The organism is Thiohalorhabdus sp., assembly GCF_036628635.1.
Lineage (GTDB): Bacteria > Pseudomonadota > Gammaproteobacteria > Thiohalorhabdales > Thiohalorhabdaceae > Thiohalorhabdus.
In genome coordinates this window covers 1-53,499 of sequence record NZ_JAZKRM010000015.1, presented here as the reverse complement: position 1 = coordinate 53,499, position 53,499 = coordinate 1, and the positions used below count along the sequence as shown (strand labels likewise).

Sequence of the window (53,499 nt, the reverse complement as noted above, 5' to 3'; positions counted from 1 at the left end):
CCGGCGCCGCCATCCAGGCGGCGCTGCAGGACCCCTGGGTGATCGGCGCCTTCGCCGCCGTGTTCGTGGCCCTGGCGCTGTCCATGTTCGGCTTCTACGACTTGCAGTTGCCGGCCAGCCTGCAGACCCGGCTGCAGGAATCGCAGCAGCACCTGGGCCGGGGCAGCGTCGTCGGCACCCTGGTCATGGGCGTGCTCTCCGCCCTGATCGTGGGGCCGTGCGTGGCGCCGCCGCTGGCCGGGGCGCTGATCTACATCGGCCAGACCGGGGACATGGCCCTGGGCGGGCTGTCCCTGTTCGTCATGTCCTTAGGTATGGGGGTGCCGCTGCTGGTGGTAGGCACCACCGCCGGCTCGGTGATGCCGCGCGCCGGGGTCTGGATGAATATCGTTAAGTACGTCTTCGGTGTCCTGCTCCTGGGGGTGGCCATCTATCTGCTGTCGCGCATCCTGCCCTACCCGGTGTCGCTGCTTCTGTGGGGCATGCTGCTGGTGGTTTCCGGCATCTATATGGGTGCCTTCGACCGCCACGACCCTGAGGTCTCCGGTTGGCGCCGCCTTTGGAAGGGCCTGGGCCTGGTCCTGGTGATCCTAGGGGCCCTGGAACTGGTTGGCGGTGTCACCGGCGCCCAGGATCCCCTGCGGCCGCTGGCCAAGGTCACCGCTACTAGCGGTGGCGCCGGTGGCGGCTCAGAAAAGTCCCACCTGGAGTTCCAGCGGGTAGCCAACCTGGAGGAGCTGAAGGCGGTGATCGACGAGGCCGCTGCTGCGGACCGGCCGTTGATGCTGGACTTCTACGCCGACTGGTGCGTGGAGTGTGTGCGCTACGAGCGCACCACCTTCCGCAGCCCCGAGGTGGCACAGATCCTGGATCGCCATGACGTGCGGCTGGTGCAGGTGGACGTCACCGAGCAGAACCAGGCACACAAGGCCCTGCAGCGCCACTTCAACATAGTCGGTCCGCCGGCAATCATGTTCTACAACCGCGACGGCGAGGAGATGAGCGCTTCCCGCGTCGCCGGCTACATGGACGCCGAGGCCTTCCTGGAGCATGTAGGAAAGGTCTATGCGGATTAGGCCGCTATTTCGCATGCTAGTCGTAGCCATCATGGTGGCCGGCCCGGTCCTGGCGGGATGCAGCGAAGCCCCCGTGGTCTCGGCCGAAGAGGCGATGGAGGCGCCTGCACTGCAGCAACCCACGCTGGACAACGGCAAGGTTGCCCTTACCGATTTCCGCGGCAAGGTAGTATTGCTCAATTTCTGGGCCACCTGGTGCCCCTACTGCAAGAAGGAGATTCCGCACCTGATCGAGCTCCAGGAGGACCTGGGCGACCGCGGCCTGCAGGTGGTCGGGGCGGCCATGAACTGGAAGATCGACAGCCGCGAGCCCAAGAATCCGGATATTTTCCACCAGAAGGTGGCCAGTTATGCCTTAAAGCACGGGCTCAACTACCCGGTGCCCCTGGTCAAGCAGGGGATGGACGGGATTATGAAGCGTTTCGGGGATCCGGCGGGGGTGCCGTATACGGTCCTGATCGATACCCAAGGCCGTATCCGGGCGACCTTTCAAGGCAACCCGGGCAAAGACAAGCTGTGGCGGGCGGTGAAGGCCCTGCTTTAATCGCCGGCCTTTCTGGTAAACCAGCCCGGGCCTGGCGGTCCGGGCTTTTTTGCGGATCAAGGGGGCGCTTCATTGGACGTGGTTCGGGGTGGGCGATAGCATGGCGGATTCGGTGTACGAGGGCCGGCGCCAGGAACTGGCCGGGATCTGTCCGTAATTTTCGATTTCCGGTCCTTCAATGGGTGGGTTTTCCTACCAGCTGGGGACGCTATGATTCACGTGGAAAAGGCCCTGGCCAAGGGCCGTGAGGCCCTGGACGAGGGCCGCCTGGACGAGGCGGAGGCGGAGCTCCGGGGGATCCTGGAGTTCGATGATTACGAGCCCCGGGCCCTGCGCCTGATGGGGAAGGTGGCCAGCCTCAGAGGGCAGCCGCAGCGGGCCGCCGAGTTCCTGGAGAAAGCGCTGGAGGCGCCCGATCCCGATCGCCGTGACACCTCCCAGGGACCGCCACCCACACCTACCCTGGCCGAGCTGTACGCGGGCCAAGGCCATACCGAAGCGGCAGCTGCCGTTTACCGCCAGCTGCTCGCCGAGGCCTCGGAGGATGAGCGGAGTGGGGAATGGCGCCGCAGGCTGGCGGCACTGGATCAGGGGGAGGGCGAGGCCGCGCTAATGGCGGAGGCCGCAACCGAACGGCCTCCTGCGGCGGGCGCGTCGGCCTCGGCCGCTAGCGGGGCCGGTTTGGCAGGACTTGGGATCGATCCCCGGCTGGCCGAAAGGCGCCTGACGGATTTCCTGGACCGTCTTGACGGCAATTACGAGGCCCTCCGCCTACGCCGTTTCCTGGACCGCCTGGAAGAACGAACCAGCCAATGACCCAATTCCTGCCGCCGGGTCCGATTCCGGTCCCGGAGTGGCTGTTGCCGGTTCCACTAGGGGGAAGGTATGGACATTCGCAAGATCCGGCGGCTGATCGAGCTGCTCGAGGGATCGGATGTTACCGAGATCGAGATTTCCGAGGGCGAGGAGAGCGTCCGTGTCAGCCGCGGCCAAGCGCAGCCGCCGCCCCCGCCGTCCGCTGCGCCGCCACCTGCTCCCCCGCCCCAGGTGTCTTCCGCCCAGGCCCCTGCCGCGGCGGCCCCTGCCCAGCCTGAAGTCCCTGAGGAAACCGGCCTCTATCAGGAGGCGCCCATGGTGGGCACCTTCTATCGCGCGCCGACTCCGGAGTCCGATCCCTATGTCCGCGAGGGGGACCACGTGAACGTCGGTGACACCCTCTGCGTGATCGAGGCCATGAAGCTTTTCAATGAGATCGAGGCGGAGCACGCCGGCCGCATCGAAAAGATCCTGGTGGAGAACGCCCAGCCCGTCGAGTTCGGCGAGCCGCTCTTTTTGATCGACCCCGAGGGGTAGGCCGTTGATAGGCTTGCCCGGGTCTCGGCGCCTCCTGCGCCGGAGGCCTTGGCCGTTGCATTTACCGCATAGAGGATTAGGGGGTGTTTGTGCTTTCCACGGTCGTTATTACCCATTGCGTTTGCCCTGGCCACCCCGGCCGGAGTCGAGGCGAAATGCGGCAAGCAACGGCCCGACGGGCGGGGTAAGCCATGTTCGACAAGGTTTTGATCGCCAATCGCGGCGAAGTTGCGCTGCGCATCATGCGGGCCTGCAAGGACCTCGGCATCAAGACTGTGGCCGTGCATTCCCAGGCCGATCGGGACGCCAAGTACGTTAAGCTTGCTGACGAGTCGGTTTGCATCGGCCCCGGGCCGGCGAGCCATAGTTACCTCCACGTCCCCGCCATCATGAGCGCGGCCGAGGTCACCGACGCCGAGGCCATCCATCCCGGCTACGGCTTCCTGTCGGAAAATGCCGACTTCGCCGAGATCGTGGATTCCTCCGGGCTTACCTTTATCGGCCCCTCCCCCGACCTGATCCGGACCATGGGCGACAAGGTGGCCGCCAAGCGCACCATGAAGGAGGCCGGCGTGCCGTGTGTCCCAGGCTCCGACGGCCCCATCCCGGACGACGACGACGAGGTCCGCCGGCTCGCCCGGGAGGTGGGCTATCCGGTCATGATCAAGGCGTCCGGCGGCGGGGGCGGCAAGGGCATGCGGGTGGTCCACACCGAGGCCAGCCTCCTCAACGCCGTGGCCATGACCAAGGCCGAAGCTGGCAAGGCCTTCGGCAACGACACCCTCTACCTGGAGAAGTACCTGGGCCAGCCCCGTCACGTCGAATTCCAGGTCCTCGCTGATCGCCACGGCAACGCCATTCATCTGGGTGAGCGCGATTGCTCGGTCCAGCGTCGCCATCAAAAGCTGGTGGAAGAGGCACCGGCCCCGGGGATCACCCCCGAGCTGCGCCGGGAGCTGGGCGAACGCTGCGCCGAGGCCGCCCGCAAGATCGGCTACACCGGTTTGGGCACCTACGAATTCCTGTACGAAGACGGCGATTTCTTCTTCATCGAGATGAACACCCGCCTGCAGGTTGAGCATCCGGTCACCGAGGCCGTTACCGGGTTGGATCTGGTGGCTGAGCAACTCCGGGTGGCCGCCGGCGAGCCCCTGCGCTATCGCCAGGAGGACATCGAGCTATCCGGCTGGGCCTTCGAGTGCCGGATCAACGCTGAGGATCCGGAAACATTCAGCCCCTCCCCTGGCCGCATCGATCATCTGCACTTGCCGGGAGGGCCCGGGGTTCGGATCGATTCCCACGCCTACACCAGCTATGTCATCCCGCCGTTCTACGACAGCCTCCTGGGCAAGCTGGTGGTCGACGGCGAGTCCCGGGATGTGGCCTTCGCCCGGCTGTCTCGGGCGCTGGAGGAATTCATCGTGGGCGACGTCAAGACCACCATCCCCCTGCATAAGCGCCTGCTGCGGGACGGCCGGTTCCAGAACGGAGGCGTGGACATCCACTTCCTCGAGCGCTTCCTGGGGGAGGAATGACCGCCAATTCGTTCACTCGTCCGGGCCAAGGCATAAGCCCATGACCGAGGTCCGGGATCCGGACTGGATAGAAGCCCGCCTTCTTGCGGTGCGGGAGCAGGTGGACGCCGTGGAGGAGGCGCTGCTTGCTGCCGCGGCCTCGGTGGTGACCGTAACCGGTGTCGACGACGAGCCCAATTTCCAGCCGGGCCGGGTCTGGGGCCAGAACCTGGTTTCCGGACTGTTCGCCGCCGATGCCGTTCCCGGGGATCTAGAGGAGCGTCTGGCGGCCGCCCTGAGCACCCGCCTACCGCTGGAATGGGTGCCAGTCGAGGGCCTGGACTGGGCCCATGCGTGGAAGGCTCATTTCCATGCCTTTCCTGCCGGTCAGCGCCTGTGGGTGCGCCCCAGCTGGGTGGAGGCCACCAAGCCCGAGGGGAGGGTGGAGCTGGTTCTCGACCCCGGAATGGCCTTTGGCACCGGCCAGCACGGCACTACCCGCCTGTGCCTGGAGTGGCTGGACGCCTGCATCGACCCCGCCCAAGCACCCGAGGTCCTGGATTACGGCTGCGGCAGCGGTATCCTGGCCATCGCTGCGGCCAAGCTGGGGGCGTCGCGGGTGCTTGCCGTGGACAATGAGGCCCAGGCTTTGGAAGCCACGCGCGCCAACGCAGCCGCCAACGGGGTTGAAGATAACATCGAGGTGGCCTTTGTGCCCGGCGGCTTGGCGGGCCGTGGCCCCTTCCCTCGGGTGGTGGCCAATATCCTTTCCCAGACGCTTATTGAGCTCGCCGACGACATTAACGCTCAGCTGGCCCCGGGTGGCGAGTTAGCCTTGTCCGGTATCCTGAAGGGGCATGCCGACCGGGTCCGGGAGGCCTTCCCCGCGATCCATTGGACAGGCCAAGTCGATGATGGCGAATGGGTCCGCCTCGACGGAACCCGGGAAGGGGGCTAGGCGACGGTGCAGGTTCAATGCCCCAACTGTGGCACCCGTTTCCGCGTGGATCCCGAGCAGCTCCGACCGGAGGGTACCCGGGCACGTTGTTCCCATTGCGGCCACCGTTTCCTGGTATTTCCTGAGGAGGCTCCGCAAAGCCTCTTGCTATCAGGGCAGGAGCCCGGTGGTGGGGATGCGCAAGGCGCCTCCGTGGTCCCCAGTGAGCAACAACCGCTACATGCCCTCGGAGCCGGTGAGCCGTCACCTTCCGGGCCGGCTGCCGAAAAGGGTGGGGGCGAGGGCCGTACCAGCCGTTCTTCGGGCCGGCGGGGATCGGGCCGTGGTCGTCGGGCGAGCTCTTTCCTGCTGGGGCTGCTGGTATTGCTCCTGGTTGCGGGTTTGGCCCTGGAGCTGGGCTATGCTTTCCGGACCCAGCTGCTGGCCCAGCCCTGGGTGCGTGCCACGACCCAGAAAGGCCTGGAGGTCGCCGGAGTGGATTGGAAGCTGCCCGTGGCCCTGAGCCGGTACCGGGTGGAAGGGGTGCAAGCCCGCTTGGTGACCCTGGCCTCGGGCCGGCGGGTGACTCTGATGGAAGGTCTTCTGATCAATTCCGCCTCCTTCGCTCAGCCCTCGCCTAGGTTGGAGCTGCGGGCCGATACCCCCGGCAGCGGGGTCCGCTATCGCCGTATCAAGGCGCCCGGTGAGCCTTTTGCGGTTACCGGTGACATGGACGCCGAACAGCTGCGGCGGCGGTGGGAGGGGGCCCGGGCAGCCTTTCCCCAAAGGCTGGGACCGGGTCAGAGTGAGCCCTTTGTGGTGGTCCTGGCCGATGTTCCACCCGGAAGCCGGCGTTTCCGGGTGGAGCTTGCCCGCTAGCCGGGCCGCGTTGATTGGCCGGGCGTGGCCGGCATAGAATAGAGGGTTTGCCGCAATCCCCATGGGAGCAGGAAGTGGGGGCCGGTGCCGTGGGCCTGCGACCCTTCACTGGGATGCCCCATGTTCTGCCCCATGACCGGGCCCGAGCGCCGATGGCCTGCACGTGGAGCGGCCCATCCGCCGGATCTGGGAGCGGGGTCCCACGGTTCCCTAGATGATTATTAGCCGCTCTAGGCTGACGGGAGAGGGGCAGGCTGTTGCCAAGGCGCGCCTACCGGGGCGGGCTTCCTTCCGTGGCGGTCGAGACTGTCGGGGATGATCCGGGCCTGCCAGCGAAAGCCGCCACCGCCTTCCCGGTATCTGGGCGGTTACTGCCCAGCAGTTGGGGGGGCGCCGCGGACGCGCCGCCTCGGCGCCCCTTTAATGGGCGAAACGGGGCCGCGGTGGGCGCTTTCCGCGCCCCCGCGTAAATCTTTAGATGGGCGAAACGGGGCCGCGGTCCGGGGTTTCTTTTTCCACCAGCGCAAGGATGTGGCCTGACGTGGCAAGCTCCAACTCCCAGCAAGACCGCGACTATCCGGGTCTCAAGGCCAGTATCGACGAGGCCCTGGACGAATATTTCGCCAGTCTGGAAGGGGAGCGCCCCTGCGGGCGCCTCTACTACGTGGTCCAGGCGGAGGTGGAACAGGCGTTGCTCGAGCGGATCCTGACCGAAACCGGTGGCAATCAGCGTCGCGCGGCCGAGCTGCTGGGCCTGAACCGCAACACTCTGCGCAAGAAGCTGGAGGAGCACCGCATCCGGACCCGGGGCTAGCCGGGCGGAGCGGGAGGGCCAACCATGGACGCCGTCCGCTTGACCGTGGAACCCGAAGGCGAGGTGGTGGAGGTGCCCCGAGGCACCTCCCTGTTTCATGCCGCCCGCGAGCTGGGCATCAACATAACCAGCGACTGCGGCGGTCACGGTGAGTGCGGCAAGTGCTTCGTGCGATTGCGCTCGGAGCCTAATGAGCCAACCGCCGTCGATCGCCGCATGCTGGCGAAGGATCGGTTGGACATGGGGACACGCTTGTCCTGCCGGTACCTCTTGCAAACGGACACGGTGGTCTACATCCCGCCGGGCAAGCGGCGGCAGAATCGCTACGCCTGAGCCGCCGACAGCCGCGGTAACCGGTAAAGCGGCATGATCAGAGGCTGGCTGGCACCATCCAGCCTCTTTCGGTTGGTTGTCGCCGGTCAAGCGAGAGTCGGAATATGCGGGCGGCCCCTGCTGCCCGCCCACAAAGGCAGGACACGATGGCAAAGATTCAGCGGGCCCTGGTCAGCGTATCGGACAAAAGTGGTTTGGAGGAACTCGGTCGGGCCCTGCACACCGAGTTCGGTGTGGAGATCCTCTCCACGGGGGGAACGGCGCGCTTGCTGCGCGAGCACGGCACCCCTGTGACCGAGGTCGCCGACTACACCGGCTCGGCGGAGCTGTTCGACGGCCGGGTTAAGACCCTCCACCCGCGTATCCACGGCGGCTTGCTGGCCCAGCCCAGCGATCCGGATCACCGCCGCCAGATGGACGAGCATGACGTTCCGCCCATCGACCTAGTGGTCGCCAACCTCTACCCCTTCGAGGAGGTAATCGCCGACCCTCAGGCCTCTCTGGACGAGGCCGTGGCGAACATCGATATCGGCGGCCCCACCATGCTGAGGGCCGCGGCCAAGAACCACGCCCATGTTACCGTGTTGGTGGACAGCGACGACTACATGCCTGTGCTTAAGGAGATGCGCTCCTCCGGGGGAGCCGTGGGCGAGGCCACCCGCTTCGCCCTGGCCCGCAAGGCCTTCGAGCACACCGCCCGTTACGACGGTGCCATCGCCGGCTATCTGGGCCGGTTCCGGGACGACGGCGGCAAGGAGGGATTCCCGGCGACCCTTAACCTGTCCTTCGAGAAGGCCGCCGCCATGCGCTACGGGGAGAATCCCCAACAGCGCGGCGCCTTCTACCGCGAGCCTCAGGCTGCCGGGGCCAGCGTCGCCACCGCCAGCCAGCTTCAAGGCAAGGAGCTGTCCTTTAACAATGTCGCGGATCTGGACGCCGCCCTGGAGGCGGTGAAGGAGTTCCGCGAGACCGCCTGCGTCATCGTCAAGCACGCCAACCCGTGCGGCGTGGCGGAGGCCGGCGATCCCCTAAACGCCTATCGGCGGGCGTTCGCCTGCGACCCGACCTCCGCCTTCGGCGGCCTGATCGCCTTCAACCGCCGGGTGGACGGTGCCACCGCCCGCGGCATCATCGAACAGCAGTTCGTGGAAGGGGTTATCGCCCCCGCCTATGACGAGGAGGCGCTTGAGGCCTTTGCCGCCAAGGCCAACGTCCGCGTCCTCCAGACCCCCGATCTGACGCTTCCCGAGGCCAGCCGTTACGACTACAAGCGGGTCAATGGCGGGTTGCTGGTTCAGGATCGCGATAACCAGCTTTGCCAGGACAATGAGCTGCGCGCCGTCACCCAGCGTGAGCCCAGCGAAGCCGAATGGGGCGAGCTGATGTTCGCCTGGCGGGTGGTCAAGCACGTCAAGTCCAACGCCATCGTCTACACTAAGGACCGGGCCACCGTGGGAATCGGTGCCGGTCAGATGAGCCGGGTGGACAGCTCCCGAATCGCCGCAACCAAGGCCCAAATCCCGCTGGCTGGATCCGTGATGGCCTCCGACGCCTTTTTCCCCTTCCGGGACGGCCTAGATGCGGCCGTGGAGGTGGGCTGCACCGCCGTAATCCAGCCGGGGGGCTCCATTCGCGACAACGAGGTCATCGAGGCCGCGGACGAGCACGGGCTGGCCATGGTGCTCACCGGCATGCGGCATTTCCGGCACTAGACAGGGTGAAGCGTGAGGGGTGATGGCGACGCCCCAAGCATTATCCGCAGATGACGCCGATGGCCACAGATGCTAGGGCAGTATCAGCTCGGCTAGACTGCCACCCGCTTGGCAGGATGCTTATCCAGCTTTCCCCGATTTAATTTCTCAGTTATTGCGTTAATCGGCCTCATCTGCGGATCGCGCTGTCCTCCCCGGTTTAAGCTGTTACGCCTCATCCCTTACACAGGAGAGCCAGATGCACATCCTGGTAGTTGGCGGCGGCGGCCGCGAGCATGCCCTGGCCTGGAAGCTGGCGGGGAGCCCCCGGGTGGACCGGGTAATATGCGCCCCGGGCAATGCCGGAACGGAGGCTGAGCCGGGGGTGGTCAACGCCGATGTCGGCTCTGACGACTTGGACGGTTTGGTGGCCCTGGCCCGGCGGGAGGCGGTGGAGCTTACCGTGGTCGGGCCCGAGGACCCGCTGGTAGAGGGCGTTGTCGACCGTTTCGATGCCGCCGGCCTGCGGTGCTTCGGCCCCACCGCGGCGGCCGCTCGCCTGGAGGGCTCCAAGGGCTTTGCCAAGGATTTCATGGCCCGGCACGGGATCCCCACCGCCGCCTATGACACCTTCGCCGACGCCGAGGCGGCTGCCGATTTTGCCGCAGGTTTGGGCGGATCGGTGGCGGTGAAGGCCGATGGTCTAGCCGCCGGTAAGGGTGTGGTTCTGGCCGATACCACGGAGGAGGCCCGCGCCGCCATTACCGACATCCTGGGCGGGGCTCTCGGGGCCGCTGGGGAGCGGGTGGTGGTGGAGGAACGCCTGGCCGGTGAGGAGGCCTCCTTTTTGTGCCTAGTGGACGGCGAGCACATCCTGCCCTTGGCCAGCTCCCAGGACCACAAGCCCCTGGGCGAGGGCGACACCGGCCCCAACACCGGGGGCATGGGGGCCTATTCCCCGGCACCGGTGGTTACAGGCGGGGTCTATCACAGGATCATGGAGGAGATCGTTCGTCCGGTGGTGGCCGGCATGGCCGCAGAGGGCCATCCCTACACAGGCGTCCTCTATGCCGGGGTGATGATCGGCGATGGCCGGCCGCGGGTCCTGGAGTTCAACTGCCGGTTCGGCGACCCTGAATGCCAGCCATTGCTCATGCGTCTGGAATCGGACCTTCTGGACCTGGTGGAAGGAGGCCCGTCGGGTGATCTGAGCCGGTTGGAGGCCGCGTGGGATCCTCGGGCTGCGTTGTGCGTGGTGCAGGTGGCCGAAGGCTATCCCGGCAAATACGAAAAAGGGCATACCATCGAGGGCCTGGAGGGCGTCCCGGAGGGCGATCAGCTCAAGGTGTTCCACGGGGGAACCCAACGGCAGGCTGGGCGGATGGTAACCAGCGGGGGCCGGGTTTTGGGCATCACCGCTTTGGGCACCGACGTGGCGGACGCCCGGCGGCGAGCGCTGGAGACCGCTGACCGCATCACTTGGCCCGGCGTTTACTACCGCCGCGATATCGGCTTCCGGGCCCTGGACCGGGGCTGATCGCCTCCGGGAGCTTCCCTTGGGCCCTGCCATCCCCTTACGCATTCCCATCGACGAGGCCGGTGACCAGCTCCGACAAGGGGCGGTGCTGGCCTATCCCACCGAGAGCTGCTTCGGGCTGGGCTGCGATCCGGCCAACGACGAGGCGCTGGAACGGGTGCTGATGGCCAAGGAACGGGCGGAAGCCAAGGGCCTGATCCTGATCGGCGGTGCCTGGGAGCACCTGAGGCCCTACACGGGGGAATTATCCGAAGCCGCCCGGGCCCGCCTGGCGGTCCTCTGGCCCGGGCCCGTGACCTTCCTGGTGCCGCCTTCGGAGCGTGTCCCTGCACGGGTTCAGGGCGCCCACCCAAAGGTAGCCTTGCGCCTGACTGCCCATCCTCATGCGGCCCGATTGTGTCACGCCTTCGGCGGGGCCTTGGTGTCCACCAGCGCTAACCGCGAGGGCTGTCCGGCGCCGCGAACCGCGGAGGAGGTGGCCGCCGAGCTCGGTAATCGCATCGACGGCTGCGTCAATGGCCGGGTAGGCATGCGAGTACGGCCCTCGGCTATAGTCGATGCCGAGACGGGCCACCGGTTCCGGTAAAAATGGTCGCGGTCCGGAACTCCAGCCGGAAGAAAAACTCGAACAAAGTGAGACGGCAAACCGTCTCCGGCCCTGCCCCGCCCGTCAGGGCCGTTTCTTGGTGCCGCCCCTTCCCCTGGGGCGGGTGGAGCCCCGGTTTTCCCCCTTTTCCGGGGCTCTTTTTTGTCTATTCCCGGGAAATCAGGCGCCAACCGCCAAGAAGGCGGTACCAAGCTCGCTTAGGCCCGGTGCCTGGATGGGGCCACAGGCCAAGGGACGAGCTGGCGAAACGTTACCCGCGGCGCGTGCCAAGCTCAAGTGGCCTTGCAGTCTATCGGGTTCCCGGTTCGCCTTCCGCGGGCTCCTCCAGTCCGAGCCATGCCACCAGCTGATCGCGGGCTTCGGCCACCCCCGCTCCCTTGGTGGCGGAGAACAGCTGGGCCCTCATATCGGGGAAGCGGCTGGCCAGCTCCGCCTTTACGAAATCCCGGGTCCGGCGCGCTTCGTTGGCCTTGAGCTTGTCGGCTTTGGTGAGCAGCACGAGCAGCGGAAGGTTAAAATGGTCCGCCCATTCCAGCATTTGCTGGTCGAATTCCTGCATCGGGCGGCGGGCGTCCATGATCAAAACCAGCCCTACCAGAGATTTACGGTCCAGTAGGTAGGTCTCAATCAGGCGCCCCCACTGCTCCTTTACCGCGTGGGGCACTTTGGCATAGCCGTAACCGGGCAAGTCCACCAGGCGTCGATCCGCATTCCCAAGGGCATAGAAGATGATCTGCTGGGTGCGGCCGGGCGTATTGCTGGTTCGGGCCAGCTTGTTGCGATTAAGCAGGGCGTTGATGGCGCTCGATTTGCCGACATTGGAGCGCCCGGCGAAGGCGACCTCCCGGCCGCCCACCGGCAATTGGTCGGGACGGCCGGCGGCGATCAGGAATTGCGCTTGATGCAGGCGGGGATGCATGGGGTGATTGACCTATCTATAAGAGTGTTCTTATACTAGAAATTGGTTGTAACCGGAAACAAATCGGAGTAAGGGCACCGGGTCGGCCCCACGACCAAGGGCCCCCCCTGGTCCCTTTGGCCATGAGGCGGAGTCTGGGGAACGATTCTACCTTTCATCGGCCCCAGGCTGGTGCCACTTGCTTCCCAACCGGAGGAATAAGCATGAACAAGTCTCTGATCGCCCTAAGCGCCAGTATGCTCCTGGGGCTGGGTATGGGCAGCGCCAACGCCGCCGAAGGTAAGGCTGCCGCCCAGGAGCTGGGCTGCACCGCCTGCCACGCCGCCCAGAACAAGCTCGTCGGACCTTCCTACCAGGCCGTTTCCGAGCGGTACGGTGGAGACAAGGCCGAGATCCTGTCCATCATCAAGGACAACGTGAAAAACGGTGCCTCCGGCAACTGGACTGACGTGACCGGTGGTACCCCCATGCCGCCGCAGCCCAACGCGGTGGGCAAGACCGACAAGCTCAACGCCATTGCCGATTGGGTCGCCGGGATGGCCGAGTAAGCATTGATCGGGGGGAATCCCCCTCTAGGCTAGTGAAGCCGGAACGGTTGCAAGCCGTTCTGGCTTCGCTTTTGTTGGCGGTTTTCCCCGTTTATTGGTTCCTACAGGAAGGAGACGGTCATGCGGACACTCCATTGGGCACTGGCCCTAGCCGCCTCAATGGCCCTGACCCCCGCCGCCGTGGCCGCCGAGTCCGAGCAAGCGGACGGCGTCCAGGGGGATCCGGAGGCCGGCAAGGAGCTGGTCATGCAGGGCAAGCCCGACAACCCCCAGGTCTTGGCCTGCAAGACATGCCATGGTAAGGACGGCAAGGGCAACGCCATGGCCAACTTCCCGCGATTGGCGGGCCAGGATCCGGCCTACCAGGTGAAGCAGCTGAAGAACTTTGCCGCAGGGGAGCGGGAAAACTACCCCCAGATGAACAACATCGCTGGAGGCATGTCCGAGCAGGAAATGCACGATGTGGCCGCCTACTACGCCCGGAAGGATGTCAGTGTAGTAGGAGGTTCCGATGCCTCCCAGGACGTCCTAGCCAAGGGTGAGCGGATCGCCAAGGTCGGGGTGAGCGAGAGCAATGTCCCCGCCTGCACCTCATGTCACGGTCCCAAAGGGAAGGGCGTCCCGCCGGTTTTCCCGCAGATCGGCGGCCAGCATGCCGGTTATATCGAGAAGCAGCTCAATGACTGGAAGGGTGGCAACCGGGCCAACGATCCCGCGCAGATGATGACCGAGATCGCGCCCAAGCTCTCCGACGACCAAATCGCGGCGGCGGCTGCCTACTTCAGCAATGCGGAGAGTGGCGGCAGCGACTAAACGCTGGAGGCCGCCGGCCCACTACCTGGCGCTCCAAGGCAGAGAGCCCCGTGCCCGCGGGGCTATTTACCGTTCGGACCCCGAGCTTGCCGTCGAGTGGGTGCCCCTTCCCATGAAGCTTCAGGGGACGGAAGGCTGGAGAGGCCGGGTCTAGCTGGGGCCATAAACTTGGTTCCTTTCCCCCTGAGCCGCTTCGGAAGGCTCGGGCCAACGTGCAGTTGCTCGCAAAAAGGCCCGCCTTGGGGGCGGGCCTTTTTGCGTGAGGTCAACCGCCTGGGTTAGGGCACTTGGCTGTCAATGGTGATGTCGATCTGGCGACCGTCCTCCACGGGAACAGTGTCGGAGAGGCCCTGAAGATCCCCGCTGGAAGCCATCGGCCGCCCGCTCTTGGACACCCGGGCGCCCACCACAATCCGCTCCTGCTGGGACAGGGTGCGCTGAGGCGTCATTGCCTGGGCGTCGGAGAGAGTGACCGTTACCGGCAGGTCCGCGACCTTCTTGCGCACCGCGGCCACCGGCATGGGAGGGCCCTGGGGGCTGCGGGCGAAGATGAAAACGGTTTGATCGGGCTCGGCCTGCGCCTTCAGATTGCCGGACAGGGATACCGCCACCGTGAGTGCGGGGCCAGCCCCCGGTTCCTGCTGGGGCCGGTCAATGGTTACCTCAGAAGCGCTGATTCCTTCCGCTTGGGCAATGTAGCCCCTGATCATCTGCGCGCTCTGGCTATCGGCGGGCAACTGCCGGGCCAAGCGCCGCCAATATTGCACCGCCTGGTCCCGGTCGTCGTTGGCCATGGCCCCGGAACCGGCGAGCCAAAGAGCCAGCTGATTCTCCGGATCCTGTTCCAGGGCCTTTTCGGCCAGATCCCGGGCCCGGTCAGTGATCTGGCGATCGTTGGACAGGGCCACGGCCTCGGCGTAGCCGGCTAGTAGCTGGGCTTGGTCGCCCATGAAATCCCGGGCCCGGTCATAGGCCTCTACCGCTTCCCCGTATTGGTCCTGTTCCCTGAGAGATTGGCCGAGGAGGAACCAGGCCTCCCCCGTACGAGGATTGTTGTCCAGGTACCGTTTGAGAGCGGGTATGCGCTGGGCCGTCGGCAGCTGGACGAACTGCTGGATTTGCTGCTCGGGCATGCGGGTGGCCGGAGGCTGCGCCACCAGATCCGGTCGGCCCAGACTGAGGTAGAGGACCACGGTGATCACGGGGACCCCCAGACCCACCATCGCCAGGGACCACCGGCCCCTACCGGGATGCCGTACCGGTTCGTCCCGGCCGCGCTCAGCGGGGATCTCCTGCGCGAACTCCTGTTCCAGCTCCTCCTTGGCGGCCTCGTACTGCCCCGGGGAAAGTTTACCCCGGTCGCGATCGGCCTGAAGCTCGTTGAGGCGATCGCGGAACACGGCGACGTTGGTGGCCATGTGATTGGACCCTGGCATGCGGACCCGACCCAACAAGGCCGGCACCACAGCAGCCACGGCGGCCACGATCAGGGCGGCCACGACGATCCAGAAGACGATCATTCGCGCTTATCCTCGTCGGATTCGTTTTCCAGGAGCTCGCTAACCCGCGCCCGTTCCGCTTCGGACAGCGGCTGGGTCAAGGCCTGCTGCCGGCGGCGCACCACCACAACCAGCACGCCAAAGCCAATGGCCAGCAACAGGAACGGTCCCAGCCACAGGAGGTAGGTGCTGGGCTCGAAGGGCGGGCGGTAGAGAACGAAATCGCCGTAGCGGTCCACCAAGTAGTCCACGATGGCCTCATTGGTCTTGCCTTTTTCGGCCATTTGGACATAGACCTCGTCGCGAAGGTCCTGGGCCAAATCGGCGTCGGAGTCCGACAGGGACTGGTTCTGGCAGACCAGGCACCGCAGCTTGCCGAGCAGGGCCCAGTAACGCTCTTGCTGTTGCGGAGAGTCGAACTCCCGCATGCTTTCCGGATCCCCGCCATCGACAGCGCCCGCCGCTGCGGAAGCAAAAAGGGCGGCCAACAGGGGTAGCCATAGGCCGCGACTGGTCATGACGACTTCCTCAGTTTGGCCACCAGGGGCAAGATCTCGCTACGTAGTTGTTGGCGGGTAATGGGGCCCACGAACTTCCGGCGCACGATGCCCTCAGCATCCACCACGAAGGTTTCCGGCACTCCGGTGACGCCGAGGTCAATGCCTACCTTGCCCTGCGGATCGAAAGCGCTTAGGGCATAGGGGTCGCCTCGCCGCCGTAACCATTCACGGGCCTTCGGCCGCTCGTCCTTGTAATCCAGGCCGACAATGGTCAATTCGGTTTGGCGGGAAGCCTCCATCAGGACGGGGTGCTCCTGGCGGCAGGCCCGGCACCAGGAGGCCCAGACATTTAGAAGGTAAACTTGGCCTTCCAGGTCAGCGGGGCTGATCGTGTCTTTTGGATCATCCACCCGCGCCACCTCGAAATCGGGTAGGGGCTTACCGATCAGTGGCGATGGCACCCGCTCGGGATCCATGGTCAGGCCCACCCCCAGCAAGGCCACGATGGCCACGAAGACGGTCAGCGGTATCCACAGCCTGGCCTGCATTAGGCGCCTTCCGCCGGGGCCGGGGCCTCGCCGGCGGGGGCTTCGGCCTTGCGCCGGCGGGTAACCCGGTAGCGGCGGTCGCTAAGCGCAACCAGGCCGCCACCGACCATAAACAGGGCTCCCAGCCAGATCCAGCGAACGAAGGGCTTGTGGTAGAGGCGGATGCTCCAGGCGCCCTCCTCACCACTCTGGGGTTGGCCCAGGGAGGCGTACAGGTCGCGGGTCAGCCCGGCGTCAATACCCGCCTCGGTCATGGGCTTGCCCCCCGACATGTAATTGCGCTTCTCGGGCTGAAGGGTCGCTACTTGCTGACCGTCATGGCTGACCTTGAAAGTCCCGGTGGCCGCGTCGTAGTTGGGCCCCCTTACCCGATCCACGCCCTCGAAGCGGAAGGTGTAACCGGCCAACTCTTTGGTGTCGCCCGGAGCCATGCGCAGGCGCTCTTCGACGTTGAAGGCGGTGGTCATGGTGATGCCCACCACCGTGACCGCCAGCCCCACGTGGGCCAGCACCATGCCATAGGCACCCGCGGGTAGTCGGCCCAGGCCGGCGGCTACCGAGCGCTTGGTGGAAAGTTGGGTCCATAGCGACTGGACGCTGGTGATCAGCACCCATACCGCCAGGATCAGGCCCAGGGCCACCATGGCCGTCTTCGCCGCGAAGGTGTCACTCGCCAGCATTATGGCGCCTCCGCCGCCGATCACTACCGCCCCAGCCAGGGCCAGCCGGAGGTGGCGCCAAAGCCTGCCCAGGGAGTCCTGCTTCCAGCGCGCCAGGTTGCCCACGCCCAGAAGGAGCATGAGGACGCTCATGATGGGGACGAACACGGTGTTGAAGTAGGGCGGGCCCACCGACAGCTTGCCCCCGCCCATGGCGTCGATTACCAGGGGATACAGGGTGCCCAGAAGGATGGTGGCCATGGCTACCATAAGCAGGACATTGTTGGCCAGCAGCAGGGTCTCCCGGGAGACCTTGCTGAAAGTGGACCCGCCCAGGGTGCTCGGCCCGCGCAGGGCGTACAGCAGCAGCGAGCCGCCCACCACCACGCCCAGGAAGGTCAAAATGTAAACCCCGCGGGCAGGGTCGGTGGCGAAGGCGTGAACGGAGGTGAGCACCCCCGACCGCACCAGGAAGGTGCCCAGCAGGGACAGGGAGAAGGCGGTGATGGCCAGCAGCACCGTCCAGGATTTGAACAGGCCGCGCTTCTCGGTTACCGCCAGCGAGTGGATCAGGGCGGTGGCCACAAGCCAAGGCATGAAAGAGGCGTTCTCCACCGGGTCCCAGAACCACCAGCCGCCCCAGCCGAGCTCGTAGTAGGCCCACCACGACCCCAAAGCGACGCCGGCGGTGAGAAACATCCAAGCCACGGTCACCCAGGGCCGGGACCAGCGGGCCCAGGCGGGATCCAGCCGGCCGCCCAGCAGGGCAGCGATGGCGAAGCCAAAGGCCACCGCCATGCCCACATAGCCCATGTAGAGCATGGGCGGATGGATGATCATGCCGATGTCCTGGAGCAGGGGGTTGAGATCGGTCCCCTGGGCGGGAACCGGTGACAGCCGTTCGAAGGGGTTGGAGGTGAGCAGCATGAACAGCAGGAAGCCGATGCTCACCAGGCCCATCACGCCCAGCACCCGGGCGGCGAACTCCGCCGGCAGGGTGCGGCTGAACACCGCCACCGCCAGGGTCCACAGGGCCAGCACGAAGCTCCACAGCAGCATGGAGCCCTCGTGGCCGCCCCAGACGGCGGTAAGCCTGTAATAGATGGGCAGGGCGGTATTGGAGTTGTTGGCCACGAACGCCACCGAGAAGTCGCTGACCGCGAAAGCGTAGGCCAGGATGACGAAGGCCAGGGCAACGAAGCCGAACTGGGCCATGGCCGCCGGCCGGGCCACCGCCATCCAGGGGGCGATGCCTTTATGGGCCCCAGCCAGGGGAAAGGCGCCCTGAATGAGGGCCACGCACAGCGCGAGGGCGAGGGCAACGGTGCCGAGCTCGGGGATCATGGGTTAGTTCCCTTCGGGCCGGGCCATGGAGTGAGGTGGCTTGCCCCCGGCCTTTTCCAGGGACTCGGCCACCTCCGGTGGCATGTAGTTCTCGTCGTGCTTGGCCAGAACCTTTTCGGCCACGAAAACGCCGTCGCCGTTGAGCTTGCCGTTGGCAACGATGCCCTGACCTTCCTTGAACAGGTCGGGCAAGACGCCATCGTAGACGATGGCCACGTCGTCCTTCGTATCCGTGACCGTGAACCGTACCTTCAGATCCTCCTCGCTGCGGGCGACGCTGCCCTCCTTGACCAGACCGCCGACGCGGAAGGTGCGGTCCACCGGTGCCTTGCCCGCGGCCACCTCGGTGGGGCTATGGTAGAGGATGAGGTTCTCCTGAAAGGCAGTCAGAAACAGGGCAGTAGCGCCACCTACGCCCAGCAGGACGAGAGCGACCAGGGAAAGCCGTTTCTTCCGGCGTGGCGTCATGCACTTCTCCTCGTGCGCCGGTGCTCGCGGGCCAGCCGCCGAAGCATGCGGCGCTCGCGCCAGCGGGGGATGACCAGATTGATGAGCAGGACCAGCAGGGCCAAGCCGTATGAGGACCACACGAAGGCGTAGTAGCCGTCCATGTAGAAAAATTCCTGCGGTGTCATTCCCTTAGTGCTCCCGTTGCCGTGCCAGTTCCCGAACCCAGCTGCTGTTGGACTCGGCATCGATGATCTCGCAGCGGGCCCGCATCAGCGCCACGGTGACGTAGTACAGGGTGAACGCCACGGCCATCACCAGCAGCGGGGCAAGCATGCTCAGGCTGATGGAGGGGGTGTCCAGCTTGGACACCGTGGGCCCCTGGTGCAGGGTCGACCACCACTCCACCGAGTAGTGGATGATGGGGATGTTGACCACGCCCACCAGGGCCAGAATCGCCCCCGCCCGCGCCGCCGTGCGCCGGTCCTCGATGGCGTTCTGCAAAGCGATGAAGCCCAGGTAGAGGAACAGCAAGATCAGCTCGGAGGTCAGCCGGGCGTCCCAGACCCAATAGGTACCCCACATGGGCTTGCCCCACAGCGAGCCGGTAACCAAGGCCAAAAAGGTAAACCAGGCTCCCAGGGGGGCGGAGGCCCGCATGATCGCTTCGGTCACTTTCATGCGCCAGATCAGAACGATGGCCCCACTCACCGCCATGATCATGTAGACGAACATGGAGAGCCAAGCGGCGGGGACGTGAACGAAGATGATGCGATAGGAATCGCCCTGCTCGTAGTCGGTGGGCGCTACCACCAGGCCCCAGTACAGGCCGACTACCAGCAGAACCGCGGTGATCCCGCCAAGCCATGGAGTCAGCCGCTGCGCCAGGCGATAGAAGATCTTGGGGCTGCCGAGCTTATGGAACCACAGGAACATGGGTCACCCCAGGCTGATGCGAAGGGAGGCGGCGGTGGCCAGTGGTGCCAGGGTCACCGATAGCACCAACAGCGCCGCCAGGAAATACAGCTGACCGGCTACCGGGAACCCCGCGGCGGCGTTGTCCACGGCCCCCGCGGCGAAGATCAGCACGGGCACGTACAGCGGCAGTACCAGCAAAGTCAGAAGTAGCCCGCCCCGGCGTAGGCCCACCGTCAGGGCGACACCGATGGCTCCCACCATGGACAGCACCGGTGTCCCCAAGGCCAAAGTGCCCAAAAGTACTGGCAGGGCCTGCCCGGGCAGGTGAAGGAACAGCGCCAGCAGCGGCGCGATCACGATCAGCGGCAGTCCGGTGGTCAGCCAGTGGGCAAGGATCTTGGCCAGCACCAGCACCGATGGCGGGTGCGGCGACAGCAGCAGCTGCTCCAGCGAACCGTCCTCGAAATCGGAGCGGAACATGCCGTCCATGGCCAGGGTAGCCGCCAGCAGGGCGGCCACCCAAAGTATGCCCGGGGCCACCTGGGTCAGGGTCTCCTGCTCCGGGCCCAGGGCCATGGGAAACAGGGACACTACCACCAAAAAGAACACCAGGGGGTTGGCCATCTCGCTGCGGTGGCGCAGGGCCAGGGTCAGATCACGCTTGAGGATGGCGAGAAAGGCGTGGCCCATCAGCCGGGCTCGTCCACCGGCGCTGGCTCCGGCCCCAAATGGATGCGGGTCTTGGCGGCGTCGCCGACGTCCACCGGCTGGTGGGTGGTGATCAGGGCCATGCCGCCGCTGGCGCAATGGTCCTCCAGCAGGCCCTCCATAAGCCGCTTGCCGGCACGGTCAAGGGCGGTGAATGGTTCGTCCAGGATCCACAGCCGGGTGGGCTGTAACAGCAGTCGGGCCAGGGCCACCCGCCGGGCCTGCCCGGCGGAGAGCTCGCGCACCGGACTGTCCTCGAAGCCGGCCAAGCCCACCGCTTCCAGGGCGTCGTCGGGATGGCAGGCGGGGGCCCCGGTGGCCAGGGCGCTGGCTACCCGCAGGTTCTCGAAGGCGGTCAGGTCGGCCTTCACGCCAGGGGTATGACCGATGTAGGTGAGCTGGCTGAGGTACTCGGGTCGGTTTTCTTCCAGGTCCCTGCCGTTCCAGCGCACTTGGCCGGCATCGGCCAGGGCGAACAGACACAGGATGCGCAGCAGGGATGTCTTGCCGCTGCCGTTGGCGCCCTCGATCTGCAGTAGCTCACCGCCGTCCAGCCGGAAGGAGAAGCCCTCGAACAGGGTGCGGTCGCGGCGAACGCAGGCCAGATCCAGCGCCTCGAGCACCGCCTTCTCGTCGGCCGACCAGGGCCGCGCCATGCACCCGGGGGTCGCCGTCTGGCGCGCGGCCTGGTCCGCTTGGCGATGGGGGGTGGTTGTCATGGGTCGCCTGGTCAAGGGGTTCGGGCGGGCAAGGATCGTACCACGCGCCGGGGGAACCGTCAGGGCCGGAGACAAACCGCGCTCAGCCCATGCCCTTGAGCACCCTGCGCGCCGCCTCCAGGGTACGGTCGATGTCGTCGTCGGAATGGGCCCGCGACACAAAGCCCGCCTCGAAGGGCGACGGCGCCAGATAGATGCCTTGCTCCAGCATGCCGTGGAAGAAGTGGGCGAAACGATTGGCGTCGGCGTCCGCCACGTCCTGGAAGGTGCGCACTGGCCGGTCGGAGAAGAAAATCCCGAACATGGCACCGATATGGTTCTCGAAGATGGGGAAACCGAATTCGGCTCCGGTATCGGCAAGCCCAGTGGCCAGGTCGGCCGTCTTCTCGGCGAGCTCGCCAAACAAATGGTTGGAAAGGGCCTGGAGGGTTGCGATGCCGGCCGCCATGGCCACGGGGTTCCCGGCCAGAGTGCCCGCCTGATAGACCGGCCCCTCCGGTGACAGGTGGCTCATGATCGCGTCCCGGCCGCCGAAGGCGCCCACCGGCATGCCGCCGCCGATGACCTTGCCCAGGCAGGTGAGGTCGGCGTGCACCTGGTAGTGGGCCTGGGCGCCGCCGAGCGACACCCGGAAGCCGGTCATGACCTCGTCGAAGATGAGCACGGCGCCGTGGGTGTCGCACACCTCCCGCAGGGTCTGGAGGAACTCGGGATCCGGCGGGATGCAGCCCATGTTGCCGGCCACTGGCTCGACAATAACCGCGGCCACTTCGCGGCCCACGTCCTCAAACAGGGCCCGCACCCCCTCGCTGTCGTTGTAGTCCAGGGTGTGGGTGTGCTGGGCGAGGTCATTGGGCACGCCGGGGCTGGTGGGGACGCCCAGGGAAAGGGCCCCAGAACCGGCCTTCACCAGCAGGCTGTCCACGTGGCCGTGGTAGCAGCCCTGAAACTTCACCACCTTGTCCCGGTTGGTGTAGCCCCGGGCCAGGCGCAGGGCGCTCATGGTGGCCTCGGTGCCGGAGTTGCACATGCGCACACGGTCGATCGAGGGCACATTGTCTACCACCAACCGGGCGAGCTCGGTTTCCAGCTCAGTGGGGGTGCCGAAGCTGGTGCCCTTGGTCACGGTCTCCTGGATGGCCGAGACCACCTCGGGCGGGGCGTGGCCCAGGATCAGCGGGCCCCAGGAGCAGACGTAGTCGATGTACTCGGCGCCGTCGGCGTCCCACATGCGCGAGCCCTCGCCGCGCTCCATGAACAGCGGTGTCCCGCCCACCGGCTTGAACGCCCGCACCGACGAGTTGACCCCGCCGGGGATGTATTTCTGCGCCTCCGCGAAAAGCTCTTTCGAGCGCTTGCCCATGGCCGCGTGCCCCTCACCTATGGAAATCGGGAAACCGAATTAAGCTAAAACCAGGGTGGTCGGCTGTCAACGTGGCTAACAAGTGGCCATCGATTGGCCAGAATGGACCATAGGATTGGCTATTTTCCCTAGATAGGCAAACCTGTTAATCATCCCATACACTTAGCTTGACCTCTGGCCAGTTTTCGGCCGTTTTCGGCATCCGGAGGCCCATGGAGGGTGGCCATGGCTGAAGGCGCGACCGAGAAGCAGAGAGTCGCTGATGACGACGAACCCCTGAAGATTTCCGTTCCCCTGGAGCGGGACCTGTTCCTTCGCCGGCTCTTGCGGGAGCTGACGGGCTCGCTGGAGGAGGTGGTTGGGCTTGAGGAGGCTTCCGGCTTCATCAGCCTGGTGGACCAGCATATCGCCGAATGGCTGGAGCCGGCCTATCGCGAGGCCTACAGGGTGGAGGTCATGGACGCTGGTCAAGTAGCAAGGGCCTTGGTGGACCTGAAGGCTCGAATCCAGGGGGATTTCTACATCGAGGAATGCACTCCCGAACGGATTGTCCTGGGCAACCGAGCCTGCCCCTTCGGCGAGCAGGTGCTGGGCCGGACCTCCCACTGCCTGATGACCTCCACCGTGTTCGGCACCATAACGGCGGAAAATACGGGCTACGCCAAGGTGAGCCTGGAGGATACCATCGCCAGGGGTAGCTCCGGTTGTCGGGTTGTGACCTTCCTCCAGGAAACGCCGGACGCGGGTGCGGCACCGGGGATCGAGTACTTTAGCGATTGATTCCTCTCCCCCTTCGCGGGGCGCCCACGCGGCTTCGGTCGGCAAAGGAGGTCCCGCTTTGCCGGAATATAGCCACTTCCAGAAGCTGGCCGACGGCCTGCCCGAGCCCCTGATGCTGGTTTCCCAGGAAGGGTACGTCGAGACCGTCAACCGGGCCGCTGCCGCCCATCTCGGCCAATCCGCCGACGCCCTTGCTTATCGGCCCCTTACCGAGCTCATCGCCAATCCCCCCGACCAGATCCATGACTATCTGCGCCGTTGGGCGCGGACGCGCAATCCGCTGCCGGCGACCCTGCGCTTTAAGGAGACCGCAAAAGAGCTTCGCGGCTGGCGGTGCCAGGGGTTCCGATTCGGCGGGGTCGCCGAAAGGGGCTGGGCTCGGGTGGTCATCCGCTGAATTCCAGGCCAGACCACCGCCACCGAGTTCGTCGCCCTGAACTGCGAGATGCAGCCCCAAAAACGGGTTCTGCGCCAGCTTAAGGCCAGCCGTGAGGAGCTGGCCTACGCCCACGAAAAAGCCCTGGTTACCCTATATAGCATCGGCGATGCCGTGATCACCACCGACGAGCAGGGCCGCATCGAGCACCTCAATCCCATCGCCGAGCAGCTGACCGAGTGGACCCGGGAGCAGGCCCGCGGCCTGCCTTCTCGCCGAGGTCTTCCGGATCGTCAATGAGTACAGCCGCGAGATGGCGCCGGATCCTGTGGCTCGCTCGCTGCGGGAGGGCCACATCGTTGGATTGGGCAATCACACGGCGTTGCTTTCGAAATCCGGAAGAGAATACGTCATCGAGGACTCGGCCGCCTCCATCCGGTTGGGTAACAGCCCCGCCTATGGAGCCGTCCTGGTCTTCCGCGACGTCACCGGCGAGCGGCTGGCCCGTCAAAAGCTGGAATATTTGGGCCACAACGACAACTTGACCGGCCTGCACAACCGCCATTTCTTCGAGCAGGAGCTGGAGCGGGTGGTCCACCGGGCTAACCGCGGCGGCGGACCCTTTGCCATGGTTTATCTGGACCTTGACCAGTTTAAACTGGTCAACGACACCGCGGGCCACGGCGCGGGCGATGAGCTGCTGGTGCAGATCGGCGGCATCCTGGCCCGACGAGTCCGTAGAGAGGATGTGCTGGCTCGGTTGGGGGGTGACGAATTCGGTGTGCTGGTGTATGACGTCGGCCAGGCTGGGGCCATGAGGGTGGCCGAGGACCTGCTGAAGGGCCTCCAGGACTTCCGCTTTCACGGAGAGGAGCGGACCTATGATGTGGGCGGGAGTGCGGGCGTGGCCCTAATTGATGAGCACACCGGCTCGGCCGCCGAGGTTATGCGCAACGCCGACATCGCCTGCTACCTCGCCAAGCGGGAGAAGCCGGGTTGCTGCCACCTGTTCTCGGCAGAGGACGAGTCGGCCATTGCCACCGTGGGGGAAATGCGGCTGGTGAACGAAATCACCGAGGCGCTGGAAGCAAACCGCTTCTCCTTCAATTACCAGCCCATCGTCCGTGCTACCGACGGCGGCGTCGTTCATTACGAGATCATGCTCCGCTTGCTCGACCGCCATGGGGACCCGGTTCCGCCGGCTGAATTCATAGCCGCCGCCGAGCGGTACGGCCTGATGGTCCAGGTGGATAGGTGGGGCATCGATCATGCTCTGGCCGAGCTGGGCGGGTGGCTCCAGGGAGGCTGGGACCTAACCCTTACCATTAACCTTTCCGGGACCTCCATCGGCGACCCCGACATCCTGACCCGTATCCAGGAGGCCCTCCAGGCCCACCGGATCCCGGAAGGTCGGGTAATCTTCGAGGTGACCGAAACCGCAGCGGTCGCTCGTATCGAAAAGGCCGGGGCCTTCATGCGCCAGCTTCGCCATAGCGGTTGCCGGTTCGCCCTCGACGATTTCGGCACGGGCTTTAGCTCATTCGACTACCTGAAGTACCTACCGGTGGATTATCTGAAGATCGACGGGACCTTCATCGGCGACTTGGCGACGGACCCGGTGGATAAGGCCATGGTGGCATCGATCAGTCAGATCGCCGAGTCCCTGGGAATGCAGACCGTTGCCGAGTTTGTGGAATCCCCGGAGGTCTTTGCGCTGCTGGAGAGCTATGAGGTGGATCTGGCTCAGGGATTCCACATCAGCCGGCCGATTCCAAGCCTGGGTAATTCCCCGCTCTGAGCCCGGTTACCAGCCCAGTCGCATCAGGTTGTTCAGCCGCCGGGCCGCCTCGGTGATGTCCTCGGCGTCCAGGAGACCGCTGGCTACGGCGGCGGCATCGGCCCCGGCAAGGGCCAGCGGCCCGGCGTTGTCAGGGGTGATGCCGCCGATCACCGCAATGGGCAGATGGATCCGGGACCGGGCCCGCTTGAGCAAAGTTAAGGGCGCCCGAGGCGCGCCGGGCTTGGTGGGCGAGGGATAGAAGCTGCCAAAGGCCACGTAGTCGGCACCGGCACGATCGGCGGCGAAGGCGCGCTCCAGCTCGTTGTAGCAGGAGACGCCGATCAGGGCCTCCTTGCCCAGAACGATGCGTGCATGGCTAACGCTGATATCGTCCCGGCCCAGGTGGACGCCGTCGGCCCCGGCGTCGCGCGCCAGCTCGATGTCGTCGTTGGCGATGAGCCGTGCGTCATAACGGTGGCACAGCGCCGCAAGGGATTGGGCCTCTGCCAGGCGTCGGTCGTGGTCGTCCGATTTGTCCCGGTACTGGACCACGGGCACGCCACCATCCAGGGCTGAGCGGACGGCCGGCTCGAGCTCGTCGCCGGCCAGGCGGGTGCGGTCAGCGATGAGATAGGCGCCGCGAACGGGCGATAGGCGGTGATCGATGGCCTCGGCTTCAGCGGTCATAGGCGTCAGGCCTCCCAGCCGCGCCAGTTGAACATCCTGTTGGGCACGGCCTGGCCCCGGCCCGGGGTGTAGGCGGCCTGCAGGGCCCGGAAGTTGAAGTCGATACCGGTGCGCACGGCATCGATGGCGTACCGCCCGTCGGCCAGGGCGCAGGCGATGGCGGTGGAAAGGGTGCAGCCGGAGCCGTGGTAGCCGCGGTCGGGCAGCCGGGGATGGGATAAGCTGGCCTCCTCCTGCCCGAAGCTGAATAGGCGGTCGGTGACGATCTCCGCCTCGGCCTCGCGATGACCGCCCTTGAGTAGCACGTAGTGGGCGCCCTCGCGTAGCAGCTCGTCGGCCATGGCCTCGGGCACGGTCTCGCCGCCCGCGAGCTCCCGGGCCTCGGCTTCATTGGGCGTGAGGACGGTGGCGCGGGGGAACAGGGTGCCGTGCAGGGCGCGCCGCAGGTCGGCCTGGGCCAGGCTGCCGCCGCCCTCGGCGGCAAGGACCGGGTCCACCACCGCGGGTACGTCGGGATGGTCGGCAAGGACGTCGGCCACGGCATGGGCAGCCCCGGCGCTGCCCAGCATGCCCACCTTGATCGCCGAGACGGGGATATCGGCGAGCACCGTGCCGGCTTGCTCGGCGAGCTGCTCCGGGTCCGCTAGCCGAAAGCCGTAGACATCGCGGGTGTCCTGGACGGTGAGGGCGGTTATAGCGGCCGCGCCGTGGCAGCCGAAGGCGGCGATGGTGGCCAGGTCCGCCTGGATGCCGGCCCCGCCGCTGGGGTCGGAGCCGGCGATGGTCAGCACTGTGGGTGGGGCCACGGTGTGCAAGATGTCGGCGCCTTCCGACGCCGGATAGACCAGCGGTTTGCCTTCTTCGGCCATGAGGACTACCTATCGGTCGAGTGGGGGTGAGGAGTAAGGCCTAAGGGTTAGCAGCCCGGCCGGGGCACCAGGCTTCGACAGCGCCAGCAGCGAAGCTAGCCTGCCTGCTCCTCACTCCTCAAGCTCCTGGTTTGAGCTCCACAAGCAGGATGATGGCGATCAAAAGCAGGGTGGGGAACTCGTTCAGGGCTCGGTAGAAGCGCTCGCCGCGGGTGTTGGCCTCGGCAGCGAAAATCTGGCGCAGGTGACCGAGGTAGAAGTGGTAGGCGAGGAGGACCACCACCAGGGCCACCTTGGCGTGGAGCCACCAGCCCGCCGCCGTCCAGTAGCTGAACCAAAGCCACAGCCCGAGGACCACCGTGACCACCATGGACGGGGTCATGATGCCGCGGTAGAGCCGGCGCTCCATATTCCGGAAGTAGTCCGCCGTCTCCGCCCCCGGCCCCTGAGCATGGTAGACGTACAGCCGTGGCAGGTAGAACAGCCCGGCGAACCAGGCGACCATTGCCATAATGTGCACGGCCTTGATCCAGAGCATCACCAATCCTCGCAGCCGGTGGCTTTCCAAGGGACAACCGTAACGATAGCATAACCATTGGCCTGGCCCAGAAATGCGCAGGGGTTCAAGGCGGTGTGAGCCGGTTCATAGCAAGGCGCGCCGAGGAAGCCGTGGCGGCCCCACGGGGAGGAGGCGCAAGGCAGGGCTGGTTCAGACGTTCCCTCCGCGCGGGCGGGATGGTGGACGGCGCGGCTTCAGCGCCCCTGGACGGGCAGGCAGCCCGGCTATGCGCGCTTCCTCGCGGCGCCCGCCATCCCGGCTCGCAGAGCCCCTACGCATTTCTGGGCCAGGACACAAGACAGGCCCACATCCGGGGAGGCCCATCATGACCGGTCCCGAGAGCCGCCGCCGGACCCTGCTCACGCAGGAAGCCGCCCGCCTCATGGTGGAAGAGGGCATCCAGGACTTCGCCGCCGCTAAGCGCAAGGCGGCTCGCCACTTGGGCGGCAGCCCTGGCACCGCCAAGGACCTGCCCACCAACCGGGAGATCCAGGACGAGGTGGAGCTGCGCCTGCGCATGTACCGGGACACCCCAGGCGCCCGGCTCCACCTGAGGCGGCTGCGGGAGGCGGCGCTGGCTGCCATGCGCTTCTTCGCCGACTACCGGCCGCGGCTAGTGGGTTCGGTTCTGGCGGGGACCGCCACCGAACACTCCGACATCAATCTCCATCTATTCGCCGAAACCCCGGAGGAAGTGGAGATCCTGCTGGACGATTCGGGCATCCCCTTCGAGCGGACCACCAAGCGGCACAGCTTCGGGGACCGGGGGCCCGAGGAGTTCCCCGCCGTCAGCCTGGTCGCCGGCTACGCGCCGCCGCCAGACGATCCGGACCGGTGCAAGGGGTCGGCGGTCGGGGACGGGGTGACCGTGTCAGCTACCATCTTCCCCCCGGAGCGCATCCGGGAGGCGCCGCGCTCCCCGGTCACTGGCCGGCCGGTGGACCGGGCCAAGATGGCGCGGGTCCAGGAGCTGCTGGACGCCGAGGAGCCCGAGCCCCTGGTTCCCGAAGCCGGCGCCGAGGACTGAGCCGCCGACCCCGGATCCGATAGGCAATGACCGCCTCCAATCCCGCCGATCTCGCCAACCGATCGTGGCCCGAGCGCAGCCGGGATCACGTCTGGTACCCCTACGCCCAGATGGCACATTACCCGCCGCCGGTGCCGGTGGCCGGGGCGGAGGGCTGCCGCCTGCGGCTTGCCGACGGCCGCGAGCTGGTGGATGGCACCGCCTCCTGGTGGTCCGCCTGCCACGGCTACCGCCATCCCCACATTATGGCGGCCGTCCAAGGCCAGCTGGACACCCTTCCGCACGTCATGCTCGGCGGCATGACCCATGAGCCGGTGGTACGCCTGGCCGAGCGCCTGGCTGCCAAGGCCCCGGGCTATCTCCATCACACCATGTTCACCGATTCGGGCTCGGTGGCCATGGAGGTCGCCCTCAAGATGGCCCGGCAGTACTGGGACAACCGCGGTCAGACACGGAACCTGTTCGTCGCCTTCGAGAACGGCTACCACGGCGACACCGGTGGCTGCATGGGGGTATCCGACACCTACCGGGACCTGCGGCCGCGGTTCTCGGGGCTGACCCATGAACACCTAACGGTGCCGTTACCCGACGCGGACGGCCCCTCGGAGCTGGAGCGGGTCCTGGATCGGTACGGCAACCGCATCGCCGGGGTGGTGATCGAGCCCCTTATCCAGGGTGCCGGCGGCATGCTGGTGCACGGCCCCGAGGTGCTGGCGCGGGTGGCCGAGCTCACCCACCAAGCCGGCACCCTGCTTATCGCCGACGAGGTGGCCACGGGCTTCGGCCGCACCGGCTCCCTGTTCGCTTGCGAGCAGGCCGGTGCCGAGCCGGATATTATGGCCCTGTCCAAGGCCCTGACCGCTGGCACCCTCCCCATGGCCGCAACCATGGCCAGCCGCACGGTATTCGCGGGTTTCCAGGGCGAGGACGAGACCACCGCCCTCATGCATGGGCCCACCTTCACGGGCAATCCCCTGGCGGCGGCCGCCGCCAACGCCTCCCTGGACCTGTTCGAGGCGGAGCCGCGCCTGGCCCAGGCGGCGGCCATCGGAGACCGGCTTCGAGAGCAGCTTGGCTCTCTGGGTGAACTTCCCGGCGTCGTGGATGTCCGGATCAAGGGGGCCATGGGTGCGCTGGAGCTACGCCCGGGCTGGTCCAAAGATTGGATGCGCGAGCGCTTCGTGGACCTCGGGGTCTGGATCCGCCCGTTAGGCAATGTTGCCTACCTAACGCCGCCGCTTACCATATCCGAGGACGAGCTGGGTCGTCTGACGCAGGCCCTGGAGCGAGTGCTCCGGGAGATTTTTGCTTAAACCCCGGTTTTTCGGAGCGAAGTGCTCTTGCGCTTGAAACCGACCACCCGCATGAGCGATCTTAGGAAAAAGGCCATCCAGGTTCCCCGAACGAGGGAGGAGGCGAGACAAGCCATGGCTATGGCGCAGCCCCAGCAATCACCGAAAATCATGAGCATGGCCATCCGCGACCCCCATCGCGGGCTTTACCAGGTGGCGTTCAACGACGGCGTCTCCGGGGTGCGTGTGGAGGTCCCCTTCGACGAGGCTGCCAGTGTGCGCGAGGCCCGCTTGAGGGCCGAGCACACCCTTCAATACCAGGAGTGGCTCCGTCACAAGCGGCTGCGGGAGCATCGCATTCGCCAGCTGGTGGGGGACTACAACGGTCTCGCCTACGAGCGGCCCGCCCCCGGTCAGGACGACCTAGCCGGTGTGGATCCCGAGGGGCTTGCGGATCAGCTAATCGACACCTACGCCGAGAGCGAGCGCCGCAGCGTGGCCTACGGGGTGGGCGCCATGCTCCGTCACACCCTGGTTCTGCTGGAGGCGGCGCACCGCCTTCGCGGGGAGGGCGAATGGTCTCTGTCTTACGCCTACCGCATGCTCGAGGATCTGCGCCTTGTCCGGCGCCTGGGCGAGTCGCTGAGTGCCGCGGAGGTGGAGCAGGAAACCCGGCTGGAGGACGCCGTGCGTTACTGGAACGCCATCAAGGACGGCCAGCTCTCCCCGGGCATACGGGACCAGCTGCGGCGCCGGGCCAAGGCTTGGCTGCGGCGCTATCTCAGCCAGCCCGACTCTGCTTGAGACGGGGATAAACCCGCAGAGTGGCGGAGAACGCGGAGACCACCCAAACAAAGGCCGGGGACCTAAGGGTGCCCGGCCTTTTTCATTGAGCGCGCTTTACAGGCGTTTTCCTCTGCTCGCTCAGCCTCTCTGAGGTTAACCGCCGTCTGATCAGGCGTCGGTCTCCACCCCGAAGGTGCTCACTAGATCGGGCATCGCCTCGCCCTCCGGGGGAACAATCGCCATGGGGACATGGGGGTGGAAGAACTGCAGTGTGCGCCTGAGCTCTTCCGGGGGAACTGGCTCCTCGCTGCTGCGGTCGAGGACCAGCCCTGCTAGGTGAATGCCCGCGCCGTGCAGGCAGCGCAGGGCGGTTAGGGTGTGGCTGATGGTGCCGAGGTAGGTGCCCGCCACGAGCACCACCGGCCACGCCAGCTCGCTGGCCCAATCGAGGAAGGTGGTGCTATCGGTGAGGGGGGTCATAATCCCGCCCACCCCCTCGGCCACGACGAACCCTCCGGCCTCCGTCTCCAGACCCTCGCAATAGCCCTTGAGCAGGGAAAGCGACAAAATGCGCCCCGATCTTGCCGCGGCCATGTGTGGCGACATGGGCTCTTCGAAGCGTTCCAGGCACAGGCGCTGATGGGTGTCCCAGTCATCGGGGTCCAGGCCGCAGGCTTCGATGAGGACCCGGCCGTCGGGGCTCCAAAGCCGGCCCTGTTGGTCGGCCTGACAGCCGCTGGAGACCGGTTTGGTAGCCAAGACCTCGTCGCCCCGGCTGCGGAGCTGGTAGGCCAGCTCCGCGGTGACGAAGGTCTTGCCGACCTCGGTGCCGGTGCCGGTAATCAGCAGGGTGCGGCTCAAGACGGGTCTCCCTCGTTCGCTTGGCGGGCCAGCTCACCTGCTTCGTCCGGCGCCAGGTGGCGGCCGGGTATGGGGATGAGCCCCGGCACCCGGCGCCGGTAGGCGGCATAGGCGTCGCCGTAGGCCTCCATCAGCTTGCGCTCCTCCAACCGGGACCCTACCACCAGATACACGGTGATGGTCAGCACGGCAACCAGGCCGGCCAGATCCAGATCACGTGTCCACAGTATCACCAGGCCGAAAAAGTACCACGGGTGGCGGACGAAGCGATGGAGCCCGGTTAGGCGCAGCGGCTCCCAGGACTCCCGCCCGTCTTCGGTGACGGCGCTGCGGTTACCCAGGCCCAGGAACTGCCCCATATCGTAGCCCCGGACGGTGGTGGTGAATCCGAGCACGGCCGCCAAGGCGGCGGCTTGGGCCAGCCACCACGCCGGTCCGTGCCAGGCCACCACCTGGGGACCGTTCAGGGCCACGGTGAGCGCCACGAGGGGCACCAGCGTAACTGCTGCGACGAGGCTATAGATCAGACGATAGGCCCGGGCCGAGGCCGGCCAGCGCCGCGCGACGGCAGCCTTTACCCGGCGGGCGGCCAGTAGCGAATGGACCGCCAGATAGGCCGCCCAGGCTACAACTAGACCGATGTAGCTTAACGAGGTTTCCATGCCACTAGGTAGGCTACCCGCCATGTCACCGGTACCGGTCCTTCGCCGACGCCGCAGGCATGGCGGTAGGCTTGCTCCAGGCGCGCCAGACGGTTCCGGCCGTGGAGGCCGCGGGACCGTTCCGGGGATTTGTCCACGGCCCCCAGACCCTTGAGATCGCGCAGGACCGCCCGCGGCCGGGGGGCGTGGAGGGTTTCGGTCTCCACCCAGCAGGCGCCGTGGTGCAGGCCGGAGCTGGCCAGGGCCCGGGCCAGGGCCTGCCGTCCCCGGAAGGGGCCTACACCGCCCCGGCCGTCCATGGCTCGGAGGGCGTTTTCAAGCTCGGCAAGGGTGCCCGTTGCCAGGGTGCTGGCCACCAACAGCCCTCCCGGACGCAGGCAGCGGGCGACCTCGCCCAGGGTGGAGGGCAGTTGGTTGACCCATTGCAGGGTCAGCGAGGAAACCACGGCGTCCAGGCTTTGCGGGGCCAGGGGCAGGGCCTCCGCATCGCCTGTTATCCCTGGCTGGCCGGCCCGCCGACCGCTTCGGGTCATGGCATGGGCTAGGTCCAGGGCGAGCAGGTGCTGGGCAAGCAGGCCTTGCGCCGCGAGAGACCGCCCTACCAGCCCCGTGCCGCTGCCCAGATCGAGGACGGTGCCCTGTCTGTCGCCGACGCGCTCGACGTAGAGGTCGGCGACGCGGCCGGCCACCCGGGCCTGGAGGGGGGCATGGCGGTCGTAGGTGGCCGCAGCACGGGCGAAATCGCGCCGGACCGCCGTCTTGTCGAATGGTGCTCGAGTCGTCTTAGGCCAGGGTTCGGACGAATTCGCCAATGCGCTGTTCCGCCTCCTGGGCGTGGCTGATGTGGGGGGCGTGGCCCGAGCCACTGACGATGTGGACGCTAACCTGGGGACCGAGATCCTGGAAAAACCTCACCGCGCCCGGGTCCACTACGGCATCCGCCTCGCCGTGGATAACCAGCACGGGCAAATCCAGCAACGGGGGATCGCGGGTCAAGTCGGTTCCGGCCAGAACGTCCAGCCAGCCCGCCAGTATCTCCGGTCCGGCCCCGGTGGCCAACAAACGGTTACGGATTGGGGTTGGCGCCCACATGCTCCGCGGTGCCTGGTCGCCGCGGAACTGGAGGGCGAAGAAGCGGCGCAGGGTGGCCGTGGGGTTGTCGGCCATACCCGCCCGGAAGTCTTCTAAGACAACTGGATCCTGGCCTTGGGGATAGCTCGCCCGGGCCACAAAACTTGGCGGGGTGCCGATCAAAACCAAGCCCCGGCACCGTATCAAGCCAACGCGCTGGGCCTCCATGGCGGCTAGCCCCCCGAGGGACCAGCCCACCACCACGTCCCAATCTCCGGTAAGGGCCTCGGCGGCCGTTTCCAGGGTGCACCCTGGATCCTCTAGGCCCTCGGGCTCGTGGCCCGGTAGGCTCAGTCCCTCGACTTCAGCGCCCGGTATCATCAGGCGCTCCCAGCAAGCGGCCGTATGCCCCCAGCCTGCCATAGCTGCCAAGCGTAAGGGGGCGCTCACAATCTGGCCGCCACAGTGGCTGGCATGAGGGGGGCAAGCGCGGCAGTCAGACCGTCCACGTCCGATTCGGTATGCGGTGCCCGCAGCGTTATACGTAGGCGAGCGGTGCCCTCGGGGACGGTGGGCGGGCGGATGGCCTGCACCAGATAACCGGCCTCTTCCAGCGCTCCCTGGGCGGCAATTGCGGCATCATCTTCACCCAGAACAACGGGCAGGATGGGGCTATCGCGGGCGTTCAGCCCCAGACGATCGGCTAGTCGCCGGGCCAGGACCAGGGGACGGCGGCAAAGCTCCGGGTCTCGGCGGATCCGCGCCACCGCCACCCGGTTGGCCACCACCGTGGCTGGCGGCAGGGCGGTGGTGTAGATGAAGCTGCGGGCCCGGTTACGGATCAGCTCGGCCACTGGGCGGCTGGCGCAAAGATAGCCGCCATAGCCGCCCACCGCCTTGGACAGGGTCCCCATCTGCAGGGGCACATCGCCGGCGGTCAGCCCAGCCGCCCGGGTGCTGCCGGCACCGTCGCCAACCACACCGACGCCATGGGCATCGTCGCTCATTAGCCAGCAGCCGAAGGTTTCCGCCAGCTCGGCCAGCTCGCCCAGTGGGGCGAGGTCACCGTCCATGGAGAAAATGCCGTCGGTGACCAGCAGGCAGTGGCGGTGCTCGCTTCGATAGCGGCTCAACCGGTGCCGCACCGCTTCGGGGTCGCCGTGGGGGTAGCGCAAGACGCGGGCCCCCGAAAGGCGGGCACCATCCACCAAACAGGCGTGGTTGAGGCGGTCGGCCAGGATCAGGTCGTGGCGGCCAGCTAGGGCGGTCAGAATGCCCAGATTGGCCAGAAAGCCACTGCCGAACACCACAGCGTCCTCGCTGCCCTTGAGGGCGGCCAGCTCGGTCTCGAGGGCAGCGTACTCCGGGTGATCGCCGGTGATCAGGCGACTGGCACGGCCGCCGGCGCCGTAGCGCTGCAGCGCGTCGGAGCCCGCTGCAAGGACCTCGGGATCGCTGGCCAGGCCGAGGTAGTCGTTGGTGGAGAAATCCACCAGGGCTTTGCCGTCGCGCTCCACACGCCGACTGTCCAGGAACTCGGTGGGCCGGAGCCGGCGCCGCCGGCCGGCTTGCCCCAATTCTGCCAGGGCCTCGCGGGCGAAGGCGTCCAGATCCGAGCTCATCCACCCCTCAATGGCTTGCCCTTGTCCAGCCGCTTGCGGAAGACGGCCATCTCCTTGGCGGCCTGGCGGTCGCCGTTGGCCTCGGCACGGTCGATGCCGGTATCCAGCGTTTCGCGGCAGGCCTCCGGGTCACCGATCTCATCCTGGGCCTGCGCCAGTGCCTTGTAAGCGGCGGAATAGTCCGGGCTCTGGGACAGGCACTCCTGCAGGTGGGGGAGGGCCTCTGAAGGCCGGTCGGCGTAAAGGAGCTCCAGGCCAATGGAATAGCGCAGCAGCGGGCCGTCCTGGCCCGAATCAAGCATCTTCAGAAAGGCGTCCAACTTCCCCGAGCCCGCCAAGGTTGCTTCCCCTCGCAGTCGCCGATGACTTCAGTCAGTTCGCCTTATTCTGCCCCACACCCCGGCGTTGGGCCATGGCGGTCCCCAGGGCTGCGAGCTCGGCCGCTGTTAGCCGGGCTTCCGCGGCGGGCAGCAGGTGGCGATTCTCGCGGTTAAGGTGGGCGGTCTGGGCGGCGTGGAAGGCTCGCACCGCCTCCCTGTAAGCCTTCGGATCCACCGGGTGCCCTTGCTCCAGCGCCTCTAATAAGGGACGCAGGGCTATCCATCGGGTCTGCAGCTCACCGTGCTCGCCTTCTAAATTACCCAGCAGCGTGACCAATTCTCGGTCCGGTTGGGGATCGAGGTGCCGCCGCAGGCGGGGGAGGAGATCAACCTCCTCATCGGCGTGATGCAGCGGTGCCGCGTGCTCGAAGTAGCGAAGGACCTTCCCCGCTGCCTGGCGCACCGGCTCCACCGGGGGGGTATCCAGCTCGTGGTCGGCAAGGCGCCGAGCCAGATCGGCAAAGTGCTCCACACGGCCGTGACAGGCTCGAAGCAGGCCGATGGGATCGTTGAAGTCGGGGGCGGTCGGCGTATCCGGATGCATCAAGGACCTCGCAGCCGGGTCTGATTTGATACCATTGGCAGGGTTTGGGACCGGCTACGTGAGAGGTGGTTCCGCGAGGGGCGCATGGCCGGAACTAAAAAGGAGTATAACGTAATTATTCCCTTAAAAAATAATTTGCTAATTTTCTAAGGGAAATTAGAGCTAATTCGGTAGAGTCAAGTAATTTTGCCGTTTACGAACGGCATAGATTCCGGGTAGCTTTGTTGACCCAAAACTTTTCCACCGGATTGAGCCGAAGGAGGCGTTCACCCGTCTAATGGACGCCATGCGCATCGTACCTTCGGTGGCCACCCAACCAGCGGATAGGAGGGCAAATGAGGATTGCAACCCTGATTGCCGGCGGCCTGGCCGGAGCCGCCCTGATGGCGGCACCGGTCCAGGCCCAGCCCCAAGGCGATCCCGGAGCCGGCAAGGATAAGGCCTTTGAATGCCTCGGCTGCCACGCCAGCGAGACCTACTCCAATATTTATCCTACCTATAAGGTGCCCAAGGTAGGCGGCCAGTCGGCCCAATACATCGTTTCCGCTCTCAAGGCCTATGCATCCGGCGACCGCCAGCATCCCACCATGACCGCCCAGGCCGAGGCCTTGAACGAGCAGGACATGCAGGACATCGCCGCCTATTTTGCCCAGAAGGGTGCCAAGTAGGGCCCTTCCACCTCACTTTCGCGTGGAGACGACCATGACGCGTATCGCGATCGCGCTGATGTGCATGCTTGCCGGCGGCTGGGCGGGGGCCGCCCAGGCGGAAGAAGCCCACGGCTCAGCCGATAAGGGATCGGGTGCCAGCGCCGAGGAGATCGTCAACCAAGGTCTGCCCGACAAGGGGGTCCAGCCCTGCAAGACCTGCCACGGCAAGACCGGCGAGAGCTCCAGCCCTACGTTCCCCCATCTGGCCGGGCAGCACAAGGACTACATGGTCCAGGCCCTCAAGGGATACCGCTCAGGCGACCGAACCAATGCCATCATGAACGGGCAAGCTTCCGCACTCACCGAGGCCCAGATCGAGGGTCTGGCAGCCTACTACGCCGACCAAGAAGCCAGCCTGGCGACGCTGTCAAGGTAAGCTAGGCCGGGTCCTTCAAAAAGCGGTAACCCGGTCCGGCTTTTAGCCGGGCTGGTTTGGGAGTGTACGCCCAATCATCGCCTTGCTAGTGCAGGTGGGTTCCTCTGGAAGCCAGGGAAAGCCCTGAGCGAGGGATGGGAACAGGCATTGGGACGTCCACCCCGCTCGGTGCGGGCGCAGCGGGCAATAAGCTACGGGCGCTCTCACTCGGATGACGGTCGGCCACCTCCAGAGGGCCATGGGGCAAGCTTTACTCCCCGCTGAGGTGGTCTGAGCCGGGTTGAGGGCCTCTTCTGGGCGCCTTAAAGCGGCCATCGTACCGGCGTCTCCAGATGAGGGGATGCCAATGGCCTAATAGCCTCTCCCCGCAACCGGCTCTGGCTGGTATCCCAGGAAACGGGGGCTTAGACCGGACACCTTAGTACCTACGGAGTTTGGGGCAGGAAGGAAAATGGCGGCGGGCCAATGGCGGCAGGACTTGATGGGAGGGCTCGCGGAGTGGTCCGAGGCCTTCCTGGCCTTTCTTCCCAGCCTGGGTGCAGCGGCGGGCATCCTGCTTGGGGGCTGGCTCGTCGCCCGCCTATTGCGGGGAGCTTCCCGCCGTATAGCTCGGACCCTGGACCGAGGTATGGTCGGGCTAGGGCGTCAGCAACCACCGCTGGCGGGTGCGGCTCCGGAGGCCCTGGGCACCACGGTGTTCTGGCTGGTGATCTTGGCCGCCGTCACCGGTGCGACCCAGATTCTGGCGCTGGATTCCTTCGCCGTTTGGTTGGCCCGCCTTGCCGGCTATCTGCCGACCTTGCTGACCGGTGTCCTGATAGTGGCCGCCGGCTTTTTCCTGTCCGTAATCGTGCGCAACCTCACCGCGGCGGCGGTGCCCGTCACCCTGCCGCAGGGCGCCCTATTGGGCCGGCTGCTGCAGGCGGTCATTCTGGTGACGGCCATGGTCCTCGGCGCGGATCAGATGGGTCTCGACGTCACTTTCCTGGTCACTTTGGGCACCGTGCTGGCAGGGGCCATGGTGGGTGGCTTGGCACTGGCGCTGAGCCTGGGCTCGGGCCCTTTCGTCGCCAACCTGCTCGGTGCCCACCAGCTGCGCCAGCACTTCCGCGTTGGTCAGAGGGTGCGTACCGGTGGTCATGAGGGCCGCATCGCAAGGATTACGGCCGTTTCCCTGGTGCTCGATACCCCCGAGGGCCGGGTCCACCTGCCGGCCAAGATCTTCCACGAATCGGCGGTGGTGGCTGTACCTGAGGAGGTCAGGGATGGCTGAGGGCGAGGGGCTCAGCCGCGCCTTCGCCGAACGGCATCCGGGAGAGGCCGCCATGCTCCTGGAAACCCTGGCCGAGGATGAGGTTGCGGCCTATCTGGCCGAGCTGCCTGTCCCGGTCGCGGCTACGGTGTTGGCGGCCATGCTGCCGGGCCCGGCGGCAGGGGTCCTGGACCGCCTTGGGCCCGAAATCGGGGCTGACCTGCTGACCGCCCTGGGTCCCGAACGGGCGGCGACAGCCCTGCGCAATTTGGTTCCCAAGCGGCGGGAGGCCCTTCTGGGGCGGCTCCGCCCGGGTCGGCGGGCGGCCGTGGCCCGTCTTTTGCGCTATGTGCCGGATACGGTAGGGGCCTGGATCGAGCCGCGCATCTTGTCGCTACGCCAGGATGCCACCGTGGCCTGGGCCCGACGGGCCGTCGCGGCGGCCAGGGCTCCCGCGGAGACGGAGCTGTACGTGGTGGACGCCAGCCACCGTTTGGTGGGACGGCTTCCCCTCGGTCGGTTGTTGCGCAGCGACGTAACGGCCCGCCTGGAACGAGTCATGGCCCGGCGTCCCGCGGCCCTGACGGACGCCACCGAAATCGGCGAAGCCCGGCACGACAGCAGCTGGGTCGGCCTCGCCGCCCTGCCTGTGGTGGATAGCGGCGGTTACCTGCTGGGGGAGCTCACCGAGGAAGCACTGGAGCGGGCCCTGGGTAGGCATCGGGCCCGGGAGGCCCGTACGGGAACCGGCGCCCTGGAGGCCCTTGCGGATACCTATCTGCATGCCGGTACAGGTTTCCTTCGCGAGGTCTGGAGCCTTTTGGCACCGGCAGCCGGGTCCCACCGGGAGGATAGCCCGTGAGCGCTGCGGCCTCCCCCGGGACCGCCCTTTACCGACGGTTCCTGGAAGCCTACCCCCACGAGGCGGCCCTGGAGCTGGAAACCCTCCCGGCGGAGGAGGCATCGGCCGTTGTGAGCGGCGAGCCGGCCGATACCGTGGTGGCTGTCCTGGACCACCTAGCTCCCGGCACAGTGCTGCGGATATTGGCCCACCTGCCCGCAACCGAGCGGTCCGGATTGCTGCATGCCATGGAGCCCGCACGCGCCGCCCGGCTCTTGAGGCACCTGGATGTCGAGGCGCGCACGGCGTATCTGGCGGAGCTCCCAGCAGCGATCACCCGTGAGCTGGCGAGTCTGCTGAGCTATCCCCCCGATTCGGCCGGCCAATGGATGGACCCCCGCATCCTGCCCCTGGGGCGCTGGAGCACCGTGGGCGACACCCTGAGACGCATCCGGGGCCTGCCCAGCGGGTCCATCGCCACCCTGTTCCTGGTGGATCCTGAGGACAAGCTCGACGGGCGGGTGGATCTCCAGGACCTGGCCGTGGCCGATCCGTCCGAGTCCTTGGCGGCACTGGCCCGACCGGTGCCGGTGTCGGTTTCGGAGTTCGCCCCACGCGAGGAGTTGGTGGCCCGCTTTGAGGAGGGCCAGCTGGCCAGCCTGCCGGTGCTGGACTACGCAGGCCGGCTCACGGGGGTGGTGCACCAGTCGGCGCTTGTATCCGCCGTGCAGGAGGAGGCCAGTGCGGATCTCCAAGCCATGGTCGGCGTCAGCCGGGAGGAGCGGGCCCTGTCCTCGGTCCGCTTCTCGGTGACGCGGCGGTTGCCATGGATGGTGATCAACCTGGCCACTGCCTTCCTGGCCGCGGCCGTGGTGGGGCTGTTCGAGGGACTGATCGGCCGCTTCACCGCGCTCGCCGTTCTGCTGCCGGTGGTGGCGGGCCAGTCCGGTAACGCCGGGGCTCAGGCCCTGGCCATCACCATTCGCGGCCTGGCCCTGCACGAGATCACGGTCCGCCACTGGGTGCGGGTGGTGTTCAAGGAAATGCGGGTAGGACTGCTCAACGGACTGGCGGTGGCCGTCATCTGCGCCTTCGGGGTCTATCTGTGGAGTGGCTCCGCCGGCCTGGGCCTGATCATCGGCTTGGCCATGGTGCTGGCCATGGTGGCCGCCGGCATTTCCGGGGCCCTGGTTCCCATAACCCTCACCCGGCTGGGCCAGGACCCGGCGCAGGCCTCCTCCATCATACTTACTACCGTTACCGATGTGGTCGGCTTCGCCGGGTTCCTGGGCACCGCCACTGTCCTGGCCCACCTCATCTAGCCGCTGTCCAGGGCCGGCACTTCCTTGCCGTTTCCGGTGTCCTAATCCTAGGCAGCAAACCCCCGAGGAACCTTGACAATGGCCTCAGACATCCGCCGTTACTCCCGCTTCTTGCGGGTGCTGGTGCCGCTCCTGCTTCTGGCCCTGGCTGCTGGCTGCGCCACCTACGGCGAGCGGGTGGCGCCGGTCCCCCTCCCCGAGACCGATCCCCAGGCGGTTACCGTGGACGGGGCCCAGGTGGTGGCCCAGGCGTACCTGGAGCCGCAGAAGGCCGATAAGGCCCTCGGCTTCGACGCCCGTGGTGCCGGCTTGTTGCCGGTGCGCTTCGTGGTGGACAATGGCAGCCAAGGGGTGGTGCGTCTGCGTCCGGAGCAGACCTTCCTCCTTGATGGTGAGGGCAACGCCTGGCCGCTGCTCACTTCGGAACAGGCCTACAAGCGAGTGCGCGCGCACGTGGGTGCCGGCGAGACGGTGGCCGGAGCGGGCGAGTCCACCTTCCTCGGCGGTGCCGCCGGGGCCGTGGCCGGGCTGGCCATCGGTGTTCTCTCCGGGCGAAATGTGGCCGAGAACGTGGGCAAGGGTGCGGTGGTGGGCGGTGCCGCCGGCGCCCTCGGTGGTGGCGCAAGCCGTTATGGCGAGCTGGACCGTGAGATCCGCAACGACCTGGAGCAGAAGAGCCTGCGCATCCAAAGGGTGCCGAAGGGTGAGCTGGCCTACGGCTATCTGTTTTTCCCCGGCAAGGAAGAGGCGGAAAGTGCCCGCGCCATGCGCCTGGGCCTGAAGGTGGGCGATCGCTCGCAGGTGGTGGAGCTGCCGCTGTAGGCCACGAGCCCGCATTGCCCTGACTAGATTCCGGGTGCTGATGCCGCCCCCGGTCACTGCTGGGTGATGGTATAGCCGCCATCGCGAAGCAGGGCCACCAGGCCTTGCTCGCCCGCCAGGTGCCCCCGCCACCAAATAATCCCGCCGGTCCTCGAAAAAGTCCTCGATCCGGCCCAGCCAGTTGCGGTTGCGGTGGACCACCAGGCGGTCGTAGAGCTCGGCGAGCCCTCGAACTCTGCCCCAACTAGGCGGTCTACTTTTTTGGCTCGTCCGGCTTCCGGGCCCGCACCAGCTTCTCCAGCTCGCCCACCTCCTCCAGGGTCTAAAGGAGGAAAGCCCCTTGCGCTGCCATTGGCAGGTCATCGAAGAAGCGCGGCTGCTCCCCAGGTGTCTCCAGGCTCAGGACGAGCTGGCCAGCCTCGGTCGCTGGGCGGTGAAAGTAGGTGCCTTCGCCATATCTTGGGATGGTAGCCGGCCCGGCGGAGAGCGCCCTGCCTGATCACCATCCCGGCGAGCCAGGGATACAGGTCGGACAGGACGCGCAGGTCGATGTCGTGGCGGGCGGCTAGCTCACGAGCCGGGGCGTATTGCCCCTCCCCCAGCGGCTCCGCCAGCCCCTCGCCTTCCCAGTCCCGAGACCGGCGAGGACCTCGCTGGTGCTCTCCGGGGATAGAGGAATACGGGGGCCAGGTCTTGCCATTTGCCCTTTAAGCCGTAGCCACAGCCCATGAAATTGGGCTCGGTCCCGCCATGCGTTACTCTATAAGCCTTCCCTGATCCAGCTGGCGAGAGCCCCGTACCCATGACCGCCCATACCATGCAGATCCACGATCCATCCGCCACCGACATCGTCGATGAGGCGGACGTCTACACCGAGCTGCTGCCCCTCGACGGTGCCCGCCTCATCGAGCTCGGCTGCGGCGCGGCGGCGCATACCCGAGCCATCGCCGAAACCGGCCGCCCGGCCTCGGTGCTGGCCTGCGAGGTGGACGATATCCAGCACGGCAAGAACCTGGAGGCCACCGACGTACCGGACACGGTGACCTTCGCCCGGGCCGGGGCCGAGGCGATCCCGGCGGCGGCCGACAGCGCGGACGTGGTGGTCATGTTCAAGTCCCTGCACCACGTTCCGGTGGAGGCCATGGATTCTGCCATGGCCGAGATCGCCCGGGTGCTGCGCCCGGGCGGGCTGGCCTACATCTCTGAGCCGGTGTTCGCCGGGGATTTCAACGAGGTGCTGCGGCTGTTCCACGACGAGTCCGAGGTGCGCCGGGCCGCCTTCGAAGCGGTGCGGCGGGCCGTGGACGGGGGCGTGCTGGAGCTGGTGGAGCAGCGCTCCTTCCACACCCGCAACGACTTCGACGATTTCGCCGACTTCGAGGACCGGGTGCTGGGCGTCACCCACACCGAGCACGATCTAAGCCCCGAGCTGTACGAGCAGGTGCGCGAGACCTTCGAGGGCTACATGGTTCCTGGCGGTGCCCGTTTCGTCATGCCCATCCGGGTCGATCTGCTGCGCTGTCCGGGCTGAAGTGGTTCAAAAGGGGAAACCGATGTCGCTGGACGACCTGCTCTGGTGGCAGGCCTTCAATGAGCCGACCCAGGCCGGGGTAACCGGGGATACCGTAGCCGACCTCGGTGGCGGTCTGCTGATCCTGGCCCTTGGGCTGGTGCTGGTGATGTCCATGGCCCTAGGGCTTTGGGACGACCGGGACCCGGCGGCAGTCCGTCACCGGATTGGGGCCTGGGCGGCGCCCGTTCTGGTGCTAATCTACGGCATCTTAATGGCCCTGGCGGTCCTGTGGCTGGTCGTTCCCGGGGCTATTCTGGCGGTTAAGGCCTGGAATGAGCCCCTGTTGTGGACGGCCCGGGCCGTGGCAATCGTTTAGGTGGTCCGGGTAGCCATGGGCAGGATAAGACCGGCCCCCGCATACGGGGGCCGATTGTCGCTTGTCGGATAGGGGAAACGGTCCGTCTCGCCGCGGCCCTGTTCCGCTTATTCCCGGACCAGGGCCATCACAGAAGGTCCTTACGGATGGCATCGATGCCGGCGGTGGCGCACTTGTCGTCGATTTTGCCGCTGGGGGCTCCGGAGACACCAATGCCACCAATAACCCGGCCGCCGGCCATGATCTGCTTGCCGCCGCCCAGGATGGTGACCTTGGGCAGGTTCTGAAGGCCGTAGCCCGTTTTGCCGGGCTTGGCCATGGTGCCCAGCTCCACGGTGTCGGTGCGGAAGCTCACGGCGGTCCATGCCTTGCTGATGGCGGTATCGATGGTGTGGGGCCCGGCGTAGCGGGCGCGCATCAGCGCCTGAGTGTTGCCGCCCCCGTCCACTACCACGGCGGTAACCTGAACTTCCCGCTCGCGGCAATCCTTGACCGCCTCCTTGGCCGCCTTCACCGCCATTTGGGGAACCAGGCTCGGGTTGTCGAAGGTGGCTTCCTGCGCCTGTACCGGTGTCGCGGCGAGCGCCAGCATGACTCCCCCCAGCAGGGTGGTCGTTAGTGTCCTCATGATGATCCCTCCTGATCGGGTGTTAATATCCCATCCCTACTAGCTTTCGGGGACCGGCGCAATGCCTGCGCGCGGCCCCTTCCTTCCGGATTCCCCCATGGCGAAGGGATGGGCCGCCGCAGACCGCCGGGGTAGAATTGCCGGGACGCCCAACCAACTGCCAGGGAGGGGCCATGCGCCTGATTTCCCTCGCCGGCAAGGCCGGCACCCGGATCGGCTTCATCGAGCCCGATGCGAGGTTTGTCGTCGACCTCCAGGCGGCCGATCCCCGCCTGCCCTGGGACATGGCCAGCCTCATCGCCCACGGCGAGGCGGGGCGGCAGGCCGTGCACACCGCCGCCGAGCAGGCCGGTCCCCAGGCCCGTCTGGCCCTGGAGTCGGTGACGGTGCTGCCGCCGCTGCCGCTTCCGGTGCGCAACATCATGTGCGTGGGCAAGAACTACGCCGCCCACGCGGGGGAATTCCGTGGCACGGCCGGCACCGCCAGCGGCGTGAGCGGCGACCTGCCAGAGCACCCCATCGTCTTCACCAAGGCCTCCACCGCGGTCATCGGCCCCGGCGACGCCGTCCCCGCCTATCTGGACCCCACCGCTTCGGTGGACTACGAGGGCGAGCTGGCGGTGGTCATCGGCAGAGGCGGCCGGGGCATCCGCGCCAGCGACGCCTGGGACCACGTCTTCGGCTACACCCTGGTCAACGATGTCACCTCCCGCGAGCTGCAGAAGCGCCACGGCCAGTGGTTTTTGGGCAAGAGCCTGGACGGCTTCTGTCCCATGGGCCCCATGCTGGTCACGGCCGACGAGGTCCCCGACATCCGCTCGGCGCGGCTGACCACCACGGTCAACGGCGAGCTGCGCCAGTCCGGCTGCCTGGCGGACCTGATCTTCGACATCCCCACCCTGATTGAGACCCTGTCCCGGACCATGACCCTGGTGCCCGGGGACGTCATCGCCACCGGTACCCCCGAGGGCGTGGGCGTGGGCTTCTCGCCGCCGAGTTACCTGGGCGCCGGCGACGAGGTCGAGGTCCACGTAACCGGCATCGGCAGCCTGCGCAACCCGGTGGTCTGATCACTGGCGGGGAGGAGGGCGTTGGCGTGGCACGGGCCGCCGTCGTGCGCACTTGGGCCGAGGGGGCGAGGGGCGGCTCTGGTGGCCATCGACCCGGAGGCCTTCAAAGGGTCACAGGGGAGGCGAGGCCTTGCCGCCGGGAGCGGAACCGGTTACCTTGGGTGTATAACCGAAACCTAATATATACTGCTAACCTCGTTAGCCACCGGAGGTAGACCCATGCGCACGCCCACCCTGGTCCTCTCCCTGACTCTGGCCCTGGCCGCCTCGTCCGCTGCCCAGGCCCAGGGCTGGAGCCTGCTCCCCGTTACCGACGCCGACTATCGGGCCGAGCCCACCCTGGCCGCCCTCGGGGGCATGCAGGATCCCGACGTCGACGGCGTGAGCAGCGGTGGCGCCTACGGGGTCGAGCTTTCCCTGAACTGTCCCACTCTGGCTACCCCGCGCCACGGCATCCGGCAGCAGATCAGCCTGACCCGCTTCGACAACGACGGCCTTGAGCTCACCAGCCTGGAGATCAATCCCCACTATGTGATGCCCATTGGGCAGGGCCTGGGCTTCGGCTTCGGCCCAGGGCTCAGTTACGTGGCTGCGGACGGCGGCGGTGACAGCGACGGGGTGTTTGGCCTTCAGGCCGGCGTGAGCCTGCATTACCGCCAGGGACCGCTTTTCCTGGGGGCCGAGGCGCGCTACCAGTGGACCCAGGACGCCGATCTGGGCGGCGGGGACACCGATCTGGCCAACAGCCGCCTGATGGGCAAGGCGGGCGTAACCTTCTAGGGAGGCGCCACCCACACCCGGGATAGGCGTTCCGAGTCCTTCGGATTTGTGGGCTCGGCAGGCCAGCGGTGGGTCCGGCCCTCGGGGCCGGGTCGGCTCCTTCCGTTGCCGCCCTGCGGGGCAGGGAGCAGGCCCTGGACGCCGCCCGGCTGGTGCACCAAGATGCCCGGCCCCGGCATCCCAACCAATCCCGGAGTCATGACCTTCCCCCCCTGGCTACGTCATCTGCTGCCGCCGCTGGCCATTCTCGGCATCGGCGCCGCCCTTCTGGCGGCCATGGTGCTCACTAGCCCCGAGCCTCCCGCCCGCAGCGAGGACGAGCGGGTCTGGCGGGTGGAAGCCCGGACCGTCGAGCCCCGTTCCATTTCGCCTACTCTGACCCTGTATGGCCGGCTGGAGTCGCCGCGGGCGAGCACCCTGTCCGCTGGTGTCACTGCCGACGTTAGGGAGGTGGCAGCGCGTGAGGGACGCTCGGTGGCCCCCGGCGAGGAGCTGGTGGCGCTGGAGCGCAGCGACCTGGCCGCCATCGTCGAGGAGCGCCGGGCCGATCTCGTGGAGGCCGAGGCCCAGGTCCAGGAGGCCCGGGTAACGCACCAGGCCAACCAACGCGCCCTCGAGCACCAGCGCGAGCTGGTGGAGCTCGCCAAGCGCGGGGTCGAGCGCGCCGAGCGCCTGGCCGAGCAGGAAGTGGGCGCCCCCGAGCAGGTGGATGCGGCTCGGCAGGCCGTAGAGCAGGCGCGATTGGCCCTGAACCGGGAGCGTCTGGAGGTGGAGACCTTTGATGCCCGCATCGACCGGCTTGAGGCCCAGAAGCAGCGGGCACGGGCGCGCCTGGAGCAGGCCAAGCGGAATCTGGCCCGGACCCGCGTTACCGCCCCCTTCGCCGGGCGGATTACCGGGGTGGAGGTGGCCCCGGGCGACCGAGTCCGTCCGGGGGATCCGCTGGTGGCGATGTACGACACTTCCGCGCTGGAGGTCCGCGCCACCATCCCCGGCCCCCGCGCGGAAGCGGTTCGCCATGCCCTGGCCGGGGATGAGGGGGTAACCGCCGAGGTGCGGATGGACGGTCGGACCCTGGCGGCCCAGCTGGATCGGCTGGGCGGGCGCAGCCCGGAAGGGGCCAGCGGGGTGGAAGGCCTGTTCCGCATCCAGGGCGAGGCTCCGGAAGGCCTGGCCCTGGGCCGCTTCGCCGAGGTGGTCGCGGAGCTGCCGCCCCGGCCGGGCCTGGTGGCGGTGCCGCCTGCCGCCCTCTACGAGCAGGACCGCATCTATGTGGTCCGCGATGGCCGGCTGGCTGCCCTGACCGTGGAGCGGGCCGGGCAGAAGGCGGTGGCCGATGGGCCCGGCCGCCTGCTGCTGCGGGCCGAGGGGCTGCGCTCCGGCGACCGGGTGGTGACCACCCAGCTGCCCAATGCCAGCGAGGGCCTGCGCGTGCGCGTTGCCGATGAGGCCGGCGACGCATGACCGCCGAAGGCGAAGACCGCGGCCTGCTGGCGCGCTTCGCCCGCCACCCCGTAGCCGCCCACCTGCTCATGGCCCTGATGATCCTCACCGGGCTCTACGCCCTCGATCGCACTAACACCCAGTTCTTCCCCAATTTCGACCTCGGCCTCATCACGGTGACCGTGGCCTGGCAGGGGGCCTCCGCCGCCGATATGGAGGACGGCGTTACGCGTCCCCTGGAGCAGGAGCTGCGCAACCTCGACCATCTGGACAGCATCACCTCCACCTCGGCGGAGGGGGTCTCGCGCATCTCCCTGGAGTTCAAGCAGGGCACGGCCATGGGCGAGGCCCTGGAGCAGGCCAAGTCGCGCGTGGGTCAGGTGCGCAACCTTCCCGAGAACGCCGAGGAGCCCGAGGTAACCCGCGTCACCCGGTTCGATCCCATCGCCAAGGTCCTGGTCTATGCCGAGGAGGGCGGCGATGGCCCCCAGCGGCTGTCCGAGCTGCGCCAGCGGGCCCAGGACATGCGCGACGAGCTCCTCGACCGCGGCATCGCCAAGGTGGATATCCGCGGCCTGCCGGAGCAGAAGATCGCCATCCGGGTGCCCCCGGAGCGCCTGCACGAGCTGGGCTTGTCCCTGCCCGAGATCGCCGACAGGGTGGCGGCGGAGAGCCGCGATCTGCCGGCCGGGGAGGTGGGCGAGACGGTGTCGGCCCGCCAGCTGCGCAGCGAGGCCCAGCGGCGCCGGACCGTGGCCTTCGAGGACATCGTCGTCCGCGGCGGTACCGAGACCGGCCGGGTTACGCTCGGTGAGATCGCCGAGATCGAGCTGGCGGATCGCGACGACGAAATGCGGGTGACCTACAACGGCCAGCCGGCCGTGGAGCTCGACCTGCAGCGCAGCAACACGGGGGACACCCTTGAGGCCGCGCGGACCCTGGAGACCTGGGTCAAGGTGACGCGGCCGGCGCTGCCCCCGGGGGTGGGCATGGTGGCCTTCGATGAGTCCTGGAGCCTGCTCCAAGAGCGCATCATGCTTCTGGTCAAAAACGGAGCCGGGGGCCTGGTGCTGGTCCTGCTGGTGCTGTTCCTTTTCCTCCGCGGTCGGGTGGCGGCGTGGGTCGCCCTGGGCATCCCGGTGGCCTTCCTGGCGGCGCTGGCCCTGCTGTACGCCTTCGGCGGCTCCATCAACATGATCTCGCTGTTCGCCTTCATCATGACCCTGGGCATCATTGTCGACGATGCCATCGTGGTGGGCGAGCAGGCCCTGGCCCGCTACCAGGAGGGCAACGAGGGGCCCGTGCAGTCCTCGGTTAACGCCGCCCGCCGCATGTGGCCGCCCGTGCTGTCGTCGAGCCTAACCACCGTGGCCGCCTTTTTGCCCCTCATGCTGGTGGGCGGCACCATCGGCAACATCCTGTTCGACATCCCCTTCGTGGTGGTCTGCGTCATCCTGGCGTCGCTGGTGGAGGCCTTCCTGGTGCTGCCCGGCCACCTGGCCCGGGCCTTTCCCGGCATGCCGCGGGAGCGCAGCGGCGACGGCTTCCGTGCGCGCTTCGACGCCGCCTTCGGCCGCTTCCGCGACGGCCCCTTCCGGCGCCTGGTGGAGCGGGCGGTTGCTTGGCGGGGCACCACCCTGGCTAGCAGTGTCGCCCTGCTGCTACTGGCCGTGGGCCTGCTGGCCGGCGGCCGCCTGCCGTTCTCCTTCTTCCCCTCCCCCGAGGGCAACATCGTCTACGCCAACGCCAAATTCGTGGCCGGCACGCCAAAGCAGGATGTCGATGCCTTCCTGGGCCACCTCCGGCAGACCTTGGCGGACACCAACAAGGCGGTGGCCGGTGACCCGGTGCGGCTGGCGGTGGCGCGGCACGGCACCACCGCCGGCGAGCAGCAGGCCGGGGGTGCCCAGGGTGGCGACCAGTTCGGGGCCCTGGTGGTGGAGCTGGTCAATCCGGAGCAGCGGACCATCAGCACCACCGACTTTATCGACCGGTGGCGCCAGCGGGTGGAGCGTGCCCCGGGACTGGAGTCGTTCACCCTCACCGCCCGCACCGGCGGTCCGCCGGGTCGGGACCTGAGCATCCGCCTCACCGGGGCGATGCCGGACCGCCTCAAGGCCGCGGCCGGGGAATTGGCCGAGGTCCTGGAGGGCTTCGCCGGGGTCTCGGCGGTGGAGGACGACATGCCCTACGGCCGCGAACAGATCCTCTACCGGGTCAACGCCGAGGGCCGGGCCCTGGGGCTGACCCAGGCTGGCGTGGGGGAGCAGCTGCGCGCCGGATACGCCGGCAAGCTGGCCCAGATCTTTACCCGCGGCGAGGACGAGGTGGAGGTCCGGGTGGGGCTGTCCCGGGAGGTGCGCGACGACCCTGCGGCCCTGGGATGGGTGCCGCTGAGGACACCCCAGGGGGAGATGGTGCCCCTGGAAGCGGTGACGAGCCTGACCACCCAACGGGGCTTCGAGGCCCTGCGCCACGCCGAGGCCCGACTGGCGGTCCACGTCCAGGGAGCGGTGGACCGCGATGTCACCAACGCCAACCGGGTCCGGGAGCGGCTCAAGCAGGAAGCTCTGCCCCGCATCACCGAGCGCTACGGTGTCGACTACCGCTATGTTGGCCGGGCCGAGGACCAGGCCGAGACCCTGGCCGACATGAAGCGGGGGCTGGTCCTGGCCGTGGTATTGATCTATCTGGTGCTGGCGGCGGTGTTCGCCTCCTACGTGTGGCCGCTGGTGGTGATGGCGGCCATCCCCTTCGGCCTGGTGGGCGCCCTGGCCGGCCACTGGCTGCTGGGCATCGATCTGACCGTGCTGTCCCTGTTCGGCCTGTTCGGTCTTTCCGGTATCGTGGTGAACAATTCCATTATCCTGGTGAGCTTCTACCGCGATCTGAGGGGGGAAGGAATGGCGGTGCGCGATGCCCTGGTGGGCGCCAGCTGCCGGCGCCTGCGGCCCATGCTGCTGACCAGCCTGACCACCATGGGCGGCCTGACCCCGCTGCTGTTCGAGACCAGCCTGCAGGCCCAGTTCCTGATCCCCATGGCCGCCTCCATCGTCTTCGGCTTGGCCTTCGCCACGGTTCTGGTGTTGGTGCTGGTCCCTGCAATGCTTTCCCTGGAGCAGGATCTCGCCGCCCGGTTGGGCGGCAGTGGGGAGGCCTGCTAGGTGATCCGGGAATGGCGCCTCCCGGTCCGGCTGGCCGTCCTTGTGACCGCTCTGATGGCCCCCCTTCCCGCGGGCGCCGAGGGGGCGCTGACCGTTTATGCTGGCCCTTTCGCCAACAACCACTGGGAGGACTTCTTCCTAGACCCCGTTGGCCTCGACTACGAGCCGGCCTGGCTCGCGGTCTTGGCCCCTTCCTGGGAAGTGGCCCGGCCGCTGCCCGCCTTGTCCCTGGAGGTGGAAGGCCAAGTGGGTCGCTACTTCGGCGATCAGCAGCTCTGGGAGGTCAACGCCCTGGTGGCGGCTCGCTACCGGATTGCCGGCCGCGATGCTTGCTTGGGTACCTCGGTGGCCTTCGGCTTGGGGCCCTCCTGGGCCAGCGAGCAGCCGCCGCTGGAGCGCCAGATCACCGACAACGGTGATACCGCCCAATGGCTGGTCTATTGGTACCTGGAGGGCACGGTGGGCCACCGCTCCTGGGGCCCCTGGTCGGCGGTTCTGCGCCTCCACCACCGCTCCGGGGCCTTTGGCTTGGTAGCGGCCGAGGGCGGCTCCAATGTCCCCACCCTGGGCGTCCGTCGGCGGTTCTGAGGCGGAATGTCGGGCTTTACCGCCTATGTGGGGGTGGACTACTCGGGGGCGGCCACGGTCCATGACCGCCTCCCGGGGCTGGCGGCCTACCGCGCGGCCCCGGGTGAGGAACCGAGGCGGGTCCGGCCGGCCAAGGGAGGCAACTGGAGCCGTGCCGAGCTTCACCGCTGGCTGGCCGAGCAGCTCGCCGCCGAGCCCACCATCGCCGGCCTGGATTTCGCTTTCGCCTTTCCCGAGGGCTATTTCCGTCGCTACCACCTGCCCGATTGGGACGCCTTTCTGGTGGATTTCCGCCACCACTGGCCCACCGATGCCCCGGGGGTCACGGTCGAGGCCTGCCGGCCCGGCAACCCCCGAACCGGCTCCCCCGACGAGCTTCGCCTGTGCGAACGCTGGACACCGGCGGCCAAGAGCGTTTTTCGGTTTGATGTCCAGGGGGCGGTGGCCAAGTCCGCCCATGCGGGCCTGCCCTGGCTGGCCCGCCTGCGCCGGAAACAGTCGGGGACCGTCCATTTCTGGCCCTTCGATGGTTTCCGGCCAACCCCGGGGAAATCCCTGGCAGTCGAGGTCTATCCCGCCCTGTTCAAGCGGCGATTCCATCCCGACGGTCGCAACGACCACCAGCAGGACGCCTACGCCGTGGCCCGCTGGCTCGCCGAGACCGACACCCACGGGTTTCTGCCCCGTTACTTGCAGCCGCCGTTGACTTCCGAAGAGACCGATACGGCTCTTCGAGAGGGCTGGATATTGGGGGTGAGCTGAGTGGCCTATAAGGGTTAACCCGGATTGGCCTCGGCAGGGTATGGTCCAACTTACAAAGGTGGGTGGGCAGCAACCCCGGTCGAGGAGGTTCTCTGTGGCCTCTGTCGTCCTTTCCAAGGTTTTCCCCTCGCCCGGGCCTGTCCGGGGCGAAATCCTGCCGTTTTTACCACAGGGAGATGCCCTGGCCTGTTGGCTTTTGGGGGGCGCCCTGCTAGTGGCCTTCGGTACCGGCCTTGGGGGCCTTTTCCAGCGGCGCCGGGCCCGGCATTTGGAAGCCAAAGATTCGCCCCTCCAGACCCTGATGGCCAACATGCCGGGGGCGGTGATCACCGCTGACGAGCTCGGCCGCGTCCAGTCCTTCAATCCGGCCGCCGAGCGCATCTTCGGCTACCGGGCGGAGAAGGTGATCGGCGGCAACCTCCGCCGGCTCATGCCCGAGCCCCACCGCAGCCAGCACGACACCGACATCCGCCGTTACCTGTAGACGGGAAAACCCCATATCCTGGGGCAGCCGGCGTACGAGGTGACCGGCCTCGGCAAGGATGGCCTCCCTGTTCCGCTGCAAATGACCCCTGAATGAGGTGGGCATGGGTGGCCAACGGCAGTTCATCAGCGTCCTGCGCGCCTTCAGCGCTTACCAAGTACTGCGGGAGGACCTGGAACCTGAGGCGTGTTTCGCCAACGCCGTGATCAATAGCTTGCCCGGGGTCTTCTATCTCTTGGATCCGGAAATGCGTTTCCACCGGTGGAACCGCAATTTCCAGGAGGTCAGCGGATACACCGACGAGGAAATCGAGCAGCTGAGATCCACGGACCTTTTCCGCCCGGTAGATCACGAGCGGGTGGAGGCGGCCATCGGGGAAGTGTTTGCCACCGGCCAATCTACGCTCGATGCGGATTTGGTCACCACGGGGGGTGGCACCATCCCCGGCTACGAGGCGGCGACCTGCTCGCCCTTTGGGGGGGAGGGTTCATGGTGCTTCCCCATGAAACCGACAACGAAGGGGCGAGGGAGCTGGCCGAACGCCTGCGCTGGGAGCTGGAAGCCCATGCCTTTCCGGAGGTCGGAGGCATGACGCCCAGCTTCGGCGTGGCCGAGTATGTCGGTGGCGAGGGTCCGGGGGGCTGGCTCGCTGGGGGGATGCCGCCCTCTACCGGGCCAAGCGGGAGGGACGCACCCAGGTGGTCGCCGAGCCCAAAAAGCCCGCCTAGGGACCGGACGTCGGTTCAGGTGGCTTCCACTTCGATCCGGCGGCGTTTGGAGCCCTCGCTCTTGGGCAGAGTGACACGCAAGACGCCGTTGCGGTAGCGGGCCTTGGCCCCCTGTTGGTTAACTTCGGCAGGCAACGGCACCAAGCGCTCGAAATGGCCGTAGGCCGATTCGATGACGTAGAACCGGCCTCGGCTCTCCTCATTCTCCACCCGCTTTTCGCCGCTTACTCGGAGGGTTTGGTCGACCACCTCCAGCTCGAAATCCTGCGAGCTCATGCCCGGGACCTCGAGCCGGACGTGGACCTGATCGTCCGTTTCCTGGACATCGGCGGTAAGTACGCCCCACCCGGGGGTGCGGTAGGCGAGGCGTTCCTCGCTCGTTTCCACATCCCCCGTGGTGCGGGAAGGGACGAAGCGGGTAATAGCGCCCGCAGCCTGCTCCCGCAATTGCTCCCAGCCTTCACGGACGCCTTCCCAGGTACGGCTCAGACCGCGCCGAATGGGTGCCATGGTGTCCATGGGGGACCTCCTTTCCGTTCGCTATGGCCTATCCAGGGAGGTAGGGCCGGTGCTGGGGAATTCAAGCCCTTGCCTGGGGCTTGCCTGCGTCGTCCGCCTGGGCTAGGTTGCCCCGTTTTCTTGCCGTACCTGCCTGGAGCCCCATGGACGCCCTACGCCGCTATGCCCCCATCGTGGATGACCTGGAAGCCTTCCTGGCCTCGGCGGCCGCACCCCTGCCCAAGGTGGTGTGGGCCAACCGGGTTCGCCTTTCCGACAGCGCCATGGCCGAGGTCCTAGCCCGGCGGTGTCCCGAGGCCGAAGCCCTATCCTACCTTGAGAGCACGTGGCGGGTGCCGGCGGAAGGCGTCCGTCCTGGCAAATGGCCGGAGTTCGCCCTGGGCCTGATTCACACCCAGGAGGAGGTGAGCCTGTGGCCGGTGATTGTTCTCGAGCCCCGGCCCCGGGACGCGGTGCTCGATCTGTGCGCCGCCCCCGGCAACAAGACCGCGGGCATGGCAGTGGCCATGGGCGATGCCGGCTCGGTGCTGGCCAACGACCGCAAGTGGTCGCGGC

General features: G+C 67.1%; 60 protein-coding genes and 2 pseudogenes (1 of these 62 only partly in view). 39 read left to right on the top strand and 23 right to left on the bottom strand.

The window, feature by feature from the left end:
• The 13 genes and pseudogenes from dsbD to V5A19_RS06915 form a co-directional block, all read left to right on the top strand.
• On the top strand, positions 1–1,076 hold the 3' portion of the coding sequence (dsbD, locus tag V5A19_RS06970) for a protein-disulfide reductase DsbD (protein ID WP_332317488.1). Its footprint begins 820 nt before the window's first position; the window shows 1,076 of its 1,896 coding nt (coding positions 821–1,896); the start codon falls outside the window, past its left edge; its stop codon occupies positions 1,074–1,076.
• The gene (locus V5A19_RS06965) at positions 1,066–1,620 is read left to right on the top strand and encodes a TlpA family protein disulfide reductase (protein WP_332327744.1); all 555 of its coding nucleotides are present in this window, start codon (positions 1,066–1,068) and stop codon (positions 1,618–1,620) included. The genes dsbD and V5A19_RS06965 overlap by 11 nt, the downstream gene beginning before the upstream one ends.
• A 210-nt stretch (positions 1,621–1,830) precedes the next feature.
• Complete coding sequence (locus V5A19_RS06960; RefSeq protein WP_332317490.1) at positions 1,831–2,436, top strand: tetratricopeptide repeat protein; 606 nt, start codon at positions 1,831–1,833, stop codon at positions 2,434–2,436.
• A 69-nt stretch (positions 2,437–2,505) separates the two neighbouring features.
• Positions 2,506–2,973: an acetyl-CoA carboxylase biotin carboxyl carrier protein gene (gene accB / locus V5A19_RS06955; RefSeq protein WP_332317491.1), complete on the top strand. Its 468-nt coding sequence runs from the start codon at positions 2,506–2,508 to the stop codon at positions 2,971–2,973.
• A gap of 191 nt (positions 2,974–3,164) precedes the next feature.
• A complete protein-coding gene (gene accC / locus V5A19_RS06950) occupies positions 3,165–4,508 on the top strand; it encodes an acetyl-CoA carboxylase biotin carboxylase subunit (RefSeq protein WP_332317492.1) in 1,344 nt (447 codons plus the stop codon).
• 40 nt (positions 4,509–4,548) lie between these two features.
• Positions 4,549–5,445 carry a 50S ribosomal protein L11 methyltransferase gene (prmA, locus tag V5A19_RS06945; protein WP_332317493.1) on the top strand — a complete coding sequence of 299 codons (897 nt, stop codon included), beginning with the start codon at positions 4,549–4,551 and terminating at the stop codon, positions 5,443–5,445.
• A 6-nt stretch (positions 5,446–5,451) separates the two neighbouring features.
• Positions 5,452–5,550, top strand: a pseudogene (locus V5A19_RS14335) (zinc-ribbon domain-containing protein); the annotation flags it as partial.
• A gap of 258 nt (positions 5,551–5,808) precedes the next feature.
• Complete coding sequence (locus V5A19_RS06940; RefSeq protein ID WP_332317494.1) at positions 5,809–6,303, top strand: DUF3426 domain-containing protein; 495 nt, start codon at positions 5,809–5,811, stop codon at positions 6,301–6,303.
• A 541-nt stretch (positions 6,304–6,844) separates the two neighbouring features.
• On the top strand, positions 6,845–7,117 hold the full coding sequence (locus V5A19_RS06935) for a helix-turn-helix domain-containing protein (RefSeq protein WP_332317495.1): 273 nt from the start codon (positions 6,845–6,847) through the stop codon (positions 7,115–7,117).
• Positions 7,118–7,141: 24 nt separating this feature from the next.
• Positions 7,142–7,450 carry a 2Fe-2S iron-sulfur cluster-binding protein gene (locus V5A19_RS06930; protein WP_332317496.1) on the top strand — a complete coding sequence of 103 codons (309 nt, stop codon included), beginning with the start codon at positions 7,142–7,144 and terminating at the stop codon, positions 7,448–7,450.
• A gap of 146 nt (positions 7,451–7,596) precedes the next feature.
• Entirely contained in the window at positions 7,597–9,162 is a 1,566-nt protein-coding gene (purH, locus tag V5A19_RS06925; protein ID WP_332317497.1) for a bifunctional phosphoribosylaminoimidazolecarboxamide formyltransferase/IMP cyclohydrolase, read from the top strand.
• 238 nt (positions 9,163–9,400) lie between these two features.
• The gene (purD, locus tag V5A19_RS06920) at positions 9,401–10,678 is read left to right on the top strand and encodes a phosphoribosylamine--glycine ligase (RefSeq protein WP_332317498.1); all 1,278 of its coding nucleotides are present in this window, start codon (positions 9,401–9,403) and stop codon (positions 10,676–10,678) included.
• Between the two features lie 19 nt (positions 10,679–10,697).
• The gene (locus V5A19_RS06915; RefSeq protein WP_332317499.1) at positions 10,698–11,264 is read left to right on the top strand and encodes an L-threonylcarbamoyladenylate synthase; all 567 of its coding nucleotides are present in this window, start codon (positions 10,698–10,700) and stop codon (positions 11,262–11,264) included.
• Between the two features lie 310 nt (positions 11,265–11,574).
• On the opposite strand, the gene yihA is transcribed toward V5A19_RS06915, so the two are convergent.
• On the bottom strand, positions 11,575–12,204 hold the full coding sequence (yihA, locus tag V5A19_RS06910) for a ribosome biogenesis GTP-binding protein YihA/YsxC (RefSeq protein ID WP_332317500.1): 630 nt from the start codon (positions 12,202–12,204) through the stop codon (positions 11,575–11,577).
• Between the two features lie 203 nt (positions 12,205–12,407).
• Between yihA and V5A19_RS06905 the strand changes: the two genes are divergently transcribed.
• Both V5A19_RS06905 and V5A19_RS06900 read left to right on the top strand, forming a co-directional pair.
• The gene (locus V5A19_RS06905) at positions 12,408–12,752 is read left to right on the top strand and encodes a c-type cytochrome (protein WP_332317501.1); all 345 of its coding nucleotides are present in this window, start codon (positions 12,408–12,410) and stop codon (positions 12,750–12,752) included.
• A gap of 120 nt (positions 12,753–12,872) precedes the next feature.
• The gene (locus V5A19_RS06900; protein ID WP_332317502.1) at positions 12,873–13,565 is read left to right on the top strand and encodes a c-type cytochrome; all 693 of its coding nucleotides are present in this window, start codon (positions 12,873–12,875) and stop codon (positions 13,563–13,565) included.
• 278 nt (positions 13,566–13,843) lie between these two features.
• Here V5A19_RS06900 and ccmI read toward each other — a convergent pair whose 3' ends face one another.
• From ccmI to hemL, 10 genes are all read right to left on the bottom strand, one after another.
• Positions 13,844–15,085 (bottom strand): c-type cytochrome biogenesis protein CcmI, encoded by a 1,242-nt coding sequence (gene ccmI, locus V5A19_RS06895; RefSeq protein ID WP_332317503.1) that lies wholly within the window; start codon positions 15,083–15,085, stop codon positions 13,844–13,846.
• Positions 15,082–15,582: a cytochrome c-type biogenesis protein gene (locus tag V5A19_RS06890; RefSeq protein WP_332317504.1), complete on the bottom strand. Its 501-nt coding sequence runs from the start codon at positions 15,580–15,582 to the stop codon at positions 15,082–15,084. Before V5A19_RS06890 ends, ccmI begins: the two co-directional genes overlap by 4 nt.
• Positions 15,579–16,112, bottom strand: coding sequence for a DsbE family thiol:disulfide interchange protein (locus V5A19_RS06885; RefSeq protein ID WP_332317505.1), 534 nt, complete (start codon positions 16,110–16,112; stop codon positions 15,579–15,581). Before V5A19_RS06885 ends, V5A19_RS06890 begins: the two co-directional genes overlap by 4 nt.
• On the bottom strand, positions 16,112–18,115 hold the full coding sequence (locus tag V5A19_RS06880; protein ID WP_332317506.1) for a heme lyase CcmF/NrfE family subunit: 2,004 nt from the start codon (positions 18,113–18,115) through the stop codon (positions 16,112–16,114). Before V5A19_RS06880 ends, V5A19_RS06885 begins: the two co-directional genes overlap by 1 nt.
• A gap of 3 nt (positions 18,116–18,118) precedes the next feature.
• Positions 18,119–18,583 (bottom strand): cytochrome c maturation protein CcmE, encoded by a 465-nt coding sequence (ccmE, locus tag V5A19_RS06875; protein ID WP_332317507.1) that lies wholly within the window; start codon positions 18,581–18,583, stop codon positions 18,119–18,121.
• The gene (gene ccmD, locus V5A19_RS06870) at positions 18,580–18,750 is read right to left on the bottom strand and encodes a heme exporter protein CcmD (RefSeq protein ID WP_332317508.1); all 171 of its coding nucleotides are present in this window, start codon (positions 18,748–18,750) and stop codon (positions 18,580–18,582) included. The genes ccmE and ccmD overlap by 4 nt, the downstream gene beginning before the upstream one ends.
• A 4-nt stretch (positions 18,751–18,754) precedes the next feature.
• Complete coding sequence (locus V5A19_RS06865) at positions 18,755–19,498, bottom strand: heme ABC transporter permease (protein ID WP_332317509.1); 744 nt, start codon at positions 19,496–19,498, stop codon at positions 18,755–18,757.
• Positions 19,499–19,501: 3 nt separating this feature from the next.
• Positions 19,502–20,170: a heme exporter protein CcmB gene (ccmB, locus tag V5A19_RS06860; RefSeq protein WP_332317510.1), complete on the bottom strand. Its 669-nt coding sequence runs from the start codon at positions 20,168–20,170 to the stop codon at positions 19,502–19,504.
• Positions 20,170–20,907 (bottom strand): cytochrome c biogenesis heme-transporting ATPase CcmA, encoded by a 738-nt coding sequence (gene ccmA, locus V5A19_RS06855; protein ID WP_332317511.1) that lies wholly within the window; start codon positions 20,905–20,907, stop codon positions 20,170–20,172. Before ccmA ends, ccmB begins: the two co-directional genes overlap by 1 nt.
• 82 nt (positions 20,908–20,989) lie before the next feature.
• Entirely contained in the window at positions 20,990–22,270 is a 1,281-nt protein-coding gene (gene hemL / locus V5A19_RS06850) for a glutamate-1-semialdehyde 2,1-aminomutase (protein ID WP_332317512.1), read from the bottom strand.
• A 225-nt stretch (positions 22,271–22,495) separates the two neighbouring features.
• On the opposite strand from hemL, the gene V5A19_RS06845 reads away from it, so the two are divergent.
• Genes V5A19_RS06845 through V5A19_RS06830 form a run of 4 tightly spaced genes read left to right on the top strand, consistent with a single transcriptional unit; the run spans position 22,496 to position 25,224 of the window.
• Positions 22,496–23,050: a methanogen output domain 1-containing protein gene (locus V5A19_RS06845; RefSeq protein ID WP_332317513.1), complete on the top strand. Its 555-nt coding sequence runs from the start codon at positions 22,496–22,498 to the stop codon at positions 23,048–23,050.
• Between the two features lie 58 nt (positions 23,051–23,108).
• Entirely contained in the window at positions 23,109–23,447 is a 339-nt protein-coding gene (locus tag V5A19_RS06840) for a PAS domain-containing protein (protein WP_332317514.1), read from the top strand.
• Between the two features lie 48 nt (positions 23,448–23,495).
• Positions 23,496–23,726 carry a PAS domain-containing protein gene (locus tag V5A19_RS06835; RefSeq protein ID WP_332317515.1) on the top strand — a complete coding sequence of 77 codons (231 nt, stop codon included), beginning with the start codon at positions 23,496–23,498 and terminating at the stop codon, positions 23,724–23,726.
• A 13-nt stretch (positions 23,727–23,739) separates the two neighbouring features.
• Positions 23,740–25,224 (top strand): putative bifunctional diguanylate cyclase/phosphodiesterase, encoded by a 1,485-nt coding sequence (locus V5A19_RS06830; protein ID WP_332317516.1) that lies wholly within the window; start codon positions 23,740–23,742, stop codon positions 25,222–25,224.
• A 6-nt stretch (positions 25,225–25,230) separates the two neighbouring features.
• Here V5A19_RS06830 and thiE read toward each other — a convergent pair whose 3' ends face one another.
• From thiE to hemJ, 3 genes are all read right to left on the bottom strand, one after another.
• The gene (gene thiE, locus V5A19_RS06825) at positions 25,231–25,893 is read right to left on the bottom strand and encodes a thiamine phosphate synthase (protein WP_332317517.1); all 663 of its coding nucleotides are present in this window, start codon (positions 25,891–25,893) and stop codon (positions 25,231–25,233) included.
• A 5-nt stretch (positions 25,894–25,898) separates the two neighbouring features.
• Complete coding sequence (thiD, locus tag V5A19_RS06820) at positions 25,899–26,762, bottom strand: bifunctional hydroxymethylpyrimidine kinase/phosphomethylpyrimidine kinase (RefSeq protein WP_332317518.1); 864 nt, start codon at positions 26,760–26,762, stop codon at positions 25,899–25,901.
• 118 nt (positions 26,763–26,880) lie between these two features.
• On the bottom strand, positions 26,881–27,300 hold the full coding sequence (gene hemJ / locus V5A19_RS06815) for a protoporphyrinogen oxidase HemJ (RefSeq protein WP_332317519.1): 420 nt from the start codon (positions 27,298–27,300) through the stop codon (positions 26,881–26,883).
• 346 nt (positions 27,301–27,646) lie between these two features.
• Between hemJ and V5A19_RS06810 the strand changes: the two genes are divergently transcribed.
• From V5A19_RS06810 to V5A19_RS06800, 3 genes are all read left to right on the top strand, one after another.
• The gene (locus tag V5A19_RS06810; RefSeq protein WP_332317520.1) at positions 27,647–28,348 is read left to right on the top strand and encodes a hypothetical protein; all 702 of its coding nucleotides are present in this window, start codon (positions 27,647–27,649) and stop codon (positions 28,346–28,348) included.
• Between the two features lie 26 nt (positions 28,349–28,374).
• Entirely contained in the window at positions 28,375–29,661 is a 1,287-nt protein-coding gene (locus tag V5A19_RS06805; protein WP_332317521.1) for an adenosylmethionine--8-amino-7-oxononanoate transaminase, read from the top strand.
• Positions 29,662–29,775: 114 nt separating this feature from the next.
• Positions 29,776–30,444 (top strand): hypothetical protein, encoded by a 669-nt coding sequence (locus V5A19_RS06800; RefSeq protein ID WP_332317522.1) that lies wholly within the window; start codon positions 29,776–29,778, stop codon positions 30,442–30,444.
• A gap of 150 nt (positions 30,445–30,594) precedes the next feature.
• On the opposite strand, the gene bioD is transcribed toward V5A19_RS06800, so the two are convergent.
• Genes bioD through V5A19_RS06765 form a run of 7 tightly spaced genes read right to left on the bottom strand, consistent with a single transcriptional unit; the run spans position 30,595 to position 35,566 of the window.
• A complete protein-coding gene (gene bioD / locus V5A19_RS06795) occupies positions 30,595–31,287 on the bottom strand; it encodes a dethiobiotin synthase (RefSeq protein WP_332317523.1) in 693 nt (230 codons plus the stop codon).
• Positions 31,284–31,949: a methyltransferase family protein gene (locus V5A19_RS06790; RefSeq protein WP_332317524.1), complete on the bottom strand. Its 666-nt coding sequence runs from the start codon at positions 31,947–31,949 to the stop codon at positions 31,284–31,286. The genes bioD and V5A19_RS06790 overlap by 4 nt, the downstream gene beginning before the upstream one ends.
• Positions 31,934–32,761, bottom strand: coding sequence for a methyltransferase domain-containing protein (locus V5A19_RS06785; RefSeq protein WP_332317525.1), 828 nt, complete (start codon positions 32,759–32,761; stop codon positions 31,934–31,936). The genes V5A19_RS06790 and V5A19_RS06785 overlap by 16 nt, the downstream gene beginning before the upstream one ends.
• A complete protein-coding gene (locus V5A19_RS06780; protein ID WP_332317564.1) occupies positions 32,733–33,443 on the bottom strand; it encodes an alpha/beta fold hydrolase in 711 nt (236 codons plus the stop codon). The genes V5A19_RS06785 and V5A19_RS06780 overlap by 29 nt, the downstream gene beginning before the upstream one ends.
• A gap of 23 nt (positions 33,444–33,466) precedes the next feature.
• Positions 33,467–34,642 carry an 8-amino-7-oxononanoate synthase gene (bioF, locus tag V5A19_RS06775; RefSeq protein WP_332317526.1) on the bottom strand — a complete coding sequence of 392 codons (1,176 nt, stop codon included), beginning with the start codon at positions 34,640–34,642 and terminating at the stop codon, positions 33,467–33,469.
• Positions 34,639–34,980, bottom strand: a complete 342-nt coding sequence (locus V5A19_RS06770; RefSeq protein ID WP_332317527.1) for a tetratricopeptide repeat protein — start codon at positions 34,978–34,980, stop codon at positions 34,639–34,641. Before V5A19_RS06770 ends, bioF begins: the two co-directional genes overlap by 4 nt.
• Before the next feature lie 34 nt (positions 34,981–35,014).
• Positions 35,015–35,566: a hemerythrin domain-containing protein gene (locus tag V5A19_RS06765; protein WP_332317528.1), complete on the bottom strand. Its 552-nt coding sequence runs from the start codon at positions 35,564–35,566 to the stop codon at positions 35,015–35,017.
• A gap of 335 nt (positions 35,567–35,901) precedes the next feature.
• Here V5A19_RS06765 and V5A19_RS06760 point away from each other — a divergent pair, with 335 nt between their 5' ends.
• The 8 genes from V5A19_RS06760 (at position 35,902) to V5A19_RS06725 (ending at position 42,778) form a co-directional block, all read left to right on the top strand.
• Positions 35,902–36,234, top strand: a complete 333-nt coding sequence (locus tag V5A19_RS06760; protein WP_332317529.1) for a c-type cytochrome — start codon at positions 35,902–35,904, stop codon at positions 36,232–36,234.
• 34 nt (positions 36,235–36,268) lie between these two features.
• Entirely contained in the window at positions 36,269–36,652 is a 384-nt protein-coding gene (locus tag V5A19_RS06755) for a c-type cytochrome (protein ID WP_332317530.1), read from the top strand.
• A 451-nt stretch (positions 36,653–37,103) separates the two neighbouring features.
• Complete coding sequence (locus tag V5A19_RS06750; RefSeq protein WP_332317531.1) at positions 37,104–37,925, top strand: mechanosensitive ion channel family protein; 822 nt, start codon at positions 37,104–37,106, stop codon at positions 37,923–37,925.
• The gene (locus tag V5A19_RS06745) at positions 37,918–38,766 is read left to right on the top strand and encodes a magnesium transporter MgtE N-terminal domain-containing protein (protein WP_332317532.1); all 849 of its coding nucleotides are present in this window, start codon (positions 37,918–37,920) and stop codon (positions 38,764–38,766) included. Before V5A19_RS06750 ends, V5A19_RS06745 begins: the two co-directional genes overlap by 8 nt.
• A complete protein-coding gene (gene mgtE, locus V5A19_RS06740; RefSeq protein WP_332317533.1) occupies positions 38,763–40,067 on the top strand; it encodes a magnesium transporter in 1,305 nt (434 codons plus the stop codon). Before V5A19_RS06745 ends, mgtE begins: the two co-directional genes overlap by 4 nt.
• Positions 40,068–40,145: 78 nt before the next feature.
• Positions 40,146–40,889 carry a hypothetical protein gene (locus tag V5A19_RS06735; RefSeq protein WP_332317534.1) on the top strand — a complete coding sequence of 248 codons (744 nt, stop codon included), beginning with the start codon at positions 40,146–40,148 and terminating at the stop codon, positions 40,887–40,889.
• An 802-nt stretch (positions 40,890–41,691) separates the two neighbouring features.
• Positions 41,692–42,420, top strand: a complete 729-nt coding sequence (locus V5A19_RS06730; protein ID WP_332317535.1) for a class I SAM-dependent methyltransferase — start codon at positions 41,692–41,694, stop codon at positions 42,418–42,420.
• 22 nt (positions 42,421–42,442) lie between these two features.
• Positions 42,443–42,778 carry a hypothetical protein gene (locus V5A19_RS06725; protein ID WP_332317536.1) on the top strand — a complete coding sequence of 112 codons (336 nt, stop codon included), beginning with the start codon at positions 42,443–42,445 and terminating at the stop codon, positions 42,776–42,778.
• Positions 42,779–42,905: 127 nt separating this feature from the next.
• Here V5A19_RS06725 and V5A19_RS06720 read toward each other — a convergent pair whose 3' ends face one another.
• Positions 42,906–43,406: a GlcG/HbpS family heme-binding protein gene (locus V5A19_RS06720; RefSeq protein ID WP_332317538.1), complete on the bottom strand. Its 501-nt coding sequence runs from the start codon at positions 43,404–43,406 to the stop codon at positions 42,906–42,908.
• 173 nt (positions 43,407–43,579) lie between these two features.
• Here V5A19_RS06720 and V5A19_RS06715 point away from each other — a divergent pair, with 173 nt between their 5' ends.
• The 8 genes from V5A19_RS06715 (at position 43,580) to V5A19_RS06680 (ending at position 52,289) form a co-directional block, all read left to right on the top strand.
• Positions 43,580–44,476 (top strand): fumarylacetoacetate hydrolase family protein, encoded by an 897-nt coding sequence (locus tag V5A19_RS06715; protein ID WP_332317540.1) that lies wholly within the window; start codon positions 43,580–43,582, stop codon positions 44,474–44,476.
• A gap of 219 nt (positions 44,477–44,695) precedes the next feature.
• A complete protein-coding gene (locus tag V5A19_RS06710; protein WP_332317541.1) occupies positions 44,696–45,256 on the top strand; it encodes a hypothetical protein in 561 nt (186 codons plus the stop codon).
• 198 nt (positions 45,257–45,454) lie between these two features.
• Entirely contained in the window at positions 45,455–46,720 is a 1,266-nt protein-coding gene (locus tag V5A19_RS06705) for an efflux RND transporter periplasmic adaptor subunit (protein ID WP_332317542.1), read from the top strand.
• Positions 46,717–49,863: an efflux RND transporter permease subunit gene (locus V5A19_RS06700; RefSeq protein ID WP_332317543.1), complete on the top strand. Its 3,147-nt coding sequence runs from the start codon at positions 46,717–46,719 to the stop codon at positions 49,861–49,863. Before V5A19_RS06705 ends, V5A19_RS06700 begins: the two co-directional genes overlap by 4 nt.
• The gene (locus V5A19_RS06695; protein ID WP_332317544.1) at positions 49,864–50,451 is read left to right on the top strand and encodes a hypothetical protein; all 588 of its coding nucleotides are present in this window, start codon (positions 49,864–49,866) and stop codon (positions 50,449–50,451) included.
• A gap of 6 nt (positions 50,452–50,457) precedes the next feature.
• Positions 50,458–51,213, top strand: a complete 756-nt coding sequence (locus V5A19_RS06690) for a hypothetical protein (RefSeq protein ID WP_332317545.1) — start codon at positions 50,458–50,460, stop codon at positions 51,211–51,213.
• 94 nt (positions 51,214–51,307) lie between these two features.
• On the top strand, positions 51,308–51,697 hold the full coding sequence (locus V5A19_RS06685) for a PAS domain S-box protein (RefSeq protein ID WP_332317546.1): 390 nt from the start codon (positions 51,308–51,310) through the stop codon (positions 51,695–51,697).
• Between the two features lie 103 nt (positions 51,698–51,800).
• Positions 51,801–52,289 (top strand): PAS domain-containing protein, encoded by a 489-nt coding sequence (locus V5A19_RS06680; protein WP_332317547.1) that lies wholly within the window; start codon positions 51,801–51,803, stop codon positions 52,287–52,289.
• Positions 52,290–52,440: 151 nt separating this feature from the next.
• Here the strand turns inward: V5A19_RS06680 and V5A19_RS06675 are convergent, their stop codons facing one another.
• Positions 52,441–52,944 carry an Hsp20/alpha crystallin family protein gene (locus tag V5A19_RS06675; protein WP_332317548.1) on the bottom strand — a complete coding sequence of 168 codons (504 nt, stop codon included), beginning with the start codon at positions 52,942–52,944 and terminating at the stop codon, positions 52,441–52,443.
• 143 nt (positions 52,945–53,087) lie between these two features.
• Between V5A19_RS06675 and V5A19_RS06670 the strand changes: the two are divergent.
• Positions 53,088–53,499: pseudogene (locus tag V5A19_RS06670) on the top strand (hypothetical protein); the annotation flags it as partial.

What these genes read in the sequence shown, in the direction of transcription:
- V5A19_RS06965 (WP_332327744.1), top strand. Translation starts at nt 1,066, where the DNA reads ATGCGGATTAGGCCGCTATTTCGCATGCTAGTCGTAGCCATCATGGTG.
- V5A19_RS06960 (WP_332317490.1), top strand. Translation starts at nt 1,831, where the DNA reads ATGATTCACGTGGAAAAGGCCCTGGCCAAGGGCCGTGAGGCCCTGGAC.
- accB (WP_332317491.1), top strand. Translation starts at nt 2,506, where the DNA reads ATGGACATTCGCAAGATCCGGCGGCTGATCGAGCTGCTCGAGGGATCG.
- accC (WP_332317492.1), top strand. Translation starts at nt 3,165, where the DNA reads ATGTTCGACAAGGTTTTGATCGCCAATCGCGGCGAAGTTGCGCTGCGC.
- prmA (WP_332317493.1), top strand. Translation starts at nt 4,549, where the DNA reads ATGACCGAGGTCCGGGATCCGGACTGGATAGAAGCCCGCCTTCTTGCG.
- V5A19_RS06930 (WP_332317496.1), top strand. Translation starts at nt 7,142, where the DNA reads ATGGACGCCGTCCGCTTGACCGTGGAACCCGAAGGCGAGGTGGTGGAG.
- purH (WP_332317497.1), top strand. Translation starts at nt 7,597, where the DNA reads ATGGCAAAGATTCAGCGGGCCCTGGTCAGCGTATCGGACAAAAGTGGT.
- purD (WP_332317498.1), top strand. Translation starts at nt 9,401, where the DNA reads ATGCACATCCTGGTAGTTGGCGGCGGCGGCCGCGAGCATGCCCTGGCC.
- yihA (WP_332317500.1), bottom strand. Translation starts at nt 12,204, where the DNA reads ATGCATCCCCGCCTGCATCAAGCGCAATTCCTGATCGCCGCCGGCCGT.
- V5A19_RS06905 (WP_332317501.1), top strand. Translation starts at nt 12,408, where the DNA reads ATGAACAAGTCTCTGATCGCCCTAAGCGCCAGTATGCTCCTGGGGCTG.
- V5A19_RS06900 (WP_332317502.1), top strand. Translation starts at nt 12,873, where the DNA reads ATGCGGACACTCCATTGGGCACTGGCCCTAGCCGCCTCAATGGCCCTG.
- ccmI (WP_332317503.1), bottom strand. Translation starts at nt 15,085, where the DNA reads ATGATCGTCTTCTGGATCGTCGTGGCCGCCCTGATCGTGGCCGCCGTG.
- V5A19_RS06890 (WP_332317504.1), bottom strand. Translation starts at nt 15,582, where the DNA reads ATGACCAGTCGCGGCCTATGGCTACCCCTGTTGGCCGCCCTTTTTGCT.
- V5A19_RS06885 (WP_332317505.1), bottom strand. Translation starts at nt 16,112, where the DNA reads ATGCAGGCCAGGCTGTGGATACCGCTGACCGTCTTCGTGGCCATCGTG.
- V5A19_RS06880 (WP_332317506.1), bottom strand. Translation starts at nt 18,115, where the DNA reads ATGATCCCCGAGCTCGGCACCGTTGCCCTCGCCCTCGCGCTGTGCGTG.
- ccmE (WP_332317507.1), bottom strand. Translation starts at nt 18,583, where the DNA reads ATGACGCCACGCCGGAAGAAACGGCTTTCCCTGGTCGCTCTCGTCCTG.
- ccmD (WP_332317508.1), bottom strand. Translation starts at nt 18,750, where the DNA reads ATGACACCGCAGGAATTTTTCTACATGGACGGCTACTACGCCTTCGTG.
- V5A19_RS06865 (WP_332317509.1), bottom strand. Translation starts at nt 19,498, where the DNA reads ATGTTCCTGTGGTTCCATAAGCTCGGCAGCCCCAAGATCTTCTATCGC.
- ccmB (WP_332317510.1), bottom strand. Translation starts at nt 20,170, where the DNA reads ATGGGCCACGCCTTTCTCGCCATCCTCAAGCGTGATCTGACCCTGGCC.
- ccmA (WP_332317511.1), bottom strand. Translation starts at nt 20,907, where the DNA reads ATGACAACCACCCCCCATCGCCAAGCGGACCAGGCCGCGCGCCAGACG.
- hemL (WP_332317512.1), bottom strand. Translation starts at nt 22,270, where the DNA reads ATGGGCAAGCGCTCGAAAGAGCTTTTCGCGGAGGCGCAGAAATACATC.
- V5A19_RS06845 (WP_332317513.1), top strand. Translation starts at nt 22,496, where the DNA reads ATGGCTGAAGGCGCGACCGAGAAGCAGAGAGTCGCTGATGACGACGAA.
- V5A19_RS06835 (WP_332317515.1), top strand. Translation starts at nt 23,496, where the DNA reads ATGCAGCCCCAAAAACGGGTTCTGCGCCAGCTTAAGGCCAGCCGTGAG.
- V5A19_RS06830 (WP_332317516.1), top strand. Translation starts at nt 23,740, where the DNA reads ATGGCGCCGGATCCTGTGGCTCGCTCGCTGCGGGAGGGCCACATCGTT.
- thiE (WP_332317517.1), bottom strand. Translation starts at nt 25,893, where the DNA reads ATGACCGCTGAAGCCGAGGCCATCGATCACCGCCTATCGCCCGTTCGC.
- thiD (WP_332317518.1), bottom strand. Translation starts at nt 26,762, where the DNA reads ATGGCCGAAGAAGGCAAACCGCTGGTCTATCCGGCGTCGGAAGGCGCC.
- hemJ (WP_332317519.1), bottom strand. Translation starts at nt 27,300, where the DNA reads ATGCTCTGGATCAAGGCCGTGCACATTATGGCAATGGTCGCCTGGTTC.
- V5A19_RS06810 (WP_332317520.1), top strand. Translation starts at nt 27,647, where the DNA reads ATGACCGGTCCCGAGAGCCGCCGCCGGACCCTGCTCACGCAGGAAGCC.
- V5A19_RS06805 (WP_332317521.1), top strand. Translation starts at nt 28,375, where the DNA reads ATGACCGCCTCCAATCCCGCCGATCTCGCCAACCGATCGTGGCCCGAG.
- V5A19_RS06800 (WP_332317522.1), top strand. Translation starts at nt 29,776, where the DNA reads ATGGCTATGGCGCAGCCCCAGCAATCACCGAAAATCATGAGCATGGCC.
- V5A19_RS06790 (WP_332317524.1), bottom strand. Translation starts at nt 31,949, where the DNA reads ATGGAAACCTCGTTAAGCTACATCGGTCTAGTTGTAGCCTGGGCGGCC.
- V5A19_RS06780 (WP_332317564.1), bottom strand. Translation starts at nt 33,443, where the DNA reads ATGGCAGGCTGGGGGCATACGGCCGCTTGCTGGGAGCGCCTGATGATA.
- bioF (WP_332317526.1), bottom strand. Translation starts at nt 34,642, where the DNA reads ATGAGCTCGGATCTGGACGCCTTCGCCCGCGAGGCCCTGGCAGAATTG.
- V5A19_RS06765 (WP_332317528.1), bottom strand. Translation starts at nt 35,566, where the DNA reads ATGCATCCGGATACGCCGACCGCCCCCGACTTCAACGATCCCATCGGC.
- V5A19_RS06760 (WP_332317529.1), top strand. Translation starts at nt 35,902, where the DNA reads ATGAGGATTGCAACCCTGATTGCCGGCGGCCTGGCCGGAGCCGCCCTG.
- V5A19_RS06755 (WP_332317530.1), top strand. Translation starts at nt 36,269, where the DNA reads ATGACGCGTATCGCGATCGCGCTGATGTGCATGCTTGCCGGCGGCTGG.
- V5A19_RS06750 (WP_332317531.1), top strand. Translation starts at nt 37,104, where the DNA reads ATGGCGGCGGGCCAATGGCGGCAGGACTTGATGGGAGGGCTCGCGGAG.
- V5A19_RS06745 (WP_332317532.1), top strand. Translation starts at nt 37,918, where the DNA reads ATGGCTGAGGGCGAGGGGCTCAGCCGCGCCTTCGCCGAACGGCATCCG.
- V5A19_RS06735 (WP_332317534.1), top strand. Translation starts at nt 40,146, where the DNA reads ATGGCCTCAGACATCCGCCGTTACTCCCGCTTCTTGCGGGTGCTGGTG.
- V5A19_RS06730 (WP_332317535.1), top strand. Translation starts at nt 41,692, where the DNA reads ATGACCGCCCATACCATGCAGATCCACGATCCATCCGCCACCGACATC.
- V5A19_RS06725 (WP_332317536.1), top strand. Translation starts at nt 42,443, where the DNA reads ATGTCGCTGGACGACCTGCTCTGGTGGCAGGCCTTCAATGAGCCGACC.
- V5A19_RS06720 (WP_332317538.1), bottom strand. Translation starts at nt 43,406, where the DNA reads ATGAGGACACTAACGACCACCCTGCTGGGGGGAGTCATGCTGGCGCTC.
- V5A19_RS06715 (WP_332317540.1), top strand. Translation starts at nt 43,580, where the DNA reads ATGCGCCTGATTTCCCTCGCCGGCAAGGCCGGCACCCGGATCGGCTTC.
- V5A19_RS06710 (WP_332317541.1), top strand. Translation starts at nt 44,696, where the DNA reads ATGCGCACGCCCACCCTGGTCCTCTCCCTGACTCTGGCCCTGGCCGCC.
- V5A19_RS06705 (WP_332317542.1), top strand. Translation starts at nt 45,455, where the DNA reads ATGACCTTCCCCCCCTGGCTACGTCATCTGCTGCCGCCGCTGGCCATT.
- V5A19_RS06700 (WP_332317543.1), top strand. Translation starts at nt 46,717, where the DNA reads ATGACCGCCGAAGGCGAAGACCGCGGCCTGCTGGCGCGCTTCGCCCGC.
- V5A19_RS06690 (WP_332317545.1), top strand. Translation starts at nt 50,458, where the DNA reads ATGTCGGGCTTTACCGCCTATGTGGGGGTGGACTACTCGGGGGCGGCC.
- V5A19_RS06680 (WP_332317547.1), top strand. Translation starts at nt 51,801, where the DNA reads ATGGGTGGCCAACGGCAGTTCATCAGCGTCCTGCGCGCCTTCAGCGCT.
- V5A19_RS06675 (WP_332317548.1), bottom strand. Translation starts at nt 52,944, where the DNA reads ATGGACACCATGGCACCCATTCGGCGCGGTCTGAGCCGTACCTGGGAA.